Origin of the sequence: Flagellimonas marina (genome assembly GCF_042651185.1) — a bacterium.
Classification (GTDB): domain Bacteria; phylum Bacteroidota; class Bacteroidia; order Flavobacteriales; family Flavobacteriaceae; genus Flagellimonas; species Flagellimonas marina.
In genome coordinates, this window is sequence record NZ_JBHSCL010000004.1 from 1437776 (window position 1) to 1495446 (window position 57671).

Here is a 57671-nt window from a genome sequence, read left to right on the forward strand (position 1 = left end):
AGTTATCAACAATAGTAACACGCTTCCCATCCTAGATAATTTTTTGTTTGATTTAAAACAGAACCAACTTACGGTCTCCGCATCAGACCTTGAAACCACCATGAGCTCCGTTCTTGAAGTGGATTCCGATGCTGAAGGTACCATTGCCGTACCCGCTCGTTTGTTGTTGGACACGCTAAAAACGTTTCCAGAACAACCCCTCACCTTTGTGGTGGAGGACAATAATACGGTTGAAATCAGCTCCAACCATGGTAAATATGCCTTGGCGTATGCTGATGGGGCCGAATTTCCCAAAGCAGTGGAAGTTTCAAACCCAAGCTCTACTACTCTTTTGGGCGATATATTGGCCACGGCCATCAACAAGACCATTTTTGCGGCAGGAAACGATGACCTTCGCCCTGTGATGAGCGGTGTTTTCTTTCAATTTTCCCCCGAGAATTTGACTTTCGTGGCTACAGATGCCCATAAATTGGTGAAATATCAGCGTCAGGATGTAACGGCTTCGCAAGTTGCGGAATTCATTATGCCGAAAAAACCATTGACCCTTTTGAAAGGGATTTTAGCTGGTTCTGAATCTGAAGTGACCGTTGAGTACAACGATAGCAATGCCAAGTTCATTTTTGACAATTCAGAATTGATTTGTCGCTTGATTGATGGCAAATACCCAAATTACGAAGCGGTAATTCCAAAGGAAAACCCCAACAAACTGACCATTTCCAGAAATCAGTTTTTGAGTTCGGTTCGTAGGGTTTCCATCTTTTCCAACAAAACTACGCACCAAATCCGGTTAAAGATTGCCGGAGCCGAATTGAATATTTCCGCTGAAGATGTGGATTACAGTAACAAGGCGGAAGAACGTCTTTCCTGTTCCTATCAAGGTGACGACATGCAGATTGGGTTCAATTCGCGCTTCTTGTTGGAAATGCTCAACAATCTATCTTCGGATGATGTTTCATTGGAAATGAGCTTACCCAACCGAGCTGGAATCCTGACGCCCATTGATGGCTTGGACGAAGGCGAACACGTTACCATGTTGGTGATGCCTGTAATGCTCAATAATTAAGATTTTTCTTTATGCAATAAGCTAATTCTTACATCGAATTAGACAATTTCACCTTTCATCGAAGTTTTTTTGGTTTTAACGTGATTAGATGTTCAAGGCACTTGTTTTAGATACCTTTAACAGATTATTATTTCTAACCTTAAACTTTTGAGTATGAAAAAATTAACACTAGCTGTATTTGCCCTTTTCGCATTTACTTTTTATTCCTGTGAGGTGGAGCCAGTAGGTTCAGACTCTCTGGAAAGTGTAAATGGCAAGGGTAAACTAAAAGTTAAATCTGAAAAATCAGAAGAAACATGTAACATTACGGTTTTACCAACCTTACCTGAAACAGTAAATGCCTGTACTACTGCCAAAGGCATTGAAGCCAACGGCACTTATTTTGATTTGACCGTGAATGATACTGAGCTTGCCGGCGATTATGGTGCTTGGTGTATTGATGTGGACTTATCGCTAAACGGAAACGAATGTTTTGATGCATTGGTTTTCTCAAGCTATGATCCGGCAATTCCCGCTGGAGTAGTTGAAAATCCCGATAATTTAGATTTGGTCAACTATATCCTAAATCAGGATTTCCTTTCTCAAGGATATACCATGGGAGAAATTCAGTGGGCCATTTGGGAATTGTTGGATGATGCCAACTGTATCGCCTGTACTTTCCTTGGTTCTGAAGGAGCTGACTGGGATGTAGCTGATGCTCAGGCCATCGTTGATGATGCCGTGGCTAATGGTGAAGGATATGAGCCAGGTGAAGGAAACAACTTGGCGATTGTATTGGTTCCCACCAACAATAGACAGCCCGTAGTTATTCCAATTCCTCTAGAGTGTGAAGAAGAACCAGAGGGAGGTTGTGAAACAGCTTTCGCAAGGGGTACTGATGGAAATACTTGCTTTATTGGAAATGGATTTAACAGATGGGGCTGGTCTATCGGTCCATTATCTGATGGTGCCGAAGAGTCTTATGACATTTATGCCGGAGCTGGCCAATGTGACATTTCTAAAGGAGAATTGATCGGTACTGTTGATGTTAGCTACGTAGGTGGTGAAGTTACGGTTACGTATAATATCGATGATTCATACAATGTTACTGAAACTCACACATATGCCGGTAACTCCATGTTCCCAACTAAAAATGGAAAACCCACTGTTGCTCCTGGGCAATACACCATTAGCGATGATTTAGGCGATGAAATTTATGTGATCGCCCATGCTGTGGTTTGCGGAGAGGGTGATGATTAATGAAAGCCATATTATGTATAATAAATGAAAAAGGGGCGACAGTTGTCGCCCCTTTTTTTATAGCGTTACACAAGAAAATTATAAAAAAGAAATCGTAAGAAATCTAGAAGGTGGTTCTCCATTTGAAGCTTTTACAGCATTTACAATGGGCATTACAAAACCTAGGATCCCGACCCCTATCAAGCCCAATATGCCAAGTCCCAATAGCAATATGGCAGGAATACTGATAACGATGTAGAGCAATAAACTGAGTTGAAAATTAATAATGGTCCTTCCATGCTCATCCATACCTTCAACGTTTTTCCGCGAGGTTGCCCAAATAATCAACGGCACAATGAATCCTCCAAAACCTGTGACATAGTGTAGCAACTGGGTTAAATGGGTGATTGCTAACAATGTATTATCCGTTCTTACTGAATTTTGATTGACGACTTCCATTTTTGATTGATTTTGATGTTATACCTCATTAGTATTGGTTGATACAAAAATGTTACAGGTTTTGGATAAGAACTAGCCATATCTTAGGCATTTGGCCAGTATTCGTTCACTATTTTCTTTCGCTTTCCCGATGACAATAGTGGAATTTCATCCACATATTCAAACAAGATTTGGGCATCTTCACCTAGATAGGTTTTAAAAAATTGCACTATTGCTCCTTCCTGTACCATTTCGGAAGAGCCATTCAGTTTAAAAACATAATTTTTCTGTCCGGTCTGTACAAATTGAAATTGTTTTACCTCAGCAAAATCCAAGACCAAGTAAAAAATAAATGGTGATACTATCTTGCCTTTGGTGCTATATATAGCATCCATGCGGCGACCATATATTTTGGAAAGTACTGGAAACCCTTGTCCTATCTCTTCAAAAACACCCATGTCCCCAGTGTCGTATCGTATCATAGGCATTGAATAATTAAATAAATCGGTTACAACAATTCGACCAACCTCTCCTTTCTTGACAGGCACATCTGAGTCAACTTGCAAAAATTCAAAAAAATAACTGCCCCAATTAAGCGTGTAAAAATCTTCACTACCCTTGGTTTTCTGGGCCAAAATTCCATTTTCTTGATTCGAATATCGCTCAAAGACCGGAGTACCAAAGTATTTAGTCATTCTTGCCCTTTCAGACGCCTTTAGACTTTCTGCCATAGAAATAATACTCGAAACGTTATTTATACTTGGTCGTTTTTCCTGTTTGTCCAAATAATTGCAGAGCTCTTCAAAAAAGGAGGGATAACCTAAAATAGCTTTTGTGGAATTGTCCTTCTCCAATTTAGAAACAAACTCCTTAAGATCATCAACTGACGTATCCATTACATTATGAGGAGAAATGTTTTGTAAAAAATTAATCCATGGACTCTTTCTATTGGTATGGTCCCACAATTTTATATATACTAATTTATCGCCTACCTTGCTGCCTGCCATTTCTGAAAAATAGATTACATCTGCAGTATTTCTGTTTCTTTTTCCTTTATTCTGATAAATACTGAACGGAATTCCAGTGGACCCACTACTTGATGCCTTGAACAATCTTTCATTCTTAAACCGACTAGATCTAAACCTTTCGTAGTTCTGTAAAATCAAATTTTTATCAATAACTGGGAAATCTTGAAGCGTGTTATAATCTTTAAATTCATGATAAAAAGGTGTGGTATTGACGGCATGTGAGAGTAACTTATTCAAATTTTCTTGTGGAATGATATCGGCACCATAGCTTCCCAGCGAGCTTAAAATCTTCTTAATCTCCCGATAATTTCTAATAATCGCACCTCCTGCCAATAAGTCTGCCAAATAAAATCCTTTTCTTCTTAATGCCTCAAATACTTGGACCATTTTTGTCATTCCCGTTAACTTGATGTATACTTAAAACGTCGTAAAGAAATAAATCTTTTATCATTTATCATTGTACAGGCCAACAAATCATAATGTAAGGTCTTCTACATGGGACCTCATATTGAAGTTCTGTTGAATTCGTATTTTTGATTCCATGTTGTACAGTGATAACATTGTGGCCTTGGCCACCCCTTCAGGAACTGGGGCCATTGCGGTGATTCGCATTTCTGGGCCTGATGCCGTTTCCATTACAGATTCCATTTTTCAATCGGTTAAAGGGAAAAAATTAACCCAACAAAAGAGTCATACCATCCACTTGGGGCATATTGTTGAGGATGACAAAGTCTTGGACGAGGTGCTCGTTTCCATTTTTAAGGGGCCCCATTCCTATACCGGTGAGCATGTGACAGAAATATCTTGTCACGGATCTCCCTATATCCAACAGCAAATCATTCAATTGATTTTACGAAAAGGGTGCCGAACGGCTTCAGCGGGAGAGTTTACCCTACGTGCTTTTTTAAATGGAAAGATGGACTTGAGCCAAGCTGAAGCTGTGGCTGATTTAATTGCCAGCGATAGTGAGGCAGCCCATGACATTGCCATGCAGCAAATGCGGGGCGGATTTAGTAATGAAATTCAAAAATTGCGGGAAGAGCTACTAAATTTCGCTTCACTTATAGAGTTGGAACTCGATTTTTCCCAGGAGGATGTAGAGTTTGCAGATCGTTCCCAATTCAACGAACTGTTGAACCGCATCAGTGAGGTCCTCAAAAAATTGATTGACTCCTTTGCCCTGGGGAATGTGATCAAACATGGTATACCCGTTGCCATTGTAGGGCAACCCAATGTGGGAAAATCTACACTACTCAATGTTTTGTTGAACGAGGAAAGGGCCATTGTTAGTGATATTGCTGGAACCACTCGGGATACTGTTGAAGACCAAATCAGTTTGAATGGCATCAATTTTCGATTCATTGATACCGCAGGTATCCGTGAAACGGTGGATGTGGTTGAAAAAATCGGTATTGAACGTACCTTTGATAAAATCGAGAAGGCGCGACTGATCATTTTCCTTTTCGACCGCATGGATTTTGACCGTTCGGAACTGGAACGTATAAAAAATCGCTATCCCAACAAGCAATTAATTCCCATTTGCAATAAGGTGGATTTGTTGGAGCCATCCCAAATAGAAGAATTACGGCAAGAAATTCCGGAAGTTCTTTTTCTTTCGGCCAAAAACAAAACAGGAATCCCGGAATTGGAAAAGAAACTACTCGCTCTGGTAGATTCAGGAGCTTTAAGTGGTGATGAGACCATTATTACCAATAGTCGCCATTACGATGCGCTTTTAAAGGCTTTGGAGGAAATCCAAAAAGTAAAAGAAGGCATGGATATGGGATTGGCTAGTGATCTTATGGCTATTGACATCCGGCAGGCCTTGTTTCATTTAGGGGAAATCACGGGAAGTGTCACCACAGATGATCTTTTGGGGAATATATTTTCGAATTTTTGCATCGGGAAGTAAATAGACATTCAATGCTGTCAGGCTCAGCAATGTCCATATTTGCTAAATATCATTACTTTCGGTATCTTTATGGCATTAAAGCTAAAAAAATGAACATCAGTTTCACTAAAAAGCAGGAAGAATATATCGCTAAACAAGTAGCTTCTGGCGAATATCAGAACAACAGCGAAGTGATTCGTGACGCACTACGATTACATGAGATTTATCGGGAAAAAGTCATTGCCGATTTAAGGGCTGAAATAGAAAAAGGATGGAATGGCCCTGATAGTGACATTTCTGTTGACGAAATTATAGCTTCTAGAAAACCGGCTTAATGAACCGATACATTCTTGCGGAAGCTGCTAAAAATGACCTTCAGGAAATTTATGCCTACGGAATCTATAAATTCGGTCATTCACAGGCTGCTAAATATTTGGAAGGCTTTAAGGAGTGTTTTGAAGCTTTGACGGAAAATCCAGACATCGGCAAACAAAGGAATGAAATAAAAGCTGGATTGTACAGTCTTCCTCATGTGTCGCATGTCATTTTTTACCGAATTTTGACTGACCGTATCCGTATAGTTAGGGTTTTGCACGGCAGAAGTGATATTCCAAAACATCTTAAGTGAAAAGAACTATTTCACATAAACAATATCTAAATGCCAACCTTCGCTTGGAAAAGCTAATCAATTTGGTCGATGAAAATACTCCGACCGATGACCCATTGGCAAAAGAATTTCTTGAAATTTCAGATATTATTGAAGAATATGAGAGCATTCACTATCCAATAGAAGATTCAAATCAATAGCTATGCAAAACAAAATCCTATAAAAAGAAAGTAAAGATTAACACCTCTAAACGCTCCACACCTATTTATGGCACTATTAATATAGCCCCGGGAAGTAACTAGTTCACCTTACCCATGCGATGGGTTCCCAGCAAAACTATATACATTACAATGAAGCCAATAATAACCAAAAATACCAACTCAACATGAGAAAGCAGGGTGTTCATTCCCAAAGCCCTATTTGAAAGTTGCGTCATATGGCCACCTTCGGTAAATTGAACCCCTTCCAGGTTGTCTAAATTTCTTCTTATTTCCAACAACTCTGTTTGAATATCACTTAAGGTCGACATTCGCGGTTCTTTTTGTCCAGCCAATTTATCCTCAAGTGAGGTAAGCTCCATAAAGTTTTTCTTTAAATCGATAAAAAAATCCGATTCACTCTGGGTAAGTTTGGTTTTTTCAAAGCGCGACATCAATGCCACAATAGAGTCATTTGTGGCCCCTAAAAAAAGCTCATTATCTCCTATGGAGAGTTCCTTTTTATGAAACAATCCACTTAAATGATAAATGTAATCTTGGGCAACCACCCGATCTTCATAAACAGAATTTACTGTGTCTTGGGTCCGTAAAATGTATCCATAATCCATAAGATTGGCCACCATTATAAGCACAAATGAGATGGCCAAAATCAGAAGCAATCGCAGACGTTTCTTCCTTTTGGGCTCTTTGGATATGAAGATTGTTTTTAGCACAACGGAACCATTATTTCCTTCGGATGGTGACTTAATTGGAAGTGAGCCCAGCCTCAAGACCACTTATCCAGCAATTCTGGAACGTTGAAGCTGAGCAAAACACAACCAATCAATTAACCACTACTTAAGCCTTTATCAGCTCACCAGATTCCATAGCCTCTTTAAAGTTCGCTGCAACTTGCCAGTGGCTTCCAAAGAAACGGTTGCCATCAGCTCGTTTAATCTTAACTTTTAGGGTGCCATCTTTCTGTTCTTTGACGGAGGTGACAACCACTTTGTTTCCTTCCACTCTCTTGTAGTTTGCAATACCTCCCCTTTTTATAATGAAGTTGGGTCGGGGAAAATCTATATGCTCATATTGAGGGGCATCTGGTCTCCCTATTTCAAAAACATCACCAACAGAAACTTCCTGCGCGTTAAGGCTGAAAGCCCCGATCATAAACGCTACTACTAAAATGTACTTATTCATATTTGACTATTTAAGGGTTATACAAAATTTTTACTTTATAAACTTTTTATTGAAAGACCAATATTATTCTTCTGTCCCATCCACTCTACATGTTCAATAATCCTTGAATCTGTATTTGGAATCCGTATTTCATCTCCAACTGCACTCCCTATCAAAGCTGCTCCCAAAATGCTTCGCACCGAAACTTTAGAAGAGTCATTAACTGTTTCAGGTTCAAGTACCAACTGAAAGGTTTGCTTTTTACCGGATTTCTTGGCCACGGTTACCTTGGAGTATAGTCGAACAATACCTTCAGGGAGTTCTGATCCATCACAAATTTTTGCATGTTCCAAACGTTCTTTAAGCATATCCAGAGCATCTTTTTGGAGATAGTCATGATAATGCTTGCGAAAGTTCAGTATCTTTTTCAGGGCCAAATAATCCGTCTTTTCCATAGTTACTTCACCAAACTTCATGACTTGGATTTGTATGTTCTAACACTAACGGCCGGTATAAAAATCAACATGGCTATTCTGTTTGCCTTATTAAGACAAAGCCCATGCCTAAAAAATGTCTGAAATAGGATTTAGATATAAAAAACTGTATATCAGTTACTTGATTCGACTTAAAAGAAGAGAATAAAAAGATTGATTGGGTAGATTCTACCCATATGGGGAAATATTACCCAGTCTATTTGAGTCGCTCACGAAGTGTTTTTCGGTCAATGCCCAAAATTTTTGCTGCTTTGGATTTGTTGTTTCCGGTGGAGGCCAGAACTTTTTGGATGTATTCTTTTTCAACCTGTCTTAGCGGTTTTAAAGATTCCTCTGGAAAGTCAATTTTAAACTTAACCTGCTCAGGAAGATGATTTACGGACACTTGCCCATCACACATAATAACGGCTCGTTGGATAATATTTTCGAGTTCACGAATATTTCCCGGCCATGAATAACGCTGAAGCACTTGAACTGCCTCTGGGGTAATACTCACCAATCTATCCCTATATTCCACACCGTATTTTTGAAGAAACTTGTTGATTAAAAGGGGAATATCAGAAATGCGATCGCGCAACGGTGGTACCTTTATGGAAACCACGGTTAAACGGTAATACAAATCTTCCCTGAAATGCTTACCCTCAATCATTTCTTCCAAATTGCTGTTGGTGGCGGCAATGATTCTGACGTTCAGTTTTTCAGGTTTTTGAGAACCCACCTTGATCACCTCCTTTTCTTGAAGAACCCTCAACAGTTTAGTCTGAACGGTTAGCGGTGCATTTCCAATTTCATCCAAAAAGATGGTTCCATTGTTGGCGGCCTGAAAAAAACCACTTCGGGTTTCATTGGCGCCAGTAAAGGCTCCCTTTGTATACCCGAAAAGCTCTGCTTCCAATAAATTCTCTGGAATGGCACCACAATTAACGGCAATGAACGGAGCTCGTGAAAATCTGCCCGAATAATGAATAGCGCGAGCCACAAGCTCCTTTCCCGTTCCACTCTCACCCCGAATGAGCACCGTGGCATGGTTGTCCTTTACCCGTTCAATGATTTGCGTAATATTTTCAAAAGCTTCCGAGGCGCCTATCATTTCCCCATATGCCTTTGGGAGTTGTGGTTCTGGTTTTACATCTTTTCTTTTGAGGATAATGGTCTTTAGGGCCTTTTCAACGGCATCTTCCAGCTCTGCTTTGGTAAAAGGTTTGGTAAGGTATTCCGTTACACCTGATTTAATAACGCTCATGGCGTCATCGATGGAAGGGAAACCCGTCACCACTAATTTGGGCATATCCGGAAAATGTTCCGCCGTGTACTTGATCAATTGTATGCCATTAATCTCAGGCATATTAATATCCGTAATCAAGAGGTCTATTTCAGTGTCCTTCAAAATGTAAAGGGCTTCCTTGACCGATACAGCGCTATATGTGTGGTAGTGCATACCACCGAGGTGCCTTTGGAGCAGTTCCAAAATCTGAATATCGTCATCCACCAACAAAATATTTTCTTTTCTGAGCATGCGGTCTATTTGATTTTGGGTAATTCAATAGTAAAAATGGTCCCTGTTGGCTTATTTGGGGCATGTGATATGCGACCCTTGTGACTTTGGATGATACCATGCACAACGCTAAGACCAAGGCCACTGCCCTCACCCACGGGTTTGGTGGTAAAGAAAGGTTCGAACACGCTGTTTTCTTTATCCTTTGGTATTCCAGAACCTTCATCAGAAATCACCATGACCACCTTATCCTTTTTATCTGTAACCTTCACTTTAATTTTACTTTGTGGTGGCGAAAAGTAAATTGCGTTTACAATAAGGTTGAACAAGACTTGGGTGAGCTGGATTTTATCGGTCCTTAGTTGAATATTTTCTGAACTAATGTCCAATTGGCAAGAGATCTCATTCTTGGCCAAGGTAGCCCGAAGCAAGTCAATGGCATCTTCAATGACTGGGACGATATTAATGGTGCTGCGCTCCTCGGGCATTTCGCAAGCAAAGAACATGAGTTTTTTTACCACTTCCCGGGAAAAAATGGTATTGGTTATGATTTTATCCAAATCCTTTACAGCCAAAGAGTCGTTTTCAACTCTTTCGCGCAAGAGTTCGGCAAAACCCAAAATATTGGCCAAGGGGGTATTGAGCTCATGGGCTATGCCTGCAGTTATCTCACCTAAAATTCTAAGGCGGTCCGCTTGCTCCACCTGTCGTCGGATACTTTCTTGATTGTCCTTGATTTCCTTTCGCTCCAGAAGGTTACCCACTTCCAGACAAACGTTGTCCAATAATTGCTGTTCTTCCACCAAGAAATCCTCTAACGTATATTTTGGTGTTGGGTAACCTACACGAATAACACCTTTTGGCTCATTAAAAACCTTAATGGGAGACTTTAAAAAAACGTAGGCCTCACCCCTTTCTTCGGTTTTAATTGAAATTGTTGGTGTTTCCAATTCCACGTAGGTTTCCTCATCGAACTGCCAAGCCACTTGCAAACAGTTGGCTATGGCCTTGAGGACTTCTTCAATTTGCTCATAATCACTGTTAACAATCAAAGAGGTTACCTCATAAAGGCAGGTTAATTCCTTAATACGTTCTTTAAGTTTCTGTTCGGCGGTGTGCAAGGTCTTGTCTTTGCCCGTAAATTACTAAATTCCTATATACTTAAAATGAAAGAGGGACTTTTAAAATCCACCAAAATTATATTGAATCCAATCGTTGAATTTCCATTGTTGCCGCTGAAATTAAATCCTTCAGTTGTTCTGAATCTTTTTTAGGACAATGTTGGGACAATTGGTATTCTGATCTTTCAATAAGCCTTTGGCAATAGGCTATCTGCTCCTTGACCGGTAGCTTGGATATGGTTTGACCAAATAGGCGATCCAAGTGGCACAATGAAACTTCCCTGGACTTTAAACGAATAAATTTGAACATTTTAATCTGGGGTTGGTTGGATTATCTAGAAATCCACAAAAACCAAGCCATAATTGTTAAAGTCACACTTTACCTTATACGGTAACTTCCACCTTCAGCATGAAGCCTCTACGATTGACATTTACAATACTAATTCTAGGGTCCCTGCTTAAATGCTTGCGCAAGTGCGAAATAAAAACATTGAGGCTCTTTTTATTAAAGTAGTCGTTTTTATCCCAAATAGTGGTCAATATTTCTTTATGGGTGCACAATTGATTCATGTTCTTGGCCAATAGCGTAAGTAAATCAAATTCTTTGCCGGTCAACTTTATGGGTTCTGAATTGTATCTGAGTTCAAAACTTTCAGTATTCAATGTATAGCCTCCAATTTTAAAATTGGTCTCTTGGGGTTCAGAGTCCGGGTTAGAGACCAATCGGGATAAGAGCGCATTGATTCGAACAACAAGTTCTTCTTCATCTATTGGCTTTTTTAGGTAATCCACCGCCCCTAGGGAAAATCCTTTTAAAACATCAATTTTTAGGGACCGCGCAGTTAAAAAGAGAAAAGGAAGTTCTGGATTGATGGCCTTTACCTTCTGGGAAAGTTCAAAACCATCCATATCTGGTAGCATTACATCCAGAATCGCCAAATCGAATACATTGGTTTCAATTTTTTTCAGGGCTTCCTGTGCATTTTTTGTCCAAGTAACGCCAAATCCCTTCATGCCAAGATACTCGGAGAGCAGGTAACCTAAAGACGCATCGTCTTCCACCAAAATCAACTTGTATTTATTCTCCATTGTTGCTCACTTTTAGGGAAATGACAAATGTTGTGCCCTCTCCCAATTTACTATCTACCGTAATTTTACCGTTGTGCATACTTATAATTTTATGCACGTAGGATAAACCAAGTCCATATCCTTTTACTTTATGGACATCACCATTTTTTATTCTGTAATATTTCCTAAAAATCTTTTTTTGGTCTTTTTGGGCAATTCCCGGACCGTTATCGGAAATGGCAATCAATAGCTTTTTATGGTGCACTCTCGCAAACAGACGAATGACTGGATTATCAGCATATTTTTTGGCGTTTTCGAGCAGATTCCCAATAGCATTCTCCAAATGGAATCTTTCAGCCCGTAATGGATAGGCGTCCCCGACCAGCTCATAAGAGAAGTTGACCTGTTCATATTCCGAAAGAATCTTAAAGTCTTTACAAATACGCTCCAACTCAGGTTTAAAATCAATCTGGCCAAACTGCATTATTTTTTTTCCAGATTCCAAGCTGGCCAATTCCAATACCTTGTCAATATGCTTTCTTAATCTATCTGTTTCACGCCGAATCAGCTCCAAAACTGGCTTCTTCTCTTCCGAAATCCCCTCTTCCAATATTTTGCTCGCCAGACCAATCGAAAATACCGGTGTTTTTAATTCGTGGGTAAGATTGTTGATGAAGTCATTGGTTGTGGTGATCAAACTGCTTTGCCAATAAAATGATCGCAATACCCAAACTACTACCACAATTATTGCCAATAGAAAAATAATCCCTGGAATTGTTAATCCGTTCAACTGGCTCATAAAATAGGTGTTGATGTCTTCAAAGCCCAGCTCCAACACCAGTTCTTTATTCAATAGGTTGGGAAGATAACCTTCAATTTTGATGGGGTATGTGAGGATATCATCATCCTTTACATGGGGAGTATGGGAAGAAAGGTATTGGGTGGAATCCCTAGCATATAAGGAATATGTAAATGGCGCGTCTATTCCGGAAACTCTAAGTTGATAAGAGATATAGTCGTTCAAATAGTATTGTGAGAGCCTTTCCAGACTATCCAAACTAATCTTTAACTCAGAATTATCCTTTTGAAGGGTGCTGCCCAAAGTATATGAAAGTGAGTTGACCTCTGAAAGCTCACTGTTTATATTGTCTCGTACATCGTCGATTTTTTGTGAGAATTGTACCCTTGCTAGTCCTAATCCAACTCTAAGATATTGGTACTGAACCACCAAGAGGCCTATTACAGAGACCACAAATACAATGACATAAACATTCCTTTTTGTCAACATAGTACGAAGTAAGCAAAAAAAGCCAAGCATTTTACTTTATCCTTAGCCCCATTAATCTTTCATTAATCTTTTTGTTCTTTCGTTAACCTCTTTGCTTCATGAAATATTCTAGTTTAGCATTGAGTTTAGTTAGTCATAAGTAGCGTTACATCCATAAAAAGGATAAATATAAAACCGGCCAATTGGCCGGTTTTATATTTTTAGATATCCTGCTTTGCTGTGTTAATGTGTTCGGAAAGTTGGTCCGGTTAACTGTCATATCCATTATATTTGCAGTCCAAATTTTAGGCATGTTCAGTTTTTTTGAAAAGAAAGTTTACTTGGCCGACTATCTGCATGGGCTGGTTGACATTCACAATCATATCTTACCTGGCATTGACGATGGCGCCAAAACAGTGGAGCAATCCATTGAACTACTAAAGGGATTTGGTGAATTTGGGGTAACTAATTTTATCTGTACCCCTCATATAATGCACAACTATTATGACAACACCCCTAAAACAATTGAACAGTCATACGAAAAGCTAAAGAACAAGCTTGTTGAGGAGAACCTTCTGAATGTGAATATTGACTGTGCCGCAGAGCACATGATTGATGACAACTTTGAGGATTTGTTGGAGAAGGGCGAGGTTATGCCCCTTAAAGAGCAATATCTTTTGATAGAAATGTCATACTTGCAGCCTTCATTTAATTTTGACCTTTCTGTGGATAAAATTGGCAATAACGGTTATTTTCCGATTTTAGCCCACCCAGAAAGATACATGTACTTTCATCAAAAGTATAGAAAGTACGGCGAGATGAAGTCTAACGGGGTTATGTCTCAATTGAATTTGTTGTCCCTTTCCTCTGAGTCCTACGGTGCCAATGTTCAAAAAATCGCTGAAAAACTATTGTCGGACAATCTAGTGGATTATGTGGGTACTGATATACATAACCTTCGCCAGCTTAAAGTATTAAAAGAGATTAAATTATCCAGTAAAATAATGAATCGACTTTTGCCTATTATAGAGAATACGATTCAGACGTTCTATTGATTACGCAAACTTCCACCACTTTTTGACAGATTTACCATAACCATAACCGTATTTTCCTCCGTAACCTAGATTAGACTGCTTTACATTGTTGACCACAAAGGAAAGACCTTTGAGTTTTCCCTCTTTCTTCAGTTTTAGTGGAAAATCCAATACCTTAAGGTCTGTTACACCAGCTTTAACCACATAGAGTACTAAGCCAGCATAATCACTGATTAACAACGTATCGGTAACTACCATTAATGGTGCAGTATCCACAATAACATAGTCATACATTTTGGAAACTTCTCCGAACATATCCTTTATTCGGTCGCTCATGAGCAGTTCCGTAGGGTTAGGAGGGATTTTACCTGAAAAAATAATGTCAATGGCATTGCTATTCACCTGGGTAGGTATAATAATATCCCCTAGTTGGGTGGTAGTATCGTTAAGATATTCTGTTAATCCGGTTTTAACAGATCTAACAGGTTTGGCCTTGTTCTTGCCATTCAACACTTCTGGATTGTCATTGAAAAAATTATAAAGTTTAGGGTTTCTAATATCACCGCCAATAAGCAATACTTTTTTGCCCGTACTTGCGTAGATGGCAGCCAAATTAGAGGACACAAATGTTTTTCCCTCTCCGGGCACACTTGAGGTTACAAAGATTACGTTGTTGTCTCCTTTTTTTGAACGTTGTAAATAGTTGATGTTGGTTCTTAATATGCGCAGGGACTCCGCAAGTACCGAGCGATCTTCTTTTTTCACAAACTTAGCTTCCTTTCTGCCGAGTCTTGGAATCTCCACGAGTATTGGTACGTTTTCTGAGAATCTTTCCAGTTCCACTTTATTATGAACCTTGTTATCAAGTAGCTGTCCTGCATAAATCACAGAAAATGGAAGTAAAAGACCTAATACTATTGATGCCAGATATACCATACGGCTGTTGGGCGAAACAGGTCGGTAAGAGCCGTATGCTGGGTTTATTATTTTGGATTTTGGTGAAGCCGATGCAAAAGTAATCTGCGACTCTTCCCGTTTTTGAAGCAAATACAGATAAAGCGATTCCGTGGTCTGCTGTTTTCTGGAAATGTCTCTTAAGGCTCTCTCATTACTGGGAGCAGCATATATTCTAGAATTAATCTGGGACAACTGCTTACTTAAGCTATTAACCTTTAAGTTCAGGTTGTTGGTAACATTATTCAAACTGGATTGCATTCCCTTTTTTAAGGATTCCAACTGTTGGTCCAATTTTACCACGACTGGGTTTTTTTCCCCTGAACTCTCCAACAATCTTTTTCTTTGGGCCACAAGCGCATTATATTGCTCAGCAGTGTTGGCAATGCCGGGGTCGGAAATGCCCACGTTTGAGGGAATAATTTCATACCCTTCTTCACTGGAAATTAAATCTTTCATTGAACTTGCGATGTTCAATTGTATGTTTGCATCTTGAAGCTGTTGTTCTCCTATGGTACTTTGCTCAAAAGTGACATTGGCCTGTGAGCCCAAATCGGTTATACCCCGACTGGTTTTAAAGTTTTCAGCTGTTTCATCTGCATTTGAAAGCGTTCCATAAATCTCGTTTATACGGTCGTTTATGAACTTTGTTGTTCGGTCAGCAATCTCCTTTTTATCATTTACAGCATTAGCATTATTGATCTCAACCAACGCATCAATTACATCTATGGCCCTTTGCTGAACATGATCACGGAGCATAATGTTGATAATATTGGAAAACTTACTATCTGCTGCGTTAATTACAATTCTATTTTGATAAGCATCTGCCACCAGTGGAATTGGGTTTACGATGATACGAACTCGTTCACCCTTGTAGCCCTTAATTTGTTTTGTTGGAATAAGGATAATGTCCCCTATTTTTGTCTTTATATTGGAGCCAAATGTATATTTTACAACTGAGCCGTCCTCTTCTTCTGTATACCCAAAATCGTTTTCCGAAATAATATCAACAAAAAACTCATGCTTGGATTTATTGATAATAGAATCAGGAGCGATAAAATTAATAGTGAAAGGATACTTTTCTTGCCCATAAAGTTCCTTACTTCGGATATTTCCGGTAACAAAATATCTGATGTTCAATTTTAGATTTTTAACGATGCTAACATAATTGTCTCGCGCGTTCAAAATCTCAACTTCATCCTCAATTTTGGCTTTGTTGCCCGAAAATATATCCAAATCCTGTAGCACACTAAGTTCAGATGAGGCTCCTTTATCCTCTAAAATCTGAATCTTTGCTGACGCAACAAATTCGGGTACTGCGTACCTTAAGTATAAATGGGCCAATGTCAAGGCAATTATCACACACATTGCAAACCATTTCCATTTCTTTAAATAAATGGAAATCATTTCCTTCAAATCCATTTCTTTGCCGTTGGTACTCATTTGTATGGGGTAATGTATAGTGTTGTTAGGCTAAAAAATCAATTAATTTCTGGTTAAAAGAACAACTGTGGATGTTATTAGAACGGAAATAATGGAAACAGCAATAGATGCTCTTTGATCGAGACTCGAGGCTGTTTTACCAGACTTGTTGGGCTCTACATATACCACATCGTTCTGGGTCAGATAGTATACGGGGGATTTTAACGCCTCTTTGCTGTTGAGATTGATTCTATTATAAACTTTAGTGCCATCAAAATCTCGAATAACCATTACATTGTCCCTTCTACCTTTAATATTGATATCCCCTGCAAAACCCAATGCTTCCATAATGGTTATCTGTTCTCCATTTATGGGATAGGTTCCAGGTCTGTTAACTGCTCCCAAAACCGTAACGGAAAAATTTTTGATTCTGATGTTTATGATGGGATTTACCAGATAGTCCGCTAACCTTTTCTCGAGCAGTTTTTGTGTTTCGGCAGGTGACAAACCTGCAATTTTAATTTTTCCAATTACCGGGAAATCAATCTCTCCATTTTTATCCACCAAGTAATCCACTTGTTCTGGTCTCATACCTCCCTCTTGGGCTCCCCGGTACAAATTGAATGGTGCACTTGCTTCTGGATCCAATACAGAAACATGTATGCTTACCAAGTCGTCTACCTTAAATTTAGTGGAAAATGTATTATCATCCACCAAGGTTTCAAACTGATTGGCATCTCGAAAATAAACGACATCTTTTGATGAGGTACAGGAAAAAGCAAGGCATAAGACTACAAGGTAGATTGCCAACCTTATTTTTTTTTGGTGCATGGAATAAAACATTTAGTTATTGAGTTGAGGTAATCCTATTTCAGATTGTTTTTTGAGATCTTTTGATTTCTCCCCGTCCAATTTACAAAAATCGGAATTGTTGGAAATGTATTCTGGTACAATACTTTTCATCAATTGAACAACATTGTCTTTAAAAAACAAATTTGAAATACAAAGTTCATCTATCATCGTTCTTGTTGCTGAATAGTCAATATCCCGCACCTTACTGATCATTATCTTATCATGATAGGTAGGCAAGGTGTTTTCACCATTGGCCAATAGTTCCTCATATAGTTTTTCACCAGGTCGCAACCCGGTAATTTTTATGTCAATATCTTCCGGATATCGCAGACCAGAAAGTCTGATCATATTTTTAGCCAAATCCATGATTTTGACTGATTCACCCATATCGAAAATGAAAATTTCACCTCCTTGCCCCATTGCTCCAGCTTCCAAGACCAATTGTGAAGCTTCTGGGATGGTCATAAAATAACGAGTAATATCCTTGTGCGTAACCGTAAGAGGTCCGCCCTTCTCTATTTGCTTTCTAAACAATGGAATCACAGAACCGTTTGACCCAAGTACGTTGCCAAAACGTGTGGTCACAAATTTTGTTTTGCCATCTTGTTGTCTGCAACTAATGTACATTTCCGCTATACGTTTTGTTGCCCCCATGATGTTGGTCGGATTAACCGCTTTGTCAGTTGAAACAAACACAAATTTCTCCACCTCAAATTCCACCGCTAGATCGGTTATGGTTTTTGTTCCAGCAACATTGATTTTTACAGCTTCATAAGGATTTTGCTCCATTAAGGGTACATGTTTATAGGCCGCGGCATGAAAAATCCTGTCTGGTCTATATTCTTGGAACAATACACGCATTTTGTTTTTGTCACGAATATCCCCTACAATTGGAACAAAATTAAAATAACCAATCTGTTTCAATTCCTGCTGAAGGTCGTAGAGTGCAGATTCTGCTTGGTCAACAACAATTAATGTTCGGTAATTGTATTTGCAAATTTGGCGAACAAGTTCGCTGCCAATTGAACCAGCCCCACCAGTAACCATGATTACCTTATCTTCAAAATCCTTCAACACCTTGCTATTCCTTATCTCAATAGGTGGGCGATCCAATAAATCCTCAATTTGAACCCTCTTAATCTGAGAAACCTTTAGTTCACCATTGATCCAATCTTCAACAGGAGGTACAATTTTAACCTTAACCGGCAGATCAACAACTTCATTCACCAAGACCCTAAGCTGCTTTGGGTTTATACTCTGTATAGAAAAAATTATCTCGGAAATGTTATTGAACCTTACAAATTCTGGCGTTAAAATGGATTTATCGTAAACTTTCACACCATTAATCTGTTTACCTACTTTCTGAAGATTGTTGTCCACAAAACCAACAACCTTGGCTCTCATTTTGGAGTGATTGGTGAGTGTATTGTGTGTTATTATACCGGATTCTCCGGCGCCATAAATAATCAAGTTCTTTGAGGGAGATGTACTTCCGTTCATCATTGTTTCGTAAACAATCTTGAACACGTACCTTGAAGTAGACAGTGAAATAAAGGTCAATAAACTATTAATGATTATTATGGATAAAGGAATTGTAAATCCATCTACAAAACCCGCGGACCTATTGGCCAATACCACACCAATTGCTCCAATACTTGCCAAACAAACCGCATTAAAAATAGCATAAACGTCTTTAATGCCCGTATGTCTGACCACGCCTTTATAACTTCCAGAAATCATGAACGCCATTGTAAAAAGTACAATGATGATTGGCAATTGCGTCCATAACTTTTGAACATCAAAATTAAAGCTAAGATTAAACCGAATAAAATATGCTAAGATGAAGGACACAGCTACAATGCCCAGATCGATGAGCAGCACTGTCCATTTGGAAGCGTAGCGTCTACCGTTTCTAAACAAGAATTTTCTGATCATTGAAACTTGTTTTTAATTATTTTACAAATTCTTTCCAAATCTTCGATTTCCATGCTAGATCCACTTGGCAAACAAAGACCTGTATTAAAGAGTTTTTCACTAACTCCATTTACGTAGCTTACCGCGTTTTCAAATATTGGTTGCAAATGCATTGGTTTCCACAAGGGTCTAGATTCAATGTTTTCATCCAGTAGCGCAATTCTCACTCTTTCCCGAATAGTAAAAGATGGCGTTAGAATACAGGTCAGCCACCTGTTTGAATAACTTCCTTTCGACTCTTCCAAAAATGAGATTTCGCTACAGTTGGCCAGATTGTTTTTATAAAACTCAAAATTGTCCCTTCTGGCGGCCACCCTATTTTCAAGTACTTCCATTTGTCCCCTTCCAATTCCAGCCAGCACATTGCTCATTCTGTAGTTATACCCAACACGGGAGTGTTGGTAATGTGGAGCATCATCTCTGGCCTGTGTGGCCAAAAAAACTGCCTTGTCCTTTATTGTCTGGGTCCTGCAAAGTAATGCACCTCCCCCAGAAGTAGTTATGATTTTATTGCCATTAAAAGACAGGATTCCCATTTCACCAAAGCTTCCACAATTAAAACCATTGTAAGAGCTTCCCATAGCCTCTGCACTGTCCTCAATAATTGGTATTCTGTAATTTGTGGCTATGGCATGTATTTCATCCACCTTGTATGGCATTCCATATAAATGAACCGCTACAATGGCTTTGGGTTTTCTTCCAAGGGCCATTCTTTCTTGAATTGCCTTTTCCAAAAGTTGAGGCGAAATATTCCAGGTTTCCTCCTCACTATCTATAAAAACCGGTGAAGCCCCAAGGTAGGTTATGGGATTTGCAGATGCGGAAAAAGTAAAACTTTGACAAAGCACTTCATCGCCATGCCCCACATCCAAGAGTTGAAGAGCCAAATGTATGGCCGCAGTTCCTGAGCTAAGGCAGGCGGCATGAACTCCGTTGTCTATGAATTGTTCAATGGCATGCTCAAATTTTTGAACATTGGGTCCAAGCGGTGCAATCCAATTGCTGGCGAATGCTTCCTTAACATAAAGCTCTTCATTGCCTCCCATGTGGGGAGGCGACAACCAGATTTTTTTAGATAAAGTGGTTTCCATTTTCAGTTTTGGGTTGATGTAAGTAGGGGTCCTTTCTATTCACAGGAGTAAATTTAATGGTAAAATCCTAGCAAGCTTTCTTTTCCAAATACAATTCGCCAAAGGTTTCAAAAACTCGATTAAGTGTTGAAATACATAACTTGCCCATCATTAAGAGAAGTATTTCATTGTTCAGTAGGTCAGAAATCTGGCTATATCCTGATAAAATGATTAGATTTTGGGATGAACTGTTTTTTACAAAATATAAATGTGCCTTTGCCGTTAGTTTTTTTGATATTTGCACTTTGTTCAGAAACCTTAACAAATCTTAAATGAAAAAAATCGCTTCTATTTGTTGTATTGGTGCTGGTTATGTTGGAGGGCCAACAATGTCGGTAATTGCCAATAAATGTCCACATATTAAAGTTACCGTTGTGGATATTAACGAAAAGAGAATCAAGCAATGGAACCAAGACGATGTCAGTAAACTTCCAGTTTATGAGTCTGGGCTTCCTGAAATTGTAAAGGAAACACGGGGAAGAAATCTATTTTTTTCAACCGCAATTGATGAAGCAATTGATGAGGCTGATATGATTTTTATATCGGTAAACACTCCGACCAAGACTTATGGTAAAGGTAAAGGTTTGGCTGCCGACCTTAAATATATAGAGCTGTGTGCAAGAAATATTGCTAGAGTTGCCAAAACAGATAAAATTGTTGTTGAAAAATCTACGCTTCCTGTGAGAACCGCTGAAGCAATTAAAAGCATTTTGCACAACACTGGCAACCATGTCAATTTTGAGATTTTGTCCAATCCAGAGTTTCTAGCCGAAGGAACTGCTATTGATGACCTATTAGATGCAGATAGGGTCCTTATTGGTGGCGACGATACACCCTCTGGTAAAGAAGCAAAAAATCTTTTGAGCAGTATTTATGAGAACTGGTTGCCCAAGGAACGTATTCTTCAAACCAACGTATGGTCCTCCGAGTTGTCCAAACTTGTGGCCAACGCATTTCTTGCACAAAGGGTTTCTTCCATAAATTCCATTTCTGCGCTATGTGAAAAAACAGATGCCAACATAGATGAGGTGGCCAATGCCATTGGATACGATAGTAGGATTGGCCCTAAGTTCCTTAAATCTTCTGTAGGCTTTGGGGGGTCTTGTTTCCAAAAAGATATTTTAAACTTGGTGTATATAGCAAAAACATTTGGGCTCAATGAGGTAGCCGATTATTGGGAACAGGTAATTATCATGAACAATTATCAGAAAACAAGGTTTTCTGACCATATGATATCTACAATGTTCAACACCGTTGCAGGTAAAAAAATAGTGTTTTACGGATGGGCCTTTAAAAAGGATACTAACGATACCAGGGAGTCCGCCGCCATCCATGTGGCAGATTTGTTAATGGAAGAACAAGCAAATATTGTCGTTTATGATCCCCAGGTAAGCGAAGAACGAATTTACATGGACATGGATTACTTAGGGACTAGGTCTGAAGCAGAAAATAGAAATTTGCTTACTGTGACCTCAGATTACATGGAGGCTACGAAAGATGCACATGCCATTGCCATTCTTACAGAGTGGGATGAGTTTAAAACCTATGACTGGGCACAAATACACAAAAACATGCTTAAACCCGCTTTTGTTTTTGATGGTAGAAGGATCTTGGACACGAAGCACATGAAAGATTTAGGGTTTGATTTTTATAAAATTGGTGAATCTTAGTATTTATACAATGAGATTTATAAAAAGAGCCTGACTGCGATGCAAGCATTCAGGCTTTTCTTTTTAAAAGAATATCTTTATAGCATAAAATCAGGGTTTTGAAAATATTGGTAACGGGGGCAGCGGGATTCATAGGATTCCATGTTTCGCTTCAGCTTCTAAAAAAAGGGCACGAGGTAGTAGGCCTTGATAATATCAATGACTATTATGATGTTAGACTTAAATATGCGAGACTCGCTCAGTTGGGCATAGAGAAAGTAAATGCAGAGTCTTTCAATACGGTTTGTGAGAGCAAAACCTACGGGAATCGATTCAAGTTTATACGAATGGACTTGGAAAACCGTGAAATGCTGCCCAATCTTTTTAAAGAAGAGAACTTTCAGATAGTATGCTCACTAGCTGCACAAGCTGGCGTTAGATATAGTCTTGAAAATCCAGAAGCGTATATTGACAGTAACATAGTAGGTTTCCTAAATATACTTGAGTGTTGTAGGCACCACTCCATTGTCCATTTGGTATACGCAAGCAGTTCCAGTGTTTATGGCCTGACTGATTCAATACCATTTTCCGTGGACCAATCTGTTGATAAGCCCGTAAGCTTATATGCCGCAACAAAAAAGAGCAATGAGCTTATGGCTCATGCCTACAGCAATCTTTATAAAATGAAAACCACTGGGTTACGCTTTTTTACAGTTTATGGACCATGGGGACGTCCTGATATGGCAATCTACCTTTTTACAGAAGCAATTTCCAATGGCAAACCTATCAAAGTGTTCAATATGGGGAAAATGCATCGCGATTTTACTTATATTGATGATATCGTAAGCGGTATAACCAAAATTATTGAAGGTTCGACCAATGACTCCCAAACTGACTGGCAATTGTATAACGTTTTTAATCTTGGAGCGGGTAATCCAGTAAAACTGATGGATTTTATAAAGGAAATTGGAAAAGCGCTTAAAACTCAACCGAAAATTGAGTTTTTACCGATGCAAAAAGGTGATATGGAAAAAACCTGGGCAGATGTAGGACACATTAAACAAAAATATGGCTATTCACCCACAACTCAAATAAAAGAAGGTATTCCAAAGTTTGTAAACTGGTTCAAGGAATACCAAAAGGGTCAGGAAGATTAAACCCTCTTTTATTTAAATTCCTCCAAAAGTTTTTTCGTGAACAAATCGGCTCCACTCTGATCCACATGGTCAAAATCCGCCCAATGGTTTCTTGACTTTAAAAATTGGTAGGTATCCATATCATAAACGCCTACCGAGTCTGATTGGACTTTTTTGTAAAACTCTCTGGTATATCCTTCATATTGGTTTACATCCACAAGTTTTGGCACATACAGTTTACTTATTTTAATACCTTCTTGTTCACATAGTTGTATGGCCGTATCCACAAAACGCTCTTGTGATTTCGTATTTTTAAGTAAGTCAGACTGCATCCAAACATTGAGGACAAACTTGCGCTTTAGTACCTTAAGCTTGTTCATAAATGATGGATTCCCACTCTCAGAACGGTACAAATAATCATTTAAATAGAGGTTGTAATATTCATCACTCTTACTCCCGGTTCTTCTGGAAATTGCCTCATCATAAACCTGTTGGGGAATAGTGTCATGAGCATACAGAACCCCATATTGCCTATATAAAAATGCTTCATATGCCTTGTCGCTATTTTTTTTGTCAGGAAATATTTGAAAAAAGAAATATTCCAAGCACAGCTTGGCTTTTTTAAATACAAAACTGATATAATCCACAGTAAATCCCTGTCCTGATCTAAAAAGACCTGTTGAAGTATATAAAAGTGGTGTCATTTTATGCAGTCCCTGAAAAGGTGTTTTTCCCTTTAGGAGAACAACCTCTTTAGGTTTCAGTTCCATCAACCTATTTATAAAATAAACCCCTATTTCATTACCATTGTGCGGAACCCCCATGTTGATGACATTCATACCATTATTCTGCATCAATGAGTCGTTTAGGGCACCTTGCACCAAGGACGATCCCAAAAAAATGGTGCTTCCCTTAATCCTTTCCTGATGATTTTTAATAAGATTTAAGTTCCAACCGATTTTTTTGTACGCTGTATCCTTTGTCTTATGAACAATAAACTCATCAGAGAATGTAACCTGGGAAAGCAAAAAACAGGTCAATAAAACAAAGCTCGACAAAATAGCAAGTTGAACAAGGAACTTTCTCATAATTTAGAATTGAAAGTATATAAAATCTTGTTGGTTATCCGTAGACCCGATAATACATAGGCAAATCAAAAAATACAATGCCCATCTATACCCAAGGCTCCAGTTGGCACCAAATCTTTCCAGAGCAAACTTTTCTCTTCGCCCCATCCATTCCATCACCAAGAAAACCATAAGAAATAGGAACAAAGACCATGGAATGAATTCAAGAGGTGTGTCGAGCTTGGTGAAAATCCCTTTTAAATAAGAAAAAGCATGCTCAAGGTTTTCCGCTCTAAAAAACACCCAAGCCAAAATGGTCAACAAAAAAGTAGTGCCAATTTGCCATAATTCCCTTAGTGTGGGGAGTTTGGTGTCCATAGCAACTATATCAATATTCCTGCGGTTTTTATTTGTCAACAAAAGCGGAAGAAAATATAGTGCATTTAATGCACCCCACACAATAAATGTCCAATTGGCCCCGTGCCAAAATCCACTGACCAAGAAAATGGCAAAGGTATTTCTAATTTTCATTCTAAGGCCTCCCCTACTGCCCCCCAAAGGAATGTAAAGGTAATCCCGAAACCATGTTGATAATGAAATATGCCAGCGGCGCCAAAACTCTGCTATATCCCTAGAAAAATATGGATAGGCGAAATTCTGCATTAAATCGAACCCAAATAGTTTAGAAGTTCCTATTGCGATATCAGAATAACCAGAGAAATCACCATAAATTTGAAATGCAAATAAAAATGCACCAAGGACCAAGGTAATTCCTCCATGCTCTGCCGAATTGTCAAAAATTAGATTTACGTATTCGGCGCATTGATCTGCAATCACCACTTTTTTAAATAGCCCCCACAAGATTTGCCGCATTCCATTTACGGCATTTTTATAGCTAAAACTGCGCTTAGTGTAAAACTGAGGTAAAAGATTGGTTGCCCTTTCAATGGGACCTGCGACCAATTGAGGAAAAAAACTAACAAAGGCCAAAAAGGCGATAATGTCATTGGTAGGCTTCAATTGTTTTCTATAAACATCTATGGTATAACTCAATGTTTGAAAGGTGTAGAAACTGATACCAACAGGCAGAATAATATTTAATGTGTGACCGTCGAACCCATGTCCGAAAAAACTAAAGGCCGATTTAAAATTATCCAGAAAAAAATTGTAGTATTTAAAAAAGCCCAAAAAGCCAAGATTCACCAAAATACTGCACCATAACAGTATTTTACGCCTTGAGTTGTTCTCAGTTTCACCCATGGCCCTTCCAATAGAATAGTCGACCAATGAACTGAAAATTATCAAGGACAAAAAACGATAGTCCCACCATCCATAAAACAAATAGCTGGCCAGAACAATCAATAAGTTTTGAAGCTTCAGATTCTTATTGGTCACAAACCAATACAGAAAAAATACGATAGGTAAAAAAACCGCAAAATCGAATGAGTTGAATAACATAGGAAACTATAGGCTTGGCTTAGTCAGAAACGACACATTTTATAAATTATTTTCGACCCCACGTGAGATGTGGATTGTTTTCATTTCAATTCCTTCATTAGAGTACAAATAAAATTGATTCTATCCATTCTATTGCAATATCATGTTGTAGTTATTCAATAATCGTAAAAAAGAGTGCTTTTAAAGAACTATTTTTGCCTCTATAAGACGAATATTGATATTCGCTCGTTATTCTTGAAAACCTCTACAAAGAAATCATTACATGAAAAAAGCATTGATTACTGGAGCTACCGGACAGGATGGAGCCTATCTAAGTGAATTTTTATTAAAAAAAGGTTATGAGGTCCATGGCTTGAAAAGAAGGTCATCACTTTTCAATACCGATCGTATAGACCACCTTTACGAAGATCCACATGTGGAAGGAAGAAAGTTTATCCTTCATTATGGGGACATGACAGATAGTACCAATCTGATTCGATTGATCCAAGAAATCCAGCCTGATGAAATATACAACCTGGCTGCTATGAGCCACGTTCAAGTATCTTTTGAAACACCTGAATACACAGCAAATGCAGATGGCATAGGAACCTTAAGAATCTTGGATGCTGTGCGATTATTGGGGTTGGAAAAAAAGACAAGGATATATCAAGCTTCTACATCAGAATTATATGGTAAAGTTCAGGAAATACCGCAGACTGAAACAACACCATTTTATCCAAGAAGCCCTTACGCCGTGGCCAAAATGTATGCGTATTGGATTACGGTCAACTATCGCGAAGCTTATGGAATGTATGCTTGTAATGGCATTCTTTTTAACCATGAGTCTCCTATTAGAGGAGAGACTTTTGTAACACGTAAAATTACAAGGGCAACTTCTAGAATTGCCCTAGGGCTCCAGGACAAATTGTTTTTAGGTAATCTTGATGCCCAGCGGGATTGGGGCCATGCAAAAGATTATATAAGAATGATGTGGATGATTTTGCAGGCAGATGAACCAGAAGATTGGGTAATCGCTACCGGTAAAACCACGCCAGTTCGGGACTTTGTTCGTATGAGTTTTGCCGAAGTCGGCATTGAACTTGAATTTAAGGGCGAGGGCGTTGATGAAAAAGCCTTTGTCAAAGCGTGCAACGATCCAAAATATCAAATTGAGATAGGTAAAGAGGTTTTAGCAGTGGATCCAAAATACTTTAGACCCACTGAAGTGGAACTATTAATTGGAGATCCCACCAAAGCCAAGACTAAATTAGGCTGGGTTCCGGAATATGATTTGGAAGGTCTTGTAAAAGACATGATGCAAAGCGATATTAAGCTCATGCAAAAAGATCAATACCTAAAAGAAGGAGGTTATCGCATTCTTAACTACTTTGAGTAAATGAACAAATCCGACAAGATTTTTGTTGCTGGTCATAGAGGGTTGGTAGGAAGCGCCATTGTGGACAACCTTAAACAAAAAGGATACTCCAATTTGGTGGTGAAAACTCGAAAGGAACTAGACCTTAAAAATTCCATTGCAGTTGAACATTTTTTCGAGAAAGAAAAACCGGATTATGTGATATTGGCAGCTGCTAAAGTTGGGGGTATTGTTGCCAACAATATCTATAGAGCAGATTTTATATACGAGAATCTAATGATTCAAAACAACGTAATTCACCAAAGTTATGTGCACAACGTAAAAAAATTATTGTTTTTGGGAAGTACCTGCATCTACCCAAAAAACTGCCCCCAGCCCATGAAGGAAGATTATCTTTTAACCGATGTGCTGGAATATACCAATGAGCCCTATGCCATTTCCAAAATAGCAGGCATTAAAATGTGCGAAAGTTATAACCTTCAGTACGGAACCAATTTTATTTCGGTGATGCCAACAAATCTGTATGGGCCCAATGACAACTTTGATCTTGAAAAATCACATGTGTTGCCTGCTTTGATTCGTAAAATTCATTTGGGCAAAGCTTTGGAAGAGAACCATTGGGATACTGTGCGCAAAGATTTAACTCGGCTTCCCATTGAAGGTGTCTCAGGTGATAGCAGTAAAGTAGAAATCCTCAGTGTTCTTAATAAATATGGGATAACTGTGACCGACGGAAAGGCTACAGTTGAGATTTGGGGAAGTGGAAAGCCAATGAGAGAATTTCTATGGTCTAGGGAAATGGCGGATGCCTGCGTTTTTATTATGGAAAACCGAAATTTTCAAGACATATACAGTGGCACTAAGGAAATACGAAACACCCATATAAACATTGGAACCGGAAATGATATTTCCATCGCTGATCTAGCTCAACTCATTAAAAAAGAAATTGGGTTTCAAGGTAATTTTCAATTCAATACGGACAAACCCGATGGTACAATGAAAAAACTTACCGATGTTACCAAGCTAAATGCTTTGGGGTGGAAACATTCCATTGAAATCAAGGAAGGCGTTTCCAAAATGTACCAGTGGTATAAACAAGCTTAAAACAATTTATTTTCAGCTAAGAAAACCCATTAACAACATACAAATTGAGTTTAGGGGATAAAATTTTTTCCGGTGCGTTGTGGAGCTTTTTTGAAAGGGTTTCAACACAAGCAGTTCAGTTTGTGCTGGGTATTTTCCTAGCGCGACTTTTATCCCCCAAGGATTATGGGTTAATTGGTCTTTTATTGGTGTTCATTGTAATCTCGCAGGTATTTATTGACAGTGGCTTCACCAAGGCGCTGATTCAAAAAAAAAATAGAACGCAAGAAGATATTTCCACAGTATTTATTTTTAACCTTCTTATAAGTATTGCATTCTACATCTTACTTTGGTTCGTTTCACCCTTGGTTGCGGATTTTTATCAAATTTCAGAACTCAAAGTTATGCTCAGGGTTTTGGCCCTCTCATTGATTTTGAATGCCCTCTTCACCGTTCCTGCAACTTTAGTCACCATAGAATTGGATTTTAAGGTTTTTGCAAAAGTTAACTTTATAGCCGTTTTGGTTGCTGGTGGAATGGCCATATATTTTGCTTATCATGGGCATGGAGCCTGGTCTTTGGTTTACCAAACCATAATAAAAGCAGCAGTAACAGGAATACTCCTTTGGATATGGACCAAATGGAAACCGATATGGGTTTTCTCCAAAACTTCATTCAAATCCCTTTTCTCCTATGGATCAAAATTACTGGTAAGCTCTTTGATGAACACTTCTGTCAGCAATATCTCCGCCTTACTGATAGCTAAGGTCATAAGTGCAAGGGAACTGGGTTATTATACACAGGGAACCCAATTTACAGACCTGATTTTCAAGACCGTAAATGCCATGGTTGAAAAAGTATTGCTTCCAGGCCTATCAAAAATCCAAGATCAAAAAGACGTTCTTATTAAATACTACAAAAACATCATTAAAATAGTTGCCATTTTTGTGACCCCTGTTTTTTTTATTCTCATTGTGGTTGCAGAACCAATGATCAAAGTGCTACTTACCGAAAAATGGCTTCCAGTGGTTCCTGTAATGCAACTTTTTGCCTTGGCCAGATTAATTACTATAATATGTGGCATTAATGTTAATTTGCTATATGTCTTAGGGAGAACAGATTTGGCCCTCAAGCAGCAATATGTTAAAATTCCTATTAGACTTGTACTGTTACTTGCGGCGCTAAAGTTTGGAATTATATATGTGGCGCTTGCCGAACTTTTGGCAACAACTATTCATTATTTTATAGACTCCTATTTTCCAGGAAAAATTATGGCATACGGAGCCAAAAAACAGCTTAATGATCTTTATAAAATTGCAGGATTTAATTTTATATTGATGATAGGTTGCTATCTTGCTTTAATGCTGATTCCAAATGATATTGTCAAATTAATAGTAGGGCCCATTTTATATCTCGCTCTATACCTGTTGGGCAATTTCTATTTTAAAGTACCCGAATTTATGGGCCCTTTGAATAAGTTTTTAAAACTGATTCCGTTTAAGAAATAACCTCAATTACTCTTGTAATGACCATTGCCATTTTCTCCAACTTTTTCAATCATCATCAAAAACCATTGGCAGATGAATTATATAAAGCGTTGGGGGAAGATTTTACCTTTGTGGCTACCGAGCCAATGCCCGATTCTTTTAAAAAATCAGGTTACAGTACTTTTGAGAATACCCCTTATGTTCTGCATGCTTACGAAAATGAGAAAACAAAACATAGGGCAGTAGAACTAAGTTTGACATCTGATGCGGTTATTCATGGTGCGGCTCCTTTACTATATATAAAAGAAAGATTAGCACTGAATAAACTAACTTTCAGATATGCCGAAAGAATGTTCAAAAAAAGTGCCTTGCAGAAATTCAATCCTCGCACCTTGTGGAACCAATATAAAAAACATACAGTATTTAAACACAAAGACTGCCATATGCTCTGTGCCAGCGCATATACAGCAAATGACCTCCATTGGATAGGTGCCTACCCAAACAAAATGTACAAATGGGGGTATTTTACCAAAACACCCAATATTGATATTGAATCAGTTTTGGAAGAAAAACGGAATTCCGTTTTTACCATCCTATTTGTAGCTAGGTTAATCGACTGGAAACATCCTGAAATGGTAATACTGTTAGCTGAGGAGCTAAAAAAAATGGGGTGTTCCTTTGAAGTAAAAATAGTGGGGTCGGGAGATATGAAAGAAGAACTTTCCAATATGATTGACCGCTCTGATCTGGGCAATTGTGTTAAACTTTTGGGCAATATTGAAAATGAACAGGTCTTGGAGCTCATGAGAACCTCACATGCGTTCTTTTTTAGCAGTGATCGCAATGAAGGTTGGGGAGCAGTGGCCAATGAGGCCATGGCCAATGGCTGCACCTTGGTTGCCAGTCATGAGATAGGTGCCGTACCTTATCTAATCATACCTTATAAAACGGGGATGGTTTTCCAATCAAAAAATTTGAAACAAGCTACTGCCATTATGAGAAAGTTGATTGAGGACAGGGAATTAAACAGTTCCTTGGCTCGGAACGCTTTTTTAAGTATACGTGAAACTTGGTCCCCTAAAAATGCAGCTACAAATTTGTTGGGTTTATCCCAAAACCTGCTTGCATCAAAACAAAATAATATCAAAACGGGCCCCTGTAGTCCCGCAAAACCAACCAAAACAAATTGGTATAAAACATTAGTAAAATGAAAGTATTGTGGATAACAAATACTGTTTTTCCAGATTTAGCAGTTGCCATTGGGCAAAAGCCCCCTGTTGTTGGTGGGTGGATGTATGGACTGGCGAAAAGCCTAAGTGAAAGTAAAAACATAAAACTTTATGTGGCCACTACAAGAAATGCTGTGAAAGATGATGAAAAAACATTAAACAACATTACCTATTTTCATCTTTTGGGGCAAAAATCCATGAATCAATATGACCCCTCTCTGGAAGCAAAGTGGCGTAACATTGCAGATAAAATAAAACCTGATATCGTACATATACATGGGACAGAATATGCACATGGTTTAGCTCTTATGAATGCCTGTCCCAAACTAAATTATACAATATCCATACAAGGTTTAATAAGTGTTTACTCAAGATACTTTTTGGCCAACTTGAGCCCTAAAGATCTTCGAAAAAGTTTATCTCTTAGAGATGTTCTTAAGGGCCAAACTCTAAAACAGGAAGAACAAGAGTTCTTTAAACGGGGAAAGGATATAGAGCTTAACTATTTATCCAAGGTAGAACATGTAATTGGGAGAACCCAATGGGACAATGCACACTGTAAAATCGTAAATCCAAAAGTGAAATATCATTTTTGCAATGAATCTTTAAGAGATTCATTTTACTATGCAAAGCTTTGGGAACCAAAAGATAATGGGGCACCAGTCTTATTTTTATCCCAAGCGTCAAGACCTTTAAAGGGGCTGCACCAAGTTTTACATGCCATTTATTTGTTGAAAGACCAATATCCCAATATTCAACTTAGAATTGCAGGCGGTAATATTGTTCGAAGTGAAAGTTTAAAGCAACGTTTAAGTATTTCTGGGTACGGTAAATATATCCGTGGATTGATTTCAAAATATGAAATTGAGGATCAGATTACATTCACTGGACCATTAGATGAAGAGGGCATGATAAATGAATATGTTGGTTCTGATATGTTCATTTGTCCTTCCAGTATAGAGAACAGCCCCAACTCATTAGGTGAAGCTCAATTATTGGGCGTACCTGTGATAGCCTCCTATGTGGGGGGTGTTTCTGATATGCTGAGTCACGAAGAAACCGGTCTTTTATATCGGTTTGAAGAAGTTGAAATGTTGGCTATTTACATTAAAAGGTTGTTAGAGGACAAATCCTTGGCCTTAAAGTTGGGAAGAAACGGGCATGAAGCCGCCAAAATAAGACACAATAGACAAACGAATCTTGAACAATTATTGTCCATCTACCGAAGTATTGCGTAAATTCATTGTTCAAGATTATGGTTAGACTCAAAAAATTCATATTGTCAATTTTTGGATTCCAAAATAAAATCTTCAACTATTTACTAATCAAGTATAAAAAAGTTTCTTATGAGACCTACCCAATTGTGAATGGTCGGCTTTTCATTCGAGGAAACGGCAAAATTATTTTTGGAAAAAACGTAAAATTCAACAGTAGCCCTTCTGCGAATCCAATTGGAGGTGATACCAGAATGACCATTAGGGCAAATAAGGGTGCAACATTAAAAATTGATGATTACTGTGGAATTTCCAACTGTGCCATTATTTGCCATGAAAGCATTACAATTGGAAAGCATGTTAAAATTGGTGGTAGCGTAAAAATCTATGACACAGATTTTCATTCTTTGAATGCCGAGCTCAGAAAAAACAACATTACAGATATTCCAGTAACAAAGCCTGTTATCATTGGAAATTCTTGTTTTATTGGTGCCTTCAGTATCATACTAAAAGGAGTTTCCATCGGCAATAATTCTATTGTAGGAGCCGGGTCAGTGGTTACAAAATCGGTGCCAGAAAATGAAATATGGGCAGGGAATCCTGCAAGATTTATTAAAAAGCTAGACACTTGATCCATACAAAATGATAAAGGCTTACAATTATGTAAAACAAATTGGCCTTCTCACTTTTCTGCTTTTGGCCATATATTTTGTAAATCCCTTTAACAAAGGGTTTTTAGCGGGTTATCTTATCTTGGCAATTGTATTTGTTAATACAAAGGCCTTACGAAAAGAGATTGATAGCACCTTTATCCTACTTTCTATTTTTTCCTTGGTCTATGCTGCTTTTTATTTTTTTAATCTTGAACAGGGCGTTCAGTGGCTCTTTATTTATGCGCTTTTTCCCCAAGCTTTTTATTTGATGGGAAAAAGAATGGTCTTTGATAACAGTACACCTAAAAATCATTTCTATCTATTTTTTACGCTTGGTACGCTTTATTCCATTACGGGCTTACTATCAGTGGGCTTCAACCTTCTTGAGGGGGGATTTGTACAATTGGGAAGGACAATTGCCAATTTTTGGACCGGAAAAGAAACGCTGGCTACGGCCATGGGCGCTTTTTTTATATTTAATATGAGTATCCCGGGTCTTCTAATTGCTTCTAAAAGAAAATTGCCTTTATGGTTTAAACTTGCAGCGTTGGGAATATTTTTTCTATCCATGCTCTGTGTATTCAGATTGGGAAGTAGAACTCAATTGGTGCTTGTGCTACTAGGCATTTTGGTGGCCATTGCTTACCGAATCAAAAGTCAAAATGTGGTTACCAACTTTAAGTTTATTTTAGTGATGGTGGCCATTGTGACAATTGGGATTAACTATTTGTCCGTAGACTTGGATGCCGAGTATCTTTCATCTCTAGGGGAAAGACTTCAAGACAGTGAAAATGCCGCAAGTGCCGGTGGACGGACCATGCGTTGGGAAAAATCATTGGTGAACCTATACAAAAAACCCTTGGGCTGGAGCGTGGATGAGTTTGGCTATTCACACAATATGTGGTTTGATGCGGCAAGAAACGGAACTACCATTTCCTTTATATTATTGGTAATTTTCACCATTAAATCCATTTCAAATATACGGAGGGCCCTTAGAGTAAATAAGAATGAGATTTTGTTCAACTCGTTGATATTGATCTACAATGTGGTTATTTTTTCACAACTATTTGTAGAGCCTGCCTTGGAGTCGCTTTTTATCCTTTTTATTTTCTATTGTTTTATACAAGGTGTACTCAATGAGTATTCGGATAGATCTATTGAAAAGCAAATACAACCTGACCTTTGAGATTACAAGTAAAATGGATGGACGATCAATATCCAATAAAATATCTTGAACGGTTACCCAGCAAGTTCTTAACTCCAAAACAGAAAAGGCTGTTAACAATCAAAAGGAAAAACACATAGAGAACTGAAACCGGTAGTTGTCCCCATGCAGGTAGGTGTTCTGAGACTATGAAGTAGATTTTCTTTAGATGTCTATCGAAAATAACATGAAGAAAATAGAGGGCAAAACTAATTTTGGCTATAACATCCAAAACCCAGTACTTATTGTTCTTTATATCCCTTGAAACATAGAGAATTAAAAAGGTTATGCTCATCTTTTGAAGATATACCAATGACTCCCGTGGACTGAACATTCCAAAATATTGGAAATCATGATCTACAAACAATAGTACAACAGATGTGATAAGAGCCAATAAAATTAAGGCCACCAGATACCTTTTTACCTCCCGTATGAACACTTCATAACGTATGCTCACAAAAACTCCCCAGAGGTATACCGGTAAGAAATATACAAGCTGCCCCAATGTTATATACACCTGCGTTCTAGTGCCCAATACAGGCAATAGAAAAATCAAGGGAGCCCAACGGATAAAATCCCTTTCCTTAAGTCTCAGAAAGATAGGGCTCATGGCAAATACTAATACAATAAAGGGGATGTACCAAAACTGGAAAGATGCTGTTCCCTTTATTAATTGTTCGGGTATCTTATAAAAGTACTGAAACCATGGAATATTGGCCTTGACCCCTGTGAAATCTTCCGCAAAAATCAAAAAAACACTAATGAAAGCATAAGGTGCAACTACATTTTTAAGTTTGGCCACATAGTATTTGCGAATACTGAATTTGTTGCTTAAGTAATGAAACAAAAAGCCTGATATGAACAAAAAGTAGATGGTACTTCCGTGAAACAACATGTCCCTTATTGTATCTACCAACTGGGCGCTTTGTAAATATTCCGTTTTTGGAGGGAAACGCCATGTATGTATGAACACGATATTGAGAATGGCAAAGGCCCGAAAATAATGAAAGGACCAAAGAAACTGCTTCTTACCAACGGTTACAGACATACCTTAGGGATTTTAGGACAAAAAACTTAACTATTTTTAATATCCATTGTACACAAAGCTCTTTCCCCAGTGTGTACCGAATCAAAACAAACCACATCACCCTTGCGATTCATCCGCGGGTGCAGGTCACAGCACCAATGCTTTCTTGTTCTTGACTGAAATTTTTTAAATGAATTTATCCTTGCCAACAATACTGTCTCGTTTGACGTGCTATCCACCTTATACAAATTGGCCATTCGATACTTATCGGGATAGGTGTCTGTCACAAAAGTCTCGGGGGTTATGAAACTTTGATGACCATCAGAATTTAATTTTGGGTACGCGACTCTTTTAAATTTTTGCAGGGTTGGCTCTTCAAAGAGTACGTGACTATCAATATCCCCCACTCTACAATATGCAACAATTTGGTTTTTCTTGTTCCAAACGTAATGGGAAACCATATCATTGGTTGGTGCCACATGACATTTTTTGGTCACGAGGTCGTATACAACCAATCTTGACCATCTTTTTAATACGTTGTCTTCATTGACCCATCGATGTAAAAATGAAATATATCTATTATCTGGCGAAAACAAGGAATGGGTTACATAGTGATGGCTTTCCAAATCTGAAAGGGAAATATCTCCAACTTTGCTCAAATCATCCAAACTAAGAATCAACTCCCGAGTCCCTTTGGTTAGATTTCCCAGAAAAAGACCTGTTTCTGAAGGTACTTTAAGGTGGTTATAGGTCTCATCCTCATAAGCATAACCATATCCGGGCATAAGCTTTTCCAATCGCCCATAACTAAAGGAAGTGGCCATAGTACCACAGAATGAGGCACTGTCAATAGGGAAAGGAATAGTTTTAGTTTGTTTTTTGCTTACACAACATAATTGGGACACCAACTCGTCTCCTACCGCATCGTTATAGATAACATGGTCTTCTCCTGCCCATTGCAGCCTACAACCCTTATGATAGTTCCATGCATGGCAATCCCCTATTTTGACATAATCCCTCATTTTTCCGTCGAAATGAAAATAGCCCACTTCCAAAATATCTCCCCTTTTTGGCATGCGAAACGGAATGGTTAATCTATTGGCCAATAGTTTGGTATCGTCAAAAGAAAATGGACTTACGTCATGAAAACCAAAAAAATAACCTTCTTTGGCCTGAATCTCATTAGTGGAGAAATCCTTTTTATTTGGCAATAGATCAAAAACAGATTGATAAATATTGCGAACTTTGAGCTTTATATTTGGATTTTTTTTTACTGCATCGTAAACCAGTTTCTCGAATTTATTCATAGCCATACATAGAAAGATATTGATTAACTATTTCACTCCAATTGAATGGAGCTACAATGGGCTCAAAATTCTTGTAATTTGCGTAATTCCCAACAATGTTTTCGATACCTGTAGCAATTTCTTCGATGTTATCTGGATTCACAGCAAATCCGACATCTTTATCCTCCAAATATCCATTGATACCTTCATTTTTAGAATAAATGACAGGAAGTCCTTGTGACAAAGCCTCGATATAAACCAAACCAAAAAGTTCAGATTTTGAGGGCATTACAAAAATATCGGACGCTCCATACGTTTCTTGTAGTTTTTGTTTATCCTTGATTTTTCCTAAATACCTCACCCATTTCAATGCTGCTATCTTCTCAGAAAATGCTTTAAAGTATTCTTCTTCATATACGTTGGGACCACCTACAATAGTAAGGTTAAACTCTTTTCCGCTTTTGTTTCGAATCAATTCAACAGCATCGATCAACGGGAAAAGATTTTTTCTTTTCATAATCTGTCCAACATAAATAAGGTTTATGGTTTCCCCAAGTTTTCCCTTGGGTTTATGAATGTTGTTCAACCAAATTTCATTGACACCGTTTGGAATTACCCGAATCTTGTCCTTGATTTTATTGATGAAGCTTTCGGGCATCATTGATAACATTTTATCCCTGTTGGTTGGGGAGATAAAAACAATTTGATTGGCTTCCGACAATACCCTTTTGATAAAAGGCCTGCGATGGTACATTAATTTATATTGCAATCCAATGTCCGTAGCACGAACGGCCACAATATACCTTAACCCAAATTTTTTCTTTAGATTATAGGCTAGTGCCCCATCGGTAAAAAGGTTGTGGGCATGTACAAAATCGATATCTTTTTGGACGGACTTGTCAATGGCATCTTTTGTTATTGCTTTAATTTTCCCAAAATAATTGTACTTATGAAATGGTTTAATTATTTTTTGAAAAACCAGCTCTGTCCGGTCAAAAGAAACAACATTTTCGGGTTTTCTATCTTGTTTTATGGGAATGTAGACCCTTTGACTCAGATGGGACTCAAAAAAACCATAAAGCTGGGAATACAGATGGTTATCTATATAATAGGAATTGAGGTGGAGTACTTTCATTGTTAATGGCTATTCTTTGAACAAAACGCAAAGTTGCCAATTTTATTGATTTTTCAATTAATTTTTACGCAAATAAAAAGGGGAGCGAATTGCTCCCCTAACTCTATTTGAAAGGTTAAGTCTTTAGTTGGAAATGCTGGTCAAGCCATCAACAATGAACCTTGCCGCTGAAGGCAATTCACTGTTCCAAAAATTGGAATCTATAAATTGTGTGTTACTATTTAAGATATAATTGCCATTTCTATCATCCAATACCTCAAGTTCCGCTACATTGGATACATCGCAATCGACAATTGAAAAGTTACTATTGGTCCGTGCTATGGAGAATAAACTTGATGCGTTAGAAAATGTGCAATTTTGGAAAGAGTTGTTGCTACATGGATCATCAGACTCTGCCCACCAATTTAAACTGATAATGGCTCCTGACTTATTGGATATGTTCAAATTTCTAAAAACATTGTTTTGCCCTGCATGTTCTTCGTATGGGTTTTTACCACTGTCTGAAAAACTGACGCCTGACCCTCCATTGGTAAGTGTGCAGTTCTCAATAAGATTATATTCAGCGCCATCAATCATGCTGATTCCTCCACCTTCAAAAAGCCCGAAACTATTGTCTCCTATGACGGTAATATTGTTGGCGTAGCAGCCAATGGAACCATCAAAATGAATATTGGTTCCGTAAATTTCACTGTCCTGCATGATATTGTTCTCGGATAATTGGTTAAAACAGATACCGTGTCCACTGTGATTGCTGCTCACTAATCGGTTTGCTTTTAAATTGGTAAATAGATTATCCTTACCAATTGTATGGAAATAATAGTCTTGTGGGTTGCCATTATCAATATCACTAGTCGCTTCTGAAAAGGCCACCAAAGTTAACCTACTGTTTCCTATGGTAAACCCTCTAAATGCCATATTGTATGAAGCACAATTCAAAATGATGTTGTTAGAGCCCCAACTACTGGTGGAAGTGGAATAGATTAACCAACCAGTCCCTTGAAGGTCAGTATTGGAACCACCTTGCCCTTCAACTTCAGTAAACCAGCCATGATTGGCCTGAACTACATTTTCAAAAATAGAATTACTCAAATTCCGCATATCGAAACCACGACGAAAGTACTCTATTTGAATATTTCTGAACACAAAGCCTTGCTCGCCACCGTCACAATAAAATAGACTTCCATTATCAATATACTTTCCGGATGATTTGCTACCGGAAAATGTAGGCATGTCGGACGGGTCTAAATCATGGGTTCCATCAGAATTTTGTGCGCCAGTTTTATAATCGTCCCATGAAACAGTTGCATACTGGGATGCATTTATGTCTCCAGGAGTGTTTTTATAACCTATCCAATAACAAGGATCGTTTGGGGTACAGGGCAAATTACTCAAATCATAGTGATTGCCACCGGTGGAACCATAATTATATTTACCTGCCTTGATGTAAAAAACATCTCCTGCTTTAACAAAATTGCTGTCAAAAGCTTTGTCAATATTTATTGGGCTACTTTGTGAAAGGCCATCATTATTACTGCTCCCGTCCACAGCAACATAAATGATTCTGTTTGGGTTGGACGGTGCAAGGCTGATACTGTTACCCGCATCAGAACCAAAATCCGGTATTTGAACGTCAGGGATTTCTGGATCCTTGTCGCTATCATCGTCGGGGGTTGGATCAACTTCTTCATCTTCCTCTACGTCATCTTCTGGTTCATCTGTGGGGATTTCATCATCTGTCTCTACCACCTCTTCCTCTTCCAAAATGGCATCTAAAAAAAGATCACTGTCCTTGGCACATGAAAAAAAAGTAAGAATGGTGAAAAATAGGATGAGCATTGAATACTTGCTGGTGGGGTTTCGGAAATTCATAGCAATTTTATAATTTGCAAAAAATGGGGTTAATATTATTTATTAAGTCCAAAATGCTCTCTTGAGCACTAAATTAAGTTGACAATTGTTAAATCAGACGAAAAGCAAGTTTTTTTCGATGAAATGCACTGTTTATTTTTAGTTTTCTTTCTTTACCGGCCACTTTTTATCCTTTTCAACAAACTTATCAACGCTTTCATCGATTATAATGGAAATCATAGTTCCAAATACGCGGGAAAATTGTATCGAGATTTTACGAACCTGGTTTTTAACAAAAATTTGACATTTAAAGGCTTGAGCGAAAACGGAGAAAATTGATTTCCTAATCGTTATAAAAAGCAATTTGGTCGAGTTTTTATTTTTATAATCCGATCACTTCTCTAATTTTACTGTCGATTATGTATTTTTTAACATAGCCCCAAATTAGATTTATGGAGAATTTAGCAGTTTTGCTCACATGCCATAATAGGAAATTCAAGACCTTAAAATCATTACGCTCTCTCAAAAAAGTAGAAGAATCATATCGTGGCAAACTAAATGTTACCATATATTTAACCGACGACGGCTCCACAGATAGTACTGCAGAGGCAGTGCTAGAGGAGTTCCCTGAAACCATAATTCTACCGGGAGACGGTAATCTGTTTTGGGCAAATGGCATGATTAATTCATGGTCTGAAGCTGTAAAGCACCATCACGATGGCTATCTCCTTTTAAACGATGACACCTTCTTGCTCGAGAATGTTTTTGATGAAATTACGGATTCCCAAAAATATGCTGAACAAAAATATGGACGCAAGGGGGTCTACATAGGTTCCACCAAAGACCCTGAATCCAATGAGCTCTCGTATGGTGGGGCCCTGTTGACCAATAAATTCCTTTATCGTTTCAAAATTTTGGAGCCAAATGGAGATTATCAGGAATGCGATTTGGGCAACGCCAATATCATGTTTGTGGATAAAACCGTGGTAGAAGACGTTGGTATACTTTCAAAAGGCTATGAACATGGATTGGCAGATTACGATTATACGCTAAAATGCAAGAAAAAAAGAATACCCGTCTTGGTTATGAGGAATTATTGCGGTCTATGCGAACGGGATACCAGAAGTCTATACCATAATTTTAACACAAAAACCTTTAAGGAGCGCGTAGAACATCTCTACAAACCAACAGGAATTGCTTTTAAATCTAGATTACTGTTCATGAAAAGGTTCTTTCCGTATAGAGTGCCATTTTTTTATATAATGGGGTGGTTTAAGGTGTTGTTTCCCGGTTTTTATGTTAAAACGCGTTTTAAATAAGCTTAGGACGATCTCTCCAAAAAAAGATATACACTGACCAATGAACATTTTATATATACACCAATACTTTGTTACTCCAAAAGAGCCGGGAGGTACAAGGTCTTACTGGATAAGCCAAGAGCTTATTAAAAATGGGCACAACGTAACTATGTTGACCACCACCAAAGGCAAAGACAAGCCTAGGAAGGTTGTAATTGATGGTATTACCGTAATATATTTACGAATACCATATAATAACCACATGAACGTGTTTCAAAGGTTAATGGCCTTCCTGAAATTTATGTGCTTATCCGCTCTTTTTGTTTTAAAAACAAAAAAGCCAGATTTAATTATTGGCACCTCTACCCCATTAACTGTTGGTTTTCCCGTTTTAGTAGGAAAAAAGCTAAGAAAAATACCCTATATATTTGAAGTTAGAGATCTTTGGCCCGAAGTGCCTGTACAAATGGGCGGTGTAAAAAACAAATTGGTCATTAAATTACTTTACCGATTTGAGAAAAGTATTTACAAAAACGCCTTGCATGTTATAGCACTATCTCCAGGAATGCGTGATGGGGTAAAAGATGCGGGCACACCAGAGGGTAAAATAACTACTATTCCCAATATGTCCAAGATAGATAAATTCTGGCCCAGGGATAAAAATACGGAGGTTATCAAAAAACTTAACCTAAGTCCAGACTCCTTTAAAGTTATTTATTTTGGTGCCATGGGGCTAGCCAACGGAATGGATTACATCCTGGATGCTTTCACTTTTTTGAAGGAAGAAAATAATATTGAATTACTCATTGTTGGCGATGGTTCCACTAAACCAGATTTGATAAAACGTTGTGAGCTAGAAGGTATGGATTTTGTACATTTTTACGGTAAAATGCCCATGGCCCAATTGTCTGAAACCGTTAATATAAGCGATGTTTCTTTGGTAACATTCGCTGATTTGCCCATTTTGGCCACAAATTCACCCAATAAACTTTTTGATACTTTATCGGCGGGCAAACCATTGATCGTTAATTCACCTGGATGGACCAAAACCATGGTGGAAACAGAAAAGTGTGGCTTTTTTGCCGACCCCAAAAATCCAGAAGAAATGGCTAAAGCCATACTTAAATACAAAAATGACCCAGCACTGACGAGAGAATACGGGATAAACGCCAGAAGATTGGCAGAAAACACATTTGATAAGTCTATTCTTTGTGAAAAATTTGTAAAAACGGTAGAGAAAACTGCCCAAAAGTATTTGTGAATATTACAGCCCTGATTTAAAAAAATCAATACTGGAACATCCGAATAACAGATTTTTTACGACGGGTTTTTCAAAATATGTCTCAGTTCCATTACGGATTTAAGGCCATTCAATCTACCAACTATTACCAACAAACTTATTTCATTGGAAAATAACCGCCTGTAACTTTTGTTTTGGCTAAAAATCACCCCGCTTTAAGGTAATTTGGTAATGCTTGCAATATTTATACTGCCCTCTACATTTTTGTGGGACTCGAATTTTTGTTTCTTTTGAACATTGTTATTGATCACCAACTTTCTTTTTCCAGATTTCAATAATGGAATTTCATCAACATAATGGATTTTGATGATGGCATCATCACCAAAATACTCTGCATACTTATTTCGTATTGCTTCCTCCTTTTCCGCGCTTTTATCAAAGGAGTTTAAGACTTTGAGTTTTATTAAATATTCGCCATTTTGCTCTTGTATGAACTGAAACTGCTCAATACCCTTAAATTGTAAAATGTGGTGTATAATATGGGAGGACACAAACTCTCCTTTGGTATTGGTGAACATATCCATTTTTCTCCCATCAATTCTAGAGAAAAATAATTGCCCTGTTCTACTATCCTGTTCCATGACACCAACATCACCCGTATCATATCTGATCATGGGCATGGAATAATTGAAAAAGTCCGTGATTACAATCCGCCCAGGTGTTCCAAGTTCAACGGGGTCATCACTGTTCAAGTCTAAAATTTCAATATGATAACTTGCCCAATTGATTTCATAACGTTTAACAATTCCACTGTGTTTCTCCTCTTGTGCCAAAATCCCATTCTCACTGTTAGAATATCTGGAAATAGGTTCTTTTCCAATATACTTGGTCACTTTTTTCCTTACGTCATCATTCAAGCTTTCGGCAATCGCAATAATTGAATCCATTTTTACATTGATTCCTTTTTTGTTGTTTCTTTCAAAATATTTGCAGATCGTGTCCAGTGCTGAACTATAGGCCAGCAAACTTTTATTTGATCCATCGGTCTCAAGCTCTTCTATCAACTTTTTAACATTCTCATCGGAAAGGTCGTCTACAGAATATGTGGCAATATTTTGAACTTTAGAAAGAAACTTGTTTTTCTTATACTGTTTGTCCCAAAGTCTTAAGTAAAACAGTCTGGAGCCAATTTGATATCCAGCGCGTTGTGCAAAGAAAAGTGTATCAGCGGTATTTCTTAACCTCTTGTTGGAGTCGTGAAATATTTTAAACGGATTTCCAGTGGAACCGCTTGTTAAAACCTCATGGTTATGCTTATCCCTGTAGTCCAAACTCCTAAACTGATCAAATCTATCACGAACGGTTTGCTTATCTATTACCTGAAATTTATCCAGCTGAGGAGTATCTGCCCCTAAATCGTAATAATAGGGTACAGTGGTAATAGCGTGGTGCAGTAAATTTGCAAGGTTTTCGGCCCTAATTTGTTCCGAAGATTCAGATAATGGGTTATTCTGTACCTTTTTGATTTCATTAAAGTGTTTTCTGATATCTCCACCCTTGAACATATCAACACCCCAAAATACTAAGTTGCGAAGCTGCTCGGTTAGTCTAGCCATAATAATAAAAACCCTCTTGGGAGAGTTTATTTTTTTTTCTTTTCATCTAGTGTTTGTGCCCGTAATCTTACATATAAAATTCCATCATAAATGCTATCTACCACATATGTTGCCTCTTTTTGGTCTTTGTCAGGTAAGGCAAGGTACCTTCCAAAATTTTTACCATCCCAAACACAATACATCAATGCGTCATGCTCTAGAGGGTCATATCTTAAAATGCGGTATTCAGAGGTGTCTTTTGGTTTTAAATCTTCAAATTTCATTGAGAACAATGAAACATAACTCAAAGTTTTTTTGCTATTGTTGACAACCCTAATTTTTAGGGAACACATTTTTTCCGATGTTGAAGTAGAAGCTGAATTTATAGCTACTACACCCAACATGAAAACGAAGATGGCAGTTAAAACAAATACCTTCAACCAATTACCATTTTATGAAATTATACATTTAAAGTTAGTGCAAAGAAGTACTTTTCCAGAGTTTAAATCTTTTAACTTCCAAAAAAATCTATGAACTACATATTAGTGTTAAAATAATAGGGGTTAAGACAAGATTCGATAATAATAAATTAATTTTATTCAACACTTAAACCTCGTAATTACCCTTATGAAGTTTTTTTCCTGTTGTATTATCTTTTTTATGGGAAGTTTGTGTTGCAATGCACAATTACAGGTAGTAGGTAAGGTAATGGAATACCGCGAAAACAAAAAACCTGCCCCTGTGGTCAATGCCAACATCTATTGGCTTTCTTCCTCGATGGGAACAACAACGGATATTGAAGGAGACTTCAGAATTCCTTTCAACCCAAACTCCAAAAAATTGGTGATAAGCTCCGTGGGATATCGTTCAGACACTATTCCTGTCAATCGCCCTAATCTTGGGAACATTATATTATACCCTAATGTTATTTTGGACGAGGTAATTGTTGAAAAAGAAGTTGCACCGATACAAAAATCATTGTTCAAGGTTCAAAATGTGGTTTCGGTAGACAGTCGGGAAATGTTGAAGGCCGCTTGCTGTAACCTTTCAGAAAGTTTTGAAACAAATCCCGCAGTGGATGTCAATGTTTCAGACGCCGTTTTGGGTGCAAAGCAAATACAAATGTTGGGATTGAACAGTCCTTACTTGATGTTTACACAAGAAAATATGCCCTCAATCAGGGGAGCGTCCCAAGTTTTTGGCCTTTCTTTTATCCCGGGATCTTGGATAGAAAGTATTCAAATAACAAAAGGCGCCGGAAGCATACTCAATGGGTTTGAGAGTATTTCTGGCCATATCAACAGTGAACTTGTAAAGCCTTTGACGGACCAACGTGTTTTTTTGAATTTATATGCCAACAATTTTGAAAGGTATGAGTTTAATTCTAGATTAAACCATAATATCTCAGACCAGCTCGGTGTGGGACTATATGTCCACGCCAACTTGCGCAATGGGTATATAGATGACAATGGAGATTCTTTTTATGATACTCCCGTGGCCAAGCAGATCAACCTTATGAACCGTTGGCAACTTATGGATCCTGGGAGTGGTTGGGTAAGCTATGCCAACATACAGTATCTTTCCGATACCAAAGAATTGGGACAGACAAATTTCGAGATTGATGAAGATAGATTTACCACTAATGCTTGGGGCAGTGAGATTGCCACTTCCCGATTGGATATTTCCGCCAAAGCTGGTTATGTGTTTCCCGAACTACCTTACCAAAGTTTTGGCTTTCAAACAGCATATAGCTCACACAAACAAGATTCATTTTATGGACTAAACCAATACGATATAAACCATAACTCTTTCTATTCCAACTTTATTTTCAACAGCATAATTGGAAGTACCCAGCACAAGTTCAAAACTGGCCTTAGCTATACACATGATACCTATGACGAACAGGTCAACAGCACTCCATATGCAAGAACGGACAATTCCGTTGGAGCCTTCTTTGAATATACATATGACAGCTTGGAAGGTCTAAGCTTTGTGGCGGGTTTACGAGCTGACAATCATAATAACCTCGGGAATTTTTTAACTCCAAGATTCCATCTTAGATATTCGCTATGGGACAAAGCAAGTTTTAGGGCTTCATTTGGCCGAGGAATACGCGGAGCCAACATTCTTGCAGAGAACCAACAAATGTTTGCTTCCTCAAGAGCCATAAGCATCTTGGAGAACAATGGAAATTATTATGATCTCAACCCTGAAAAAGCATGGAATTATGGAGTAAGTTTTATCCAAAAATTATATGTATGGAATAGGGTGTTGGATTTTTCCATTGACTATTACCGTACGCAATTTGAAAATCAAGTTGTGGTGGATTGGGAAAATCCGAGGGAAATATCTTTTTATAACCTTGAGGGGGAAAGTTATTCAAACAGTATCCAAGTAGATTTGAATTACGAAGTACTTCAAAATTTTCACTTACGGACCACCTACAAATATTTTGATGTAAAAACCGATTACGCTGGCGGCAGGTTGGAAAAGCCGTTGCAGCCCAACTATAGATTTTTCATAAATCTAAATTATGAAACCCAAAAGCTAAGCGAAAAACAATGGCGTTTTGACTTTACAAGCAATTGGTTGGGTAGGCAAAGAATACCTGACACTTCGGCCAATCCTGAAGCCTTCCAGCTTCCAGAGTGGTCTTCATCCTATACGTTGTTGAATGCCCAAATAACCCGGGTATTTTCAAACATGTTTGAGCTTTACTTCGGAGGAGAGAATATCGGTAATTTTACTCAAAACACCCCTATTTTATCCAGTAACGATCCTTTTGGACCCTATTTTGATAGTACGTTGTTATATGGACCCGTTTTACACAGTCTGTATTACATAGGTTTTAGATACAAGATTTAATATAAAACAATACATATGAGATCAACCATGTTTACTTTTCTTGTTTTATTCGCCATGGCTTTGGTACATGGGCAGGACAAGAATAAATCCATTGATTTTGAAGTTAAGGGCAACTGTGAAATGTGCAAAAGCCGAATTGAAAAAGCGGCAATTAAGTTAAAAGGGGTCAAATTTGCCTCTTGGAGCTCAGAAACCAAAGTATTTGAAGCAATTATTGATGAAAGAAAAATAAATGTTCCTGACATCCAAAAAAGAATAGCGGAAGTTGGTCATGATTCTAAAGGTTTCACGGCACCAGACACAGTTTATAATGACCTGCCGGAGTGCTGTAAATACCGTGATCCAGCAACTGCACACATGGATCATAATAAAATGAAGTGATTTTTCTAACCTTTGAAGCAAATAAAAAGGGGAGCCAAATGGTTCCCCTTTTCATATAGCTTTCACAATCTTTCGCCTACATTTTCACTACACGCTTCACCACCAATATATCTCCATTGGCATCGATTACACGAATTACATAAAAACCAGATGCCAGTCCATATAGATTCTTAATAACCATGGTATCTGTATTTTGGAAAGATTCCTCCTTAACCAACATACCCATCATATTGAATACCTCAATTACACAATCTTTTCTTTGACTGAGCTTAATCGTGATAACTTCAGAAAAAGGGTTCGGAGTTGCCGTGATAATAATGGGTTTATCATCCAGTAAATCCCCGCCTTCTTCCCAGACAATGGGTTCAAACAATTTTTCAGAATAGGGATATGGTCTGTAATCTCTTGCTAAGGCCAAAGCAGCCGTTTTGGCACTTGATCCGTTTTCTTGATCAATAGTGGCCTGAAAAGAAGATCCTGCCAAAGCTTCAAAACCAGGAGTTAAGTTTATTTCATTGACCGATTCAAACCTAGCCACGGTGCCCGCAGGAACTATAAAGTTACTACCCGCATTAATGGTGTATTGATAGTAAAAAATCTCCTCTGGATTATAGGTATTGCTCACGATATAGTTATCCAAATCCGCCACTTCATTCTCGGCGTAAAAAACACCATACACACGCGTATCTGTAATATCATTGGGGTCCACCAATGGTAGAGTTTCTCCATCAAAAACATAGGTGCCATCGTAGCGAAGCATAGAAGTAGTAATAAAAGCAGAGCTTTGATGAATCTCCTCCCACTCGTGCCATACCTTGTCCACAAATGAGTGATGGAAATAGAAAACAGGATCACGGGGTGAAAGCGGTGTCGGCATTGCTCCCCCTGTCCAAACGTGCGCCCCCCTGTGGGTAGAGCGTCTTTCCAAATCATTGGAGAATTCAAAAAAATCAGGTTCGGCCAATAGGTTGCTCACGGTTGTTGGGGTTGGCAAAGGTCCATCACCACCAAGGTTACGATTCAAGTTCCAATTCGTATCAAAAGTTCCCAATAAGTCATCATTCCAAAGGGCATCATTGGGATTTTGATAAATGGATGAATCCCAAAATGCCAAACTGATTTCGGGATTTATTTCCTGGACAGCCTGTTCCATTTCAAACATCTGGCGTCTATGCCATGCTAAGAAAATTTCTCTTTCAGACTCATCTGGCAAATTAAAATGAAGGTCTAAACGAGTTGGGTCCGCCGTATTGTCAAAATTAAAAAATTGTGCATGGAATTGAGCGAGATCATTGAAAAGGTCTGGGCCATTTCTTAACTCGTAGAATGCATTTACCAGTTCAGACTTTTCATAGTCCGTCATCTCATCAAAACCTTTTCTAATGCTTTGTCCAAATGCATTATAAACCAAACATTGACAGGTTAAAAGAGTAATTATCAAGTAACTTTTTTTCATTTTGTAGGTATGAGGCAATAGCTTAATTCTTTTGGTTTTCCATAGAGCTCAGCAAATTCTTCAAAAGTTCCTTCATCTCCGAATTTTCTCGTTTCAGCTCCTTAATTTGAGATTCTTGGGACAATAGATACAAGGTAAGCTCTTCAATTTTCTGAAGTAGCTTCGCATCCATGGAACCCAGGTCAATTCCATCATTCTCTACCTGCTTGGCACTGGGAACATTTGGCAAGTGACCATTAGCCGCTATAAAAGCTCTCACTTGGTCCAATTGTGGAAGATCATAGTCAGATTCAAAAACAAAGTCGGGCCAATTGGTCTGTAGCTCAACACGAACGCCTTCTGCAATGACATTTCCCGCCACCGCTAATCGATATCCATGGGTATTGGTGGTTCCTATACCCACATTTTGATCGGCATAAAGGTTGCTGGCTATCCAATCAACCGTATTAAGGTTTGCATTTTCAGAGGTGTAATCTACAATGCCCGTGTTTGCTTCGGTAAGAACGGTTTCAGTATTACTGACCGTAGATACATTCCCGGCCGCATCTTCCGCGAAAACGGTGAAATCATAACTTGTGCTCGGCGCAAGCCCTGTAACGTTGAACGAAGTTGTCGTCCCGGTATTGGCTATGCTCACACCATCTTGGAAGATCTCGTAATTGGTGACCCCAACATTGTCCGTGGCAGCGCTCCAGTTCAAAACAGTTGTGGTCGATGTAGTATTGTTGGACGTTAAGTCGGAAACTGCAGTTGGAGCCTCTGTATCCGGAATCCCAAGAGTATTTACAGTTTCGGTGTTACTGACCGTAGATACATTCCCGGCCGCATCTTCCGCGAAAACGGTGAAATCATAACTTGTGCTCGGCGCAAGTCCTGTAACGTTGAACGAGGTCGTCGTCCCGGTGTTGGCTATGCTCACACCATCTTGGAATACCTCGTAATTGGTGACCCCAACATTGTCCGTGGCAGCGCTCCAGCTCAAATCCGTGGTCGTGGTGGTCGTATTCGAAGATGACAAATCGGACACCGCTGTTGGCGCTTGCACATCGGGTGCCGCATCAGTATTTACAGTTTCGGTGTTACTGACCGTAGATACATTCCCGGCCGCATCTTCCGCGAAAACGGTGAAATCATAACTTGTGCTCGGCGCAAGCCCTGTAACGTTGAACGAAGTTGTCGTCCCGGTATTGGCTATGCTCACACCATCTTGGAAGATCTCGTAATTGGTGACCCCAACATTGTCCGTGGCAGCGCTCCAGTTCAAAACAGTTGTGGTCGATGTGGTATTGCTGGATGTTAAGTCGGAAACTGCAGTTGGAGACTCTGTATCACTTCCATCAGCAATAATTGACACAGCATCTATCAAAACTGTATTTCCTTGAACAAATCTTTGTGAAAATGGACTGGTATACACTCGTATTGTTGGGGTAGTTGAAGTAGCAGTAACATTAAAAACATACTCCGTCCAAGCGGTTCCCACAATTGGAGTTGTGGCAAAACCGTTCATTCCCAGCCAATTGGCAAAAGCTGGACTATTCGATGTATCACCTTCCTTGGCCCAAATACGAATGGTATAATCAACACCTACTGTTGCATTGAATACGTATTCTAAAAGTCTTCCATTATTGGCAGTAGATACTACTCTAAAGGAAAAGTTTCCTGATTGTACGTCTGTATTATCGGTGGTTAGGGTTGCCTGAGCAGCCCAACCTACAGTGCTGTTGCTTTCATTGCCCACAGAAACGGCATTAGAATCAGTATGTAAGTCTTGTGCATAAGACCATGAAATACATATAAAAAAAGTTAAAAGGAGTAATTTTTTGGCCATTGAGGTATAGTGTAATAGTTTGTTGAATTATAGCTATAAACAAATTTATACCTAGTAGAAGCGATTCGTTGAAAATGTCCCAAAATATCGATGAAACGTATAAAAAACACTGTGAGTGCACTGTTACTCAAAATTTTAACCTTTTTATCATCAATAAAAAAAATAAACCATTGGATAATGCGTTAGATTTACCTGTGCAATGAACTAAGTTCGTGTCTCTAAGCTTATTTTTCACAGGTCATTCCTTTTAACTCTAAAATATTTGTTTCAATTTTATCATTGTTAAATTTTTGAAATCACCATGTATACTTCACTTTTTAAACGGTTAATTGATATTGTGATTTCTGTGACTATTGTCCTATTGGCTTCACCCATCATTTTTATCTTGATCATTGTTTTGTCCATTTCAAACAATGGTAAACCCTTCTTTTTTCAAGACAGGCCTGGAAAAGATGAGAAAATATTTAGATTGGTAAAATTTAAATCTATGAATGATCGTAAGGATACCAATGGAAAACTGCTCCCTAATCATGAACGAATCACTAAGGTGGGCAGGTTTATCAGAAAGACTTCGTTAGATGAACTTCCGCAACTATTTAATGTAATTCATGGAACCATGAGCCTAATTGGACCAAGACCTCTTTTGCCCAAGTACCTCCCACTCTATAATGAGGAACAAAGGAAACGCCATTTGGTTAAGCCTGGAATAACTGGATGGGCCCAAGTTAATGGAAGAAATGCCATTTCATGGGATAAAAAGTTTGAACTTGATGTTTGGTATGTTGAACATGTTTCTTTTAAAACAGACATGATGATTCTTTTTAAAACCATGGAAAAAGTAGTCAGAAGAAAAGATATAGACAATGAAGCCAATATTGGGATGATTCCTTTTACTGGCAATACTTCTTCCAATGAATAACGCCATTATTATTGGGGCCGGAACCCATGGTCAAATTTATGCCTCCTATTTGGCAGAGGAAGGTATCAACGTTATTGGCTTCGTGGACGATAACGAACATTTGTTTGGCCAAAATGTAATCGGCATCCCTGTTATAGGTAAAGTTAAAGATTTAGCAAATTCAAATATTAAGAGTCGCGCTCGTTCAATTTACTGTCCTATTGGTAATAATACTCTTCGCCAGCACTATTTAATGGATAGCAAAAAAATGGGGTATGAAACACCAAGTTTTTTCCATAGAACAGCGGTGATAGGTCCAGATGTAAAAATGGGTGAAGCCAATTACGTGTTGGCGGGAAGTATTATTATGCCTCACACAACCATAGGTGATTTCTTCATGATAAATATGTCCACTACGATAGGACATCATGTACAAATTGGTCATGGGGTTTTTATGTCCTCGGGCGTTAATGTGGGAGCCAACCTTATTATTGAAGACCATGCCTATATTGGCATTGGTGCCACCATAATGACAGGATTGGGCACAATTGGCAAAGGGAGCTTAATAGGTGCCGGTAGTGTAGTCATTAAAACTGTTGCACCGAATACGGTAGTTGTTGGGAATCCTGCTAGGGAAATCCCTAAAAAATAAAGCAATACTTAAAAAAAGCCCACACGCATCTGTCCAGGCTTTTTTAGTTGTAACAAAATATAATTCATTATGGGTTGTTCACAATTATAAATACTGCACGTCTATTGGCGCTATGCTGTTCCTCAGTACAAAACACCCCATCCTCGCAATCATTTACTAATTGGGTTTCGCCAAAGGCTCCATGACTGATTCTATCCGTTGAAATACCCTTGGATACCACGTATTCCACCGTACGCTCTGCTCTTCGCTCCGATAACCACTGATTATACGGTTTAGTTCCCCTAGAATCTGTATGTGCCGTAATTTTAACGGTAATATTTGGTTCATCCTGCATGATAGCAACCAATTTATCCAATAATTCTTTGTCTTTGGAAGTGAGGTAAGATGAGTTTAGCTTAAAGTAAACATTGCCCAAATTGTTGATTTTATTCTGTAACGCGGCACGTCTTGCATCTTCAGCATCTTTTTTAGCTTTTTCGGCGGCTGCCAGTTCTGCAGCTTCTTTTTCTCTTTGCAAACGTTCTGCCAATAAACGGGCTTCTTCCTCGGCCTTTGCAATGGAATCCTGCACACGTTGTTGCTCTTCCTCCAATTCTTTGAGCATCGCCAATTTTTCCTTACCCTTACGAGATAATTCCTTTTCAACTTCAAAACGGTATGCAACTCCTACAGCATGCTGAATGTGGTTGGTGGAGTTTTCCGTATTCATGGTCCACTTACCAGTGGAATTGAAATCAAGCCCCCAATGGTCAGAGAACCATGTTCTAAAACCAACTATGGCATTATACGTTCCCCTTCCTTGATTATTTGCATCGGTGTACCCCGCTCCAATACCTATATAGGGGTCAAAAAAACCAGTCTCACCCAAAATCTTATTAAGGTCATAACTTACTCTAAAGTCAAGGCCAAAATAATCTACATCCTCTGGATTGACTGCGTTATCAACTATTTTTCCTTCCTTGTATTTGTTGTATGTTCCAATGGCTTCTAGACCCACTCCGTTTTTAAAATAACGCCCAATACTTATTCGGGATGGGTACGGAACAGCGTTCCAGCCTTCACTAAAATCAAATAGTTCGCCAAATTCATCGCCAGAGTCATCTACAAAATTAGTTCCCAAAGTCACCAGCCAATAGCTATTTACAATACTATCCTTCTTGGTCAACTCCAATTCCGGCTCTTGTGAAAAAGTAGATGTGGTTAAAATACATGCCAAAGCCACGTAGGCCAATCTAGAAATATTCATTATGTAAGATTTGAGGTTATCAAGAACAAAGCTAGGTCAACCGTTTAAAACGATAAATTTTGCACTTTCAAGTGCGCTTATTTTCGATAAGAAGCAAAAACGGTTGTAAAAAAACTCTTACCAACCGACTTTTTGAAAATTGATTGTTTTTGAAGAAATCGGCAGTTTGTACACGTAAAACGGGTAGGAAATGTAACTTTCTGTCTTTTCTGAATCAGATAACTCAATGGCTATTGTACGTTCTTCCTCAGTTTCACTGAGTTGGGATAATTGAGGTGTTCGTTCTCCTTTTTGTTCGCCCAAACAAACCACAATGGCCATTTCTTTTGAAAAATCCAGCATGGGCACTGGAAGGCCTGGTTTTCTGGTTTTGTTGACTTGCGAATAGAACTTGTTCAGAGATTTGGTATCCTTGATCAGCATCACCTCATATTCGGCAATCCCACTATATCCATCACTTGTCACCAAAATCAGGTTTTCCATTTCTTCTCCGGCCATCTTTTGTTGGGCTTTACATGAAAGCAACCAGCTTGCAAGAAATAAGAGCGTAAAAAATCTCATGGCCTAGAAAGTATTCTTAAAGCGGGATTTAAAGGCTTTCTCATATAACTCTTCATAAAGAGGTAGAATGTGCACAATATCAAATTTTGAAGCTACATTATAGGCATTTTGTTTAAATTTTTCCAAAACAGCATCATCCCGAAGAATCTGCAACGCTTTGGATGCCATATCGTCAATATCTCCCACATTGGACATAAACCCAGAGACGCCATCTTTGTTAACCTCGGGAATTCCGCCGGTATTGCTGGAAACTACCGCCACCTTATTTATCATGGCTTCCAACGCTGCCAATCCAAAGCTTTCTGTTTCCGAGGGCAATAAAAATAAATCTGAAAAACAAAGAATTCTATCGATCTCGGTACTGTTGCCCAAAAATAAAACCTTGTCTTTCATCCCCAGATTGTCACAGAGTTGCTCCGCTTTTTCTTTTTCAGGGCCCTCCCCTACCATTATCAATTTTGCAGGAATTTCTTCTTGGATCTTATGGAAGACCTTAATTACGTCTGGAATTCGTTTTACCTTCCTAAAATTACTGATGTGGGTTATTATCCGCTCATTCTCCTTGGCCATCAAGGAGCGTTGACAATCCGTATAATCAGTACTATACTTGGATTTTTCTATGAAGTTTGGAATGACCTCAATCTCCTTTTCAATATCAAAAATGTCCAAGGTACTTTGTTTCAACGCTTCTGAAACAGATGTGACCACATCGGATTTATTGATGCTGAATGTAACCGCTGGCTTGTAAAATGGATGTTTCCCAACCAGAGTTATATCAGTTCCGTGCAACGTGGTGATCATAGGAATGAAAATACCGTATTCCTGAAGCATTTTCTTCGCCATATAACCCGCATAAGCATGGGGGATGGCATAATGCACATGAAGAAGTTCTATACCATACAACTTGATGGTATCCACCAATTTACTGGACAAAGCCAATTCATAGGGCTGGTAATGAAAAAGTGGATATTCTGGCACGTGTACTTCGTGAAAATGGATATTATTCCCCAATAACCCAAGACGTACCGGTTGTTTATAGGTAACAAAATGAACTTCATGGCCCCTCTCGGCCAAAGCTATACCCAGTTCAGTGGCAACAACACCACTACCGCCAAATGTAGGGTAACAAACAATTGCAATTTTCATGACTACAAATCTAAGTCAATATTTGTTGTCTAATTTATAATGGAATCATAAATAGCTCGTTGAATTCTGGTGCGCAACCCCGACCTGATCAACAACGTATTTGTGGCGGATGGGTAGGTTCTATTGGACAAAAACACATATACAAGCTCTGCATCGGGATCGGCCCAAGTGTAAGTTCCCGTAAAACCACTATGCCCAAAGCTTTTAGGGGAAACACATCCACAGGTTGGGCCACTTTCTTCAAGTTGTGGTTTATCAAAACCGACACCCCGCCTAACATTCTTATTGCAGAAATAACAGGTGTTGAATTTCTTTACGGTCCGTTCATTTAAAAATCGCTCTCCTCCATAATATCCGCCCTGAAGGTACATTTGCATTATTTTGGCCACATCATTGGCATTGCTGAACAAACCTGCGTGCCCTCCTACTCCACCCTGCATGGCGGCACCCATGTCGTGCACATAGCCTTGAATGGTCTGGTATCTGTAATAGTCATCCTCTTCCGTAGGAACAATTTTCTCTTTAGGGTATTTCTGGAGCGGATTGAATGCCGTATACTGCAAACCCATTGGTTTGTAAAGAAATTCATTGATCAAAGTGTCAATGGATTTGCCATAGATATCTTCAATATACTTTTTGAAAACATAATAGCCAACATCACTGTAACGGTATCGGTTAGATTTTAGACTTTGACGCCCTATGCGATTGTAAATAGAGTCTTTATACGCATTGGTAAGATATAAGTGGTCCGCCACCTGATACGGAAAATCTTGAGAGGGGTTACGACTGTAAAAATCGGGGGAAGGTCTGCGATCTTTGGTCAGTGTATCCAAATAAAAGGCAATCCAAGCCGGCAAACGTCCATAATGAGACAGTGCCTTTAAAACGGTTACATCCTTTAATTCGGTGCTCTCATACTCAGGAATCAATTCCTTGAAGGTATCGTTCAACGCTATCTTACCCTCTTCTTCCATTTTCATGATCAAGGGCAGTGTCGATAAAATCTTAGTTAACGAGGCCAAATCGTAAATGGATTCTGCTGTGACTTGTTCTTGAGAATTGTAGGTAGGTTTCCCAAAACTCTTGTGATAAATAACTTTACCCTTTCTGGCCACAAGGACCTGTGCTCCTGGATACATCAGTGAATCCAAGCCATTCTGAACCAAAGTATCCACCATGGCCAATTGAGAAGAACTCATCCCAACGCGTTCAGGGATGCTATATCCCAACCGTTGAATAGGTTTTAAATCAACACCAGTGTTGACAGGAAACTCCCCATGGGCGGATACAGGAAGCTTCCCCGTTGCACCAATCGCCCCAAAAATTACTTCGGCCGCCTTTTCTTGGGCTATTTCACTGTTTTGATATCCAATAACCACCCCATCCATCGTATCAAAATTAAGGATGTCCAACAGTGCATACGGCTTGGCAAATACCGTCAATATAGTGTTGCTTGTCCGTAACCTTGAAATCTCTTCGAGCCAAAACAGCTCGTTTTTGGAAAATTTATAGCCTTTCCATGGACTTTCATTGCTTTTGTGAAAGCCGATGATCACCAGATTGTAATTGGCCAATTCCTTTTTGTACCCGGCAATATCCTTAGCTTCAATTTTTGTAACCTTAAAATACTGGTTAAGTGTTTCGTGAAACTTGGAGCCTGAATCGTCGCCAAATTGCACATAGGCAATTTTCTTATTGTCCAGTTTTTTGATGGGCATCAAGGAAAAATTATTCTTGGCCATGGTAATTGCACCTTCAATAGCCTCTTCATACACCACATCATTTTCGATGTCATTTAAATCTTCATACAAGTTTTTGAGTTCAACAGGACGATAATCGAACAGTCCAGCTTTGTACTTGGCCATCAATACTTTTTTTACCGAATGGGCCAATCGCTCTTCAGAAATAACCCCGGTGTTGTATGCTTCAATCAGCTTTTTCTTGGCACTGAGTACATTTATGGGCATTAAAAGCATATCGTTTCCTGCCAAAAAAGCTTGTAATTCAACTTCACCATCAGGGGCAAATTGCGATACCGCCTTCATATTAAGGGCATCTGTAAAAACCAAACCCTTAAAGTCCATCTCATCTTGAAGGAGTTGGTAAACAATAGAATTGGAAAGTGAAGAAGGGTAGCCTTCCCTACTTTCCAAACTGGGAACATCCAGGTGCGCTATCATTATTGAGCTCAACCCGTTTTCCATGGCTCTTTTGAAGGGATACAGCTCAATGGAATCCAATTGCTCCCGGGTAGAATTAATTATGGGCAATGCTTTATGCGAGTCCGTAGCGGTATCCCCATGTCCTGGAAAATGTTTCCCACAGGATAAGACTCCGGCCTTTTCCATTCCTTTTACAAAGGCGATTCCTTTTTCGGCAACATTTTTGGGGTCTTCTCCAAAAGAGCGATTGCCTATGATGGGATTTTGTGGGTTATTGTTCACATCCAAATCTGGAGCAAAATTGATGTGTACGCCCAAACGTTTGGCATGTTTGCCAATTTGATACCCAACTTTCTCCACAATGGCATTATCCTGAATGGCCCCCAAAGTCATGTTCCAGGGGAAGGCATAGGTGGAATCCAATCGCATGGCCATTCCCCACTCTGCGTCAGAACCAATCAATAAAGGTATTTTGGAAGCAGCTTGATATTCGTTAGTTAATTTTGCTTGTTGCACTGGACCCCCGGCCAAGAAAATAACCCCACCAATGCCCTCGTCCTCAATCAATTTTTTCACCCTATCCTTTGATGCCTGATCTTGATTGGAAGCAATACTCACCATGAACAGCTGTCCAATACGTTCTTCCAAGGTCATTCTGTTGTATTGCCCCTTCACCCAATTGGCTTGAACAAGGGAATCTTTAGTGACCAATGGATGATTTTGGCCCATTGCATGCAAATAAAAGAATAGGAATATGGGGAGATAGAACTTTATGCGCATAAATATCTTGTCTATGACATCAACTTACAGCACATAAAAATATTGCTTTTCATCGAAGAATGTACAGAAATTAGGATTATTTAAGAGTAAATCAATTTTTAAGGGTAGTTGTCAGTTCAAGTGGAATTCTAAAAGAATTTTGTATCGAGAACTGATATTGCAAGAGATCCAAACCTATTCTCGATACTATTTTTCTCCAATTAATCTCGAAAAATCACTCGAATTGACGGTTTTTCTTCTTTATAGCTATACAAATCGGGAATGCCAACTCTCACTGGCAGGTACTTCCCAATTTTCC

51 protein-coding genes (2 of these 51 running past the window's edge) are annotated in these 57671 nt (G+C 38.6%); 22 read left to right on the top strand and 29 right to left on the bottom strand.

Annotated features, from left to right (window positions below; all coding sequences use genetic code 11):
* A protein-coding gene (gene dnaN, locus ACFOWS_RS10065) for a DNA polymerase III subunit beta (RefSeq protein ID WP_379764091.1) crosses the window boundary here: on the top strand, positions 1–1063 show its 3' portion. It extends 56 nt beyond the left edge of the window; 1063 of the gene's 1119 nt are visible here — the last part of the coding sequence; the start codon falls outside the window, past its left edge; the stop codon is at positions 1061–1063.
* 153 nt (positions 1064–1216) lie between these two features.
* Positions 1217–2302 (top strand): hypothetical protein, encoded by a 1086-nt coding sequence (locus tag ACFOWS_RS10070; protein ID WP_379764093.1) that lies wholly within the window; start codon positions 1217–1219, stop codon positions 2300–2302.
* Positions 2303–2380: 78 nt separating this feature from the next.
* Here the strand turns inward: ACFOWS_RS10070 and ACFOWS_RS10075 are convergent, their stop codons facing one another.
* Both ACFOWS_RS10075 and ACFOWS_RS10080 read right to left on the bottom strand, forming a co-directional pair.
* Positions 2381–2740: a DUF4870 domain-containing protein gene (locus ACFOWS_RS10075; protein WP_379764095.1), complete on the bottom strand. Its 360-nt coding sequence runs from the start codon at positions 2738–2740 to the stop codon at positions 2381–2383.
* A gap of 83 nt (positions 2741–2823) precedes the next feature.
* Positions 2824–4143, bottom strand: coding sequence for a CoF synthetase (locus ACFOWS_RS10080; RefSeq protein ID WP_379764097.1), 1320 nt, complete (start codon positions 4141–4143; stop codon positions 2824–2826).
* Between the two features lie 145 nt (positions 4144–4288).
* On the opposite strand from ACFOWS_RS10080, the gene mnmE reads away from it, so the two are divergent.
* Genes mnmE through ACFOWS_RS10100 form a run of 4 tightly spaced genes read left to right on the top strand, consistent with a single transcriptional unit; the run spans position 4289 to position 6445 of the window.
* The gene (mnmE, locus tag ACFOWS_RS10085; RefSeq protein ID WP_379764099.1) at positions 4289–5659 is read left to right on the top strand and encodes a tRNA uridine-5-carboxymethylaminomethyl(34) synthesis GTPase MnmE; all 1371 of its coding nucleotides are present in this window, start codon (positions 4289–4291) and stop codon (positions 5657–5659) included.
* 11 nt (positions 5660–5670) lie between these two features.
* Positions 5671–5973: a type II toxin-antitoxin system ParD family antitoxin gene (locus ACFOWS_RS10090; protein WP_379764101.1), complete on the top strand. Its 303-nt coding sequence runs from the start codon at positions 5671–5673 to the stop codon at positions 5971–5973.
* Positions 5973–6266 (top strand): type II toxin-antitoxin system RelE/ParE family toxin, encoded by a 294-nt coding sequence (locus ACFOWS_RS10095; RefSeq protein ID WP_379764103.1) that lies wholly within the window; start codon positions 5973–5975, stop codon positions 6264–6266. The genes ACFOWS_RS10090 and ACFOWS_RS10095 overlap by 1 nt, the downstream gene beginning before the upstream one ends.
* Complete coding sequence (locus ACFOWS_RS10100; protein WP_379764105.1) at positions 6263–6445, top strand: hypothetical protein; 183 nt, start codon at positions 6263–6265, stop codon at positions 6443–6445. The genes ACFOWS_RS10095 and ACFOWS_RS10100 overlap by 4 nt, the downstream gene beginning before the upstream one ends.
* Positions 6446–6543: 98 nt before the next feature.
* Here the strand turns inward: ACFOWS_RS10100 and ACFOWS_RS10105 are convergent, their stop codons facing one another.
* The 8 genes from ACFOWS_RS10105 to ACFOWS_RS10140 form a co-directional block, all read right to left on the bottom strand.
* Complete coding sequence (locus ACFOWS_RS10105) at positions 6544–7176, bottom strand: hypothetical protein (protein ID WP_379764107.1); 633 nt, start codon at positions 7174–7176, stop codon at positions 6544–6546.
* Positions 7177–7300: 124 nt separating this feature from the next.
* The gene (locus ACFOWS_RS10110) at positions 7301–7645 is read right to left on the bottom strand and encodes a hypothetical protein (RefSeq protein WP_379764109.1); all 345 of its coding nucleotides are present in this window, start codon (positions 7643–7645) and stop codon (positions 7301–7303) included.
* Between the two features lie 35 nt (positions 7646–7680).
* Positions 7681–8100, bottom strand: coding sequence for a GreA/GreB family elongation factor (locus ACFOWS_RS10115; protein ID WP_379764111.1), 420 nt, complete (start codon positions 8098–8100; stop codon positions 7681–7683).
* Between the two features lie 214 nt (positions 8101–8314).
* A complete protein-coding gene (locus tag ACFOWS_RS10120; protein WP_379764113.1) occupies positions 8315–9634 on the bottom strand; it encodes a sigma-54-dependent transcriptional regulator in 1320 nt (439 codons plus the stop codon).
* A gap of 5 nt (positions 9635–9639) precedes the next feature.
* A complete protein-coding gene (locus ACFOWS_RS10125) occupies positions 9640–10734 on the bottom strand; it encodes a sensor histidine kinase (RefSeq protein ID WP_379764115.1) in 1095 nt (364 codons plus the stop codon).
* 76 nt (positions 10735–10810) lie between these two features.
* Positions 10811–11044 (bottom strand): hypothetical protein, encoded by a 234-nt coding sequence (locus ACFOWS_RS10130; protein ID WP_379764117.1) that lies wholly within the window; start codon positions 11042–11044, stop codon positions 10811–10813.
* A gap of 74 nt (positions 11045–11118) precedes the next feature.
* Positions 11119–11823 carry a response regulator transcription factor gene (locus tag ACFOWS_RS10135; RefSeq protein WP_379764119.1) on the bottom strand — a complete coding sequence of 235 codons (705 nt, stop codon included), beginning with the start codon at positions 11821–11823 and terminating at the stop codon, positions 11119–11121.
* Positions 11813–13090 carry a sensor histidine kinase gene (locus ACFOWS_RS10140; protein WP_379764121.1) on the bottom strand — a complete coding sequence of 426 codons (1278 nt, stop codon included), beginning with the start codon at positions 13088–13090 and terminating at the stop codon, positions 11813–11815. Before ACFOWS_RS10140 ends, ACFOWS_RS10135 begins: the two co-directional genes overlap by 11 nt.
* Positions 13091–13380: 290 nt before the next feature.
* Between ACFOWS_RS10140 and ACFOWS_RS10145 the strand changes: the two genes are divergently transcribed.
* Positions 13381–14124, top strand: coding sequence for a tyrosine-protein phosphatase (locus ACFOWS_RS10145; RefSeq protein ID WP_379764123.1), 744 nt, complete (start codon positions 13381–13383; stop codon positions 14122–14124).
* Here the strand turns inward: ACFOWS_RS10145 and ACFOWS_RS10150 are convergent, their stop codons facing one another.
* The 4 genes from ACFOWS_RS10150 to ACFOWS_RS10165 are packed head-to-tail and all read right to left on the bottom strand — an operon-like array spanning position 14125 to position 20396.
* On the bottom strand, positions 14125–16500 hold the full coding sequence (locus tag ACFOWS_RS10150; RefSeq protein ID WP_379764125.1) for a GumC family protein: 2376 nt from the start codon (positions 16498–16500) through the stop codon (positions 14125–14127).
* 42 nt (positions 16501–16542) lie between these two features.
* Complete coding sequence (locus ACFOWS_RS10155; RefSeq protein WP_379764127.1) at positions 16543–17310, bottom strand: polysaccharide biosynthesis/export family protein; 768 nt, start codon at positions 17308–17310, stop codon at positions 16543–16545.
* Between the two features lie 12 nt (positions 17311–17322).
* Positions 17323–19266, bottom strand: a complete 1944-nt coding sequence (locus ACFOWS_RS10160; RefSeq protein WP_379764129.1) for a polysaccharide biosynthesis protein — start codon at positions 19264–19266, stop codon at positions 17323–17325.
* Positions 19263–20396, bottom strand: coding sequence for a DegT/DnrJ/EryC1/StrS family aminotransferase (locus tag ACFOWS_RS10165; protein WP_379764131.1), 1134 nt, complete (start codon positions 20394–20396; stop codon positions 19263–19265). Before ACFOWS_RS10165 ends, ACFOWS_RS10160 begins: the two co-directional genes overlap by 4 nt.
* 311 nt (positions 20397–20707) lie before the next feature.
* Between ACFOWS_RS10165 and ACFOWS_RS10170 the strand changes: the two genes are divergently transcribed.
* On the top strand, positions 20708–22105 hold the full coding sequence (locus tag ACFOWS_RS10170; protein WP_379764133.1) for a nucleotide sugar dehydrogenase: 1398 nt from the start codon (positions 20708–20710) through the stop codon (positions 22103–22105).
* Between the two features lie 98 nt (positions 22106–22203).
* Complete coding sequence (locus ACFOWS_RS10175; protein ID WP_379764135.1) at positions 22204–23241, top strand: NAD-dependent epimerase; 1038 nt, start codon at positions 22204–22206, stop codon at positions 23239–23241.
* Between the two features lie 8 nt (positions 23242–23249).
* Here ACFOWS_RS10175 and ACFOWS_RS10180 read toward each other — a convergent pair whose 3' ends face one another.
* Together ACFOWS_RS10180 and ACFOWS_RS10185 are read right to left on the bottom strand one after the other, a co-directional pair.
* Positions 23250–24308, bottom strand: a complete 1059-nt coding sequence (locus ACFOWS_RS10180; RefSeq protein WP_379764137.1) for a hypothetical protein — start codon at positions 24306–24308, stop codon at positions 23250–23252.
* A 3-nt stretch (positions 24309–24311) separates the two neighbouring features.
* A complete protein-coding gene (locus ACFOWS_RS10185) occupies positions 24312–25745 on the bottom strand; it encodes an MBOAT family O-acyltransferase (protein ID WP_379764139.1) in 1434 nt (477 codons plus the stop codon).
* Between the two features lie 262 nt (positions 25746–26007).
* Here ACFOWS_RS10185 and gmd point away from each other — a divergent pair, with 262 nt between their 5' ends.
* Genes gmd through ACFOWS_RS10220 form a run of 7 tightly spaced genes read left to right on the top strand, consistent with a single transcriptional unit; the run spans position 26008 to position 33951 of the window.
* The gene (gene gmd / locus ACFOWS_RS10190; protein ID WP_379764141.1) at positions 26008–27120 is read left to right on the top strand and encodes a GDP-mannose 4,6-dehydratase; all 1113 of its coding nucleotides are present in this window, start codon (positions 26008–26010) and stop codon (positions 27118–27120) included.
* Complete coding sequence (locus tag ACFOWS_RS10195) at positions 27121–28203, top strand: GDP-L-fucose synthase family protein (protein ID WP_379764143.1); 1083 nt, start codon at positions 27121–27123, stop codon at positions 28201–28203.
* A 44-nt stretch (positions 28204–28247) separates the two neighbouring features.
* Positions 28248–29690, top strand: a complete 1443-nt coding sequence (locus tag ACFOWS_RS10200) for a lipopolysaccharide biosynthesis protein (RefSeq protein ID WP_379764145.1) — start codon at positions 28248–28250, stop codon at positions 29688–29690.
* A gap of 17 nt (positions 29691–29707) precedes the next feature.
* Entirely contained in the window at positions 29708–30880 is a 1173-nt protein-coding gene (locus ACFOWS_RS10205) for a glycosyltransferase family 4 protein (RefSeq protein WP_379764147.1), read from the top strand.
* Complete coding sequence (locus ACFOWS_RS10210) at positions 30877–32136, top strand: glycosyltransferase family 4 protein (protein WP_379764149.1); 1260 nt, start codon at positions 30877–30879, stop codon at positions 32134–32136. The genes ACFOWS_RS10205 and ACFOWS_RS10210 overlap by 4 nt, the downstream gene beginning before the upstream one ends.
* A gap of 17 nt (positions 32137–32153) precedes the next feature.
* Positions 32154–32744, top strand: coding sequence for an acyltransferase (locus tag ACFOWS_RS10215; RefSeq protein ID WP_379764151.1), 591 nt, complete (start codon positions 32154–32156; stop codon positions 32742–32744).
* A 10-nt stretch (positions 32745–32754) separates the two neighbouring features.
* Entirely contained in the window at positions 32755–33951 is a 1197-nt protein-coding gene (locus ACFOWS_RS10220; protein ID WP_379764153.1) for a hypothetical protein, read from the top strand.
* A gap of 25 nt (positions 33952–33976) precedes the next feature.
* On the opposite strand, the gene ACFOWS_RS10225 is transcribed toward ACFOWS_RS10220, so the two are convergent.
* The 4 genes from ACFOWS_RS10225 to ACFOWS_RS10240 all read right to left on the bottom strand — a co-directional run bounded on the left by ACFOWS_RS10225 (position 33977) and on the right by ACFOWS_RS10240 (position 39286).
* A complete protein-coding gene (locus ACFOWS_RS10225; protein WP_379764155.1) occupies positions 33977–35017 on the bottom strand; it encodes an acyltransferase family protein in 1041 nt (346 codons plus the stop codon).
* Positions 35018–35043: 26 nt separating this feature from the next.
* Positions 35044–36309 (bottom strand): hypothetical protein, encoded by a 1266-nt coding sequence (locus tag ACFOWS_RS10230; RefSeq protein ID WP_379764157.1) that lies wholly within the window; start codon positions 36307–36309, stop codon positions 35044–35046.
* Complete coding sequence (locus ACFOWS_RS10235) at positions 36296–37417, bottom strand: glycosyltransferase family 4 protein (RefSeq protein ID WP_379764159.1); 1122 nt, start codon at positions 37415–37417, stop codon at positions 36296–36298. Before ACFOWS_RS10235 ends, ACFOWS_RS10230 begins: the two co-directional genes overlap by 14 nt.
* A gap of 123 nt (positions 37418–37540) precedes the next feature.
* Entirely contained in the window at positions 37541–39286 is a 1746-nt protein-coding gene (locus tag ACFOWS_RS10240) for a hypothetical protein (protein ID WP_379764161.1), read from the bottom strand.
* Positions 39287–39717: 431 nt separating this feature from the next.
* Between ACFOWS_RS10240 and ACFOWS_RS10245 the strand changes: the two genes are divergently transcribed.
* Both ACFOWS_RS10245 and ACFOWS_RS10250 read left to right on the top strand, forming a co-directional pair.
* The gene (locus ACFOWS_RS10245; protein WP_379764164.1) at positions 39718–40584 is read left to right on the top strand and encodes a glycosyltransferase family 2 protein; all 867 of its coding nucleotides are present in this window, start codon (positions 39718–39720) and stop codon (positions 40582–40584) included.
* 40 nt (positions 40585–40624) lie between these two features.
* Positions 40625–41824, top strand: a complete 1200-nt coding sequence (locus tag ACFOWS_RS10250) for a glycosyltransferase family 4 protein (RefSeq protein WP_379764167.1) — start codon at positions 40625–40627, stop codon at positions 41822–41824.
* Between the two features lie 194 nt (positions 41825–42018).
* On the opposite strand, the gene ACFOWS_RS10255 is transcribed toward ACFOWS_RS10250, so the two are convergent.
* Together ACFOWS_RS10255 and ACFOWS_RS10260 are read right to left on the bottom strand one after the other, a co-directional pair.
* Positions 42019–43419, bottom strand: a complete 1401-nt coding sequence (locus ACFOWS_RS10255; RefSeq protein WP_379764170.1) for a CoF synthetase — start codon at positions 43417–43419, stop codon at positions 42019–42021.
* Between the two features lie 26 nt (positions 43420–43445).
* Positions 43446–43802: a hypothetical protein gene (locus ACFOWS_RS10260; RefSeq protein WP_379764173.1), complete on the bottom strand. Its 357-nt coding sequence runs from the start codon at positions 43800–43802 to the stop codon at positions 43446–43448.
* 256 nt (positions 43803–44058) lie between these two features.
* On the opposite strand from ACFOWS_RS10260, the gene ACFOWS_RS10265 reads away from it, so the two are divergent.
* Positions 44059–46263, top strand: coding sequence for a TonB-dependent receptor (locus ACFOWS_RS10265; RefSeq protein WP_379764176.1), 2205 nt, complete (start codon positions 44059–44061; stop codon positions 46261–46263).
* Positions 46264–46290: 27 nt separating this feature from the next.
* Entirely contained in the window at positions 46291–46644 is a 354-nt protein-coding gene (locus ACFOWS_RS10270) for a heavy-metal-associated domain-containing protein (protein ID WP_379764179.1), read from the top strand.
* 76 nt (positions 46645–46720) lie between these two features.
* Here ACFOWS_RS10270 and ACFOWS_RS10275 read toward each other — a convergent pair whose 3' ends face one another.
* Both ACFOWS_RS10275 and ACFOWS_RS10280 read right to left on the bottom strand, forming a co-directional pair.
* Positions 46721–48100, bottom strand: a complete 1380-nt coding sequence (locus tag ACFOWS_RS10275) for a tyrosinase family protein (protein ID WP_379764182.1) — start codon at positions 48098–48100, stop codon at positions 46721–46723.
* Positions 48101–48122: 22 nt separating this feature from the next.
* Positions 48123–49928 carry a fibronectin type III domain-containing protein gene (locus tag ACFOWS_RS10280; protein WP_379764185.1) on the bottom strand — a complete coding sequence of 602 codons (1806 nt, stop codon included), beginning with the start codon at positions 49926–49928 and terminating at the stop codon, positions 48123–48125.
* Positions 49929–50229: 301 nt separating this feature from the next.
* Between ACFOWS_RS10280 and ACFOWS_RS10285 the strand changes: the two genes are divergently transcribed.
* Positions 50230–50847 (top strand): sugar transferase, encoded by a 618-nt coding sequence (locus tag ACFOWS_RS10285; RefSeq protein WP_379764187.1) that lies wholly within the window; start codon positions 50230–50232, stop codon positions 50845–50847.
* Positions 50840–51478: an acetyltransferase gene (locus ACFOWS_RS10290; RefSeq protein WP_379764189.1), complete on the top strand. Its 639-nt coding sequence runs from the start codon at positions 50840–50842 to the stop codon at positions 51476–51478. The genes ACFOWS_RS10285 and ACFOWS_RS10290 overlap by 8 nt, the downstream gene beginning before the upstream one ends.
* A 67-nt stretch (positions 51479–51545) precedes the next feature.
* Here the strand turns inward: ACFOWS_RS10290 and ACFOWS_RS10295 are convergent, their stop codons facing one another.
* The 5 genes from ACFOWS_RS10295 to ACFOWS_RS10315 all read right to left on the bottom strand — a co-directional run.
* The gene (locus ACFOWS_RS10295) at positions 51546–52724 is read right to left on the bottom strand and encodes an OmpA family protein (protein ID WP_379764191.1); all 1179 of its coding nucleotides are present in this window, start codon (positions 52722–52724) and stop codon (positions 51546–51548) included.
* Positions 52725–52841: 117 nt separating this feature from the next.
* Positions 52842–53222, bottom strand: coding sequence for a hypothetical protein (locus ACFOWS_RS10300; RefSeq protein WP_379764193.1), 381 nt, complete (start codon positions 53220–53222; stop codon positions 52842–52844).
* Positions 53223–53288: 66 nt separating this feature from the next.
* Positions 53289–54431, bottom strand: coding sequence for an N-acetyl-alpha-D-glucosaminyl L-malate synthase BshA (bshA, locus tag ACFOWS_RS10305; protein WP_366588528.1), 1143 nt, complete (start codon positions 54429–54431; stop codon positions 53289–53291).
* 29 nt (positions 54432–54460) lie between these two features.
* Positions 54461–57373 (bottom strand): glycoside hydrolase family 3 N-terminal domain-containing protein, encoded by a 2913-nt coding sequence (locus tag ACFOWS_RS10310; protein WP_379764195.1) that lies wholly within the window; start codon positions 57371–57373, stop codon positions 54461–54463.
* A 246-nt stretch (positions 57374–57619) separates the two neighbouring features.
* Positions 57620–57671 carry the end of an ABC transporter ATPase gene (locus ACFOWS_RS10315; protein WP_366588524.1) on the bottom strand. Its footprint extends 431 nt past the window's final position, so 52 of the gene's 483 nt are visible here — the last part of the coding sequence; the start codon falls outside the window, past its right edge — the gene reads right to left on this strand; its stop codon occupies positions 57620–57622.

What these genes read in the sequence shown, in the direction of transcription:
- gmd (WP_379764141.1), top strand. Translation starts at nt 26,008, where the DNA reads ATGAAAAAAGCATTGATTACTGGAGCTACCGGACAGGATGGAGCCTAT.
- ACFOWS_RS10150 (WP_379764125.1), bottom strand. Translation starts at nt 16,500, where the DNA reads ATGAGTACCAACGGCAAAGAAATGGATTTGAAGGAAATGATTTCCATT.
- ACFOWS_RS10140 (WP_379764121.1), bottom strand. Translation starts at nt 13,090, where the DNA reads ATGTTGACAAAAAGGAATGTTTATGTCATTGTATTTGTGGTCTCTGTA.
- ACFOWS_RS10135 (WP_379764119.1), bottom strand. Translation starts at nt 11,823, where the DNA reads ATGGAGAATAAATACAAGTTGATTTTGGTGGAAGACGATGCGTCTTTA.
- ACFOWS_RS10130 (WP_379764117.1), bottom strand. Translation starts at nt 11,044, where the DNA reads ATGTTCAAATTTATTCGTTTAAAGTCCAGGGAAGTTTCATTGTGCCAC.
- ACFOWS_RS10310 (WP_379764195.1), bottom strand. Translation starts at nt 57,373, where the DNA reads ATGCGCATAAAGTTCTATCTCCCCATATTCCTATTCTTTTATTTGCAT.
- ACFOWS_RS10155 (WP_379764127.1), bottom strand. Translation starts at nt 17,310, where the DNA reads ATGCACCAAAAAAAAATAAGGTTGGCAATCTACCTTGTAGTCTTATGC.
- ACFOWS_RS10285 (WP_379764187.1), top strand. Translation starts at nt 50,230, where the DNA reads ATGTATACTTCACTTTTTAAACGGTTAATTGATATTGTGATTTCTGTG.
- ACFOWS_RS10250 (WP_379764167.1), top strand. Translation starts at nt 40,625, where the DNA reads ATGAACATTTTATATATACACCAATACTTTGTTACTCCAAAAGAGCCG.
- ACFOWS_RS10220 (WP_379764153.1), top strand. Translation starts at nt 32,755, where the DNA reads ATGATAAAGGCTTACAATTATGTAAAACAAATTGGCCTTCTCACTTTT.
- ACFOWS_RS10225 (WP_379764155.1), bottom strand. Translation starts at nt 35,017, where the DNA reads ATGTCTGTAACCGTTGGTAAGAAGCAGTTTCTTTGGTCCTTTCATTAT.
- ACFOWS_RS10245 (WP_379764164.1), top strand. Translation starts at nt 39,718, where the DNA reads ATGGAGAATTTAGCAGTTTTGCTCACATGCCATAATAGGAAATTCAAG.
- ACFOWS_RS10205 (WP_379764147.1), top strand. Translation starts at nt 29,708, where the DNA reads ATGACCATTGCCATTTTCTCCAACTTTTTCAATCATCATCAAAAACCA.
- mnmE (WP_379764099.1), top strand. Translation starts at nt 4,289, where the DNA reads ATGTTGTACAGTGATAACATTGTGGCCTTGGCCACCCCTTCAGGAACT.
- ACFOWS_RS10270 (WP_379764179.1), top strand. Translation starts at nt 46,291, where the DNA reads ATGTTTACTTTTCTTGTTTTATTCGCCATGGCTTTGGTACATGGGCAG.
- ACFOWS_RS10240 (WP_379764161.1), bottom strand. Translation starts at nt 39,286, where the DNA reads ATGAATTTCCGAAACCCCACCAGCAAGTATTCAATGCTCATCCTATTT.
- ACFOWS_RS10290 (WP_379764189.1), top strand. Translation starts at nt 50,840, where the DNA reads ATGAATAACGCCATTATTATTGGGGCCGGAACCCATGGTCAAATTTAT.
- ACFOWS_RS10110 (WP_379764109.1), bottom strand. Translation starts at nt 7,645, where the DNA reads ATGAATAAGTACATTTTAGTAGTAGCGTTTATGATCGGGGCTTTCAGC.
- ACFOWS_RS10235 (WP_379764159.1), bottom strand. Translation starts at nt 37,417, where the DNA reads ATGAAAGTACTCCACCTCAATTCCTATTATATAGATAACCATCTGTAT.
- ACFOWS_RS10260 (WP_379764173.1), bottom strand. Translation starts at nt 43,802, where the DNA reads ATGTTGGGTGTAGTAGCTATAAATTCAGCTTCTACTTCAACATCGGAA.
- ACFOWS_RS10215 (WP_379764151.1), top strand. Translation starts at nt 32,154, where the DNA reads ATGGTTAGACTCAAAAAATTCATATTGTCAATTTTTGGATTCCAAAAT.
- ACFOWS_RS10275 (WP_379764182.1), bottom strand. Translation starts at nt 48,100, where the DNA reads ATGAAAAAAAGTTACTTGATAATTACTCTTTTAACCTGTCAATGTTTG.
- ACFOWS_RS10145 (WP_379764123.1), top strand. Translation starts at nt 13,381, where the DNA reads ATGTTCAGTTTTTTTGAAAAGAAAGTTTACTTGGCCGACTATCTGCAT.
- ACFOWS_RS10185 (WP_379764139.1), bottom strand. Translation starts at nt 25,745, where the DNA reads ATGTTATTCAACTCATTCGATTTTGCGGTTTTTTTACCTATCGTATTT.
- ACFOWS_RS10265 (WP_379764176.1), top strand. Translation starts at nt 44,059, where the DNA reads ATGGGAAGTTTGTGTTGCAATGCACAATTACAGGTAGTAGGTAAGGTA.
- ACFOWS_RS10075 (WP_379764095.1), bottom strand. Translation starts at nt 2,740, where the DNA reads ATGGAAGTCGTCAATCAAAATTCAGTAAGAACGGATAATACATTGTTA.
- ACFOWS_RS10300 (WP_379764193.1), bottom strand. Translation starts at nt 53,222, where the DNA reads ATGGCCGGAGAAGAAATGGAAAACCTGATTTTGGTGACAAGTGATGGA.
- ACFOWS_RS10195 (WP_379764143.1), top strand. Translation starts at nt 27,121, where the DNA reads ATGAACAAATCCGACAAGATTTTTGTTGCTGGTCATAGAGGGTTGGTA.
- ACFOWS_RS10160 (WP_379764129.1), bottom strand. Translation starts at nt 19,266, where the DNA reads ATGATCAGAAAATTCTTGTTTAGAAACGGTAGACGCTACGCTTCCAAA.
- ACFOWS_RS10070 (WP_379764093.1), top strand. Translation starts at nt 1,217, where the DNA reads ATGAAAAAATTAACACTAGCTGTATTTGCCCTTTTCGCATTTACTTTT.
- ACFOWS_RS10120 (WP_379764113.1), bottom strand. Translation starts at nt 9,634, where the DNA reads ATGCTCAGAAAAGAAAATATTTTGTTGGTGGATGACGATATTCAGATT.
- ACFOWS_RS10210 (WP_379764149.1), top strand. Translation starts at nt 30,877, where the DNA reads ATGAAAGTATTGTGGATAACAAATACTGTTTTTCCAGATTTAGCAGTT.
- ACFOWS_RS10280 (WP_379764185.1), bottom strand. Translation starts at nt 49,928, where the DNA reads ATGGCCAAAAAATTACTCCTTTTAACTTTTTTTATATGTATTTCATGG.
- ACFOWS_RS10295 (WP_379764191.1), bottom strand. Translation starts at nt 52,724, where the DNA reads ATGAATATTTCTAGATTGGCCTACGTGGCTTTGGCATGTATTTTAACC.
- ACFOWS_RS10165 (WP_379764131.1), bottom strand. Translation starts at nt 20,396, where the DNA reads ATGGAAACCACTTTATCTAAAAAAATCTGGTTGTCGCCTCCCCACATG.
- ACFOWS_RS10255 (WP_379764170.1), bottom strand. Translation starts at nt 43,419, where the DNA reads ATGGCTAGACTAACCGAGCAGCTTCGCAACTTAGTATTTTGGGGTGTT.
- ACFOWS_RS10080 (WP_379764097.1), bottom strand. Translation starts at nt 4,143, where the DNA reads ATGACAAAAATGGTCCAAGTATTTGAGGCATTAAGAAGAAAAGGATTT.
- ACFOWS_RS10230 (WP_379764157.1), bottom strand. Translation starts at nt 36,309, where the DNA reads ATGGCTATGAATAAATTCGAGAAACTGGTTTACGATGCAGTAAAAAAA.
- ACFOWS_RS10090 (WP_379764101.1), top strand. Translation starts at nt 5,671, where the DNA reads ATGCTGTCAGGCTCAGCAATGTCCATATTTGCTAAATATCATTACTTT.
- ACFOWS_RS10170 (WP_379764133.1), top strand. Translation starts at nt 20,708, where the DNA reads ATGAAAAAAATCGCTTCTATTTGTTGTATTGGTGCTGGTTATGTTGGA.
- bshA (WP_366588528.1), bottom strand. Translation starts at nt 54,431, where the DNA reads ATGAAAATTGCAATTGTTTGTTACCCTACATTTGGCGGTAGTGGTGTT.
- ACFOWS_RS10180 (WP_379764137.1), bottom strand. Translation starts at nt 24,308, where the DNA reads ATGAGAAAGTTCCTTGTTCAACTTGCTATTTTGTCGAGCTTTGTTTTA.
- ACFOWS_RS10095 (WP_379764103.1), top strand. Translation starts at nt 5,973, where the DNA reads ATGAACCGATACATTCTTGCGGAAGCTGCTAAAAATGACCTTCAGGAA.
- ACFOWS_RS10115 (WP_379764111.1), bottom strand. Translation starts at nt 8,100, where the DNA reads ATGAAGTTTGGTGAAGTAACTATGGAAAAGACGGATTATTTGGCCCTG.